Annotated in this window: 51 protein-coding genes (1 of these 51 running past the window's edge); 27 read left to right on the forward strand and 24 right to left on the reverse strand. The window is 67.7% G+C overall.

Features of this window, described 5'->3' with window-relative positions; translation table 11 throughout:
• From ASG72_RS12040 to ASG72_RS12060, 5 genes are all read left to right on the forward strand, one after another.
• A partial coding sequence (locus tag ASG72_RS12040; RefSeq protein ID WP_056712634.1) for a type I secretion C-terminal target domain-containing protein occupies positions 1-2740 on the forward strand: 2740 nt, incomplete at its 5' end.
• A 24-nt stretch (positions 2741-2764) separates the two neighbouring features.
• Positions 2765-3106, forward strand: a complete 342-nt coding sequence (locus ASG72_RS12045; RefSeq protein WP_056712635.1) for a hypothetical protein — start codon at positions 2765-2767, stop codon at positions 3104-3106.
• A gap of 63 nt (positions 3107-3169) precedes the next feature.
• Positions 3170-3550: a hypothetical protein gene (locus tag ASG72_RS12050; RefSeq protein ID WP_156395926.1), complete on the forward strand. Its 381-nt coding sequence runs from the start codon at positions 3170-3172 to the stop codon at positions 3548-3550.
• A gap of 168 nt (positions 3551-3718) precedes the next feature.
• Positions 3719-5104, forward strand: a complete 1386-nt coding sequence (locus ASG72_RS12055; RefSeq protein ID WP_056712637.1) for a TolC family protein — start codon at positions 3719-3721, stop codon at positions 5102-5104.
• A gap of 21 nt (positions 5105-5125) precedes the next feature.
• Positions 5126-7312, forward strand: a complete 2187-nt coding sequence (locus ASG72_RS12060) for a type I secretion system permease/ATPase (RefSeq protein ID WP_162246241.1) — start codon at positions 5126-5128, stop codon at positions 7310-7312.
• Here the strand turns inward: ASG72_RS12060 and ASG72_RS12065 are convergent, their stop codons facing one another.
• Complete coding sequence (locus ASG72_RS12065) at positions 7313-7954, reverse strand: ribbon-helix-helix domain-containing protein (protein WP_056712639.1); 642 nt, start codon at positions 7952-7954, stop codon at positions 7313-7315.
• A complete protein-coding gene (locus ASG72_RS12070; protein ID WP_082540296.1) occupies positions 7944-9293 on the reverse strand; it encodes an HlyD family type I secretion periplasmic adaptor subunit in 1350 nt (449 codons plus the stop codon). The genes ASG72_RS12065 and ASG72_RS12070 overlap by 11 nt, the downstream gene beginning before the upstream one ends.
• A 233-nt stretch (positions 9294-9526) precedes the next feature.
• Between ASG72_RS12070 and ASG72_RS12075 the strand changes: the two genes are divergently transcribed.
• Positions 9527-10426, forward strand: coding sequence for a transglutaminase-like cysteine peptidase (locus tag ASG72_RS12075; protein ID WP_056712640.1), 900 nt, complete (start codon positions 9527-9529; stop codon positions 10424-10426).
• A gap of 114 nt (positions 10427-10540) precedes the next feature.
• Here the strand turns inward: ASG72_RS12075 and ASG72_RS12080 are convergent, their stop codons facing one another.
• A complete protein-coding gene (locus ASG72_RS12080; RefSeq protein WP_348271585.1) occupies positions 10541-10963 on the reverse strand; it encodes a nuclear transport factor 2 family protein in 423 nt (140 codons plus the stop codon).
• Positions 10964-11112: 149 nt separating this feature from the next.
• Here ASG72_RS12080 and ASG72_RS12085 point away from each other — a divergent pair, with 149 nt between their 5' ends.
• Entirely contained in the window at positions 11113-11814 is a 702-nt protein-coding gene (locus tag ASG72_RS12085) for a helix-turn-helix transcriptional regulator (RefSeq protein ID WP_056712641.1), read from the forward strand.
• Positions 11815-11945: 131 nt separating this feature from the next.
• On the opposite strand, the gene ASG72_RS20755 is transcribed toward ASG72_RS12085, so the two are convergent.
• The 6 genes from ASG72_RS20755 to ASG72_RS12120 form a co-directional block, all read right to left on the reverse strand.
• On the reverse strand, positions 11946-12459 hold a 514-nt coding region (locus tag ASG72_RS20755), incomplete at its 5' end, for a VWA domain-containing protein (RefSeq protein ID WP_210168558.1).
• A gap of 914 nt (positions 12460-13373) precedes the next feature.
• Positions 13374-14810, reverse strand: a complete 1437-nt coding sequence (locus tag ASG72_RS12100; protein ID WP_056712644.1) for an oligosaccharide flippase family protein — start codon at positions 14808-14810, stop codon at positions 13374-13376.
• A gap of 13 nt (positions 14811-14823) precedes the next feature.
• Entirely contained in the window at positions 14824-15681 is an 858-nt protein-coding gene (locus tag ASG72_RS12105; RefSeq protein WP_156395928.1) for a hypothetical protein, read from the reverse strand.
• A gap of 64 nt (positions 15682-15745) precedes the next feature.
• A complete protein-coding gene (locus tag ASG72_RS12110; RefSeq protein WP_156395929.1) occupies positions 15746-15994 on the reverse strand; it encodes an acyl carrier protein in 249 nt (82 codons plus the stop codon).
• 3 nt (positions 15995-15997) lie between these two features.
• Complete coding sequence (locus ASG72_RS12115; RefSeq protein ID WP_162246242.1) at positions 15998-17611, reverse strand: amino acid adenylation domain-containing protein; 1614 nt, start codon at positions 17609-17611, stop codon at positions 15998-16000.
• Positions 17612-17710: 99 nt separating this feature from the next.
• The gene (locus tag ASG72_RS12120) at positions 17711-18547 is read right to left on the reverse strand and encodes an ankyrin repeat domain-containing protein (RefSeq protein ID WP_244488787.1); all 837 of its coding nucleotides are present in this window, start codon (positions 18545-18547) and stop codon (positions 17711-17713) included.
• A 232-nt stretch (positions 18548-18779) separates the two neighbouring features.
• Between ASG72_RS12120 and ASG72_RS12125 the strand changes: the two genes are divergently transcribed.
• The 7 genes from ASG72_RS12125 to ASG72_RS12155 all read left to right on the forward strand — a co-directional run bounded on the left by ASG72_RS12125 (position 18780) and on the right by ASG72_RS12155 (position 27409).
• On the forward strand, positions 18780-20837 hold the full coding sequence (locus ASG72_RS12125; RefSeq protein ID WP_056712651.1) for a hydantoinase/oxoprolinase family protein: 2058 nt from the start codon (positions 18780-18782) through the stop codon (positions 20835-20837).
• A complete protein-coding gene (locus ASG72_RS12130) occupies positions 20834-22465 on the forward strand; it encodes a hydantoinase B/oxoprolinase family protein (RefSeq protein ID WP_056712654.1) in 1632 nt (543 codons plus the stop codon). Before ASG72_RS12125 ends, ASG72_RS12130 begins: the two co-directional genes overlap by 4 nt.
• Before the next feature lie 183 nt (positions 22466-22648).
• Positions 22649-23257 carry a TRAP transporter small permease gene (locus ASG72_RS12135; protein ID WP_162246243.1) on the forward strand — a complete coding sequence of 203 codons (609 nt, stop codon included), beginning with the start codon at positions 22649-22651 and terminating at the stop codon, positions 23255-23257.
• Positions 23254-24558, forward strand: coding sequence for a TRAP transporter large permease (locus ASG72_RS12140; RefSeq protein WP_056712656.1), 1305 nt, complete (start codon positions 23254-23256; stop codon positions 24556-24558). Before ASG72_RS12135 ends, ASG72_RS12140 begins: the two co-directional genes overlap by 4 nt.
• A 37-nt stretch (positions 24559-24595) precedes the next feature.
• A complete protein-coding gene (locus ASG72_RS12145; protein WP_082540299.1) occupies positions 24596-25639 on the forward strand; it encodes a TRAP transporter substrate-binding protein in 1044 nt (347 codons plus the stop codon).
• Between the two features lie 238 nt (positions 25640-25877).
• Positions 25878-26972, forward strand: a complete 1095-nt coding sequence (locus tag ASG72_RS12150; RefSeq protein ID WP_056712660.1) for a hypothetical protein — start codon at positions 25878-25880, stop codon at positions 26970-26972.
• A gap of 68 nt (positions 26973-27040) precedes the next feature.
• Positions 27041-27409: a DUF1232 domain-containing protein gene (locus tag ASG72_RS12155; RefSeq protein ID WP_056712662.1), complete on the forward strand. Its 369-nt coding sequence runs from the start codon at positions 27041-27043 to the stop codon at positions 27407-27409.
• Positions 27410-27436: 27 nt separating this feature from the next.
• Here the strand turns inward: ASG72_RS12155 and ASG72_RS12160 are convergent, their stop codons facing one another.
• Both ASG72_RS12160 and ASG72_RS12165 read right to left on the reverse strand, forming a co-directional pair.
• Positions 27437-28564 carry a sugar ABC transporter substrate-binding protein gene (locus ASG72_RS12160; protein ID WP_056712664.1) on the reverse strand — a complete coding sequence of 376 codons (1128 nt, stop codon included), beginning with the start codon at positions 28562-28564 and terminating at the stop codon, positions 27437-27439.
• A 28-nt stretch (positions 28565-28592) separates the two neighbouring features.
• A complete protein-coding gene (locus ASG72_RS12165; RefSeq protein ID WP_056712666.1) occupies positions 28593-29933 on the reverse strand; it encodes a CHASE3 domain-containing protein in 1341 nt (446 codons plus the stop codon).
• 350 nt (positions 29934-30283) lie between these two features.
• Between ASG72_RS12165 and paoA the strand changes: the two genes are divergently transcribed.
• From paoA to paoC, 3 genes are read left to right on the forward strand one after another with little or no spacing between them, the layout of a single operon-like run.
• A complete protein-coding gene (paoA, locus tag ASG72_RS12170; protein ID WP_082540300.1) occupies positions 30284-30919 on the forward strand; it encodes an aldehyde dehydrogenase iron-sulfur subunit PaoA in 636 nt (211 codons plus the stop codon).
• Entirely contained in the window at positions 30916-31866 is a 951-nt protein-coding gene (locus tag ASG72_RS12175; protein WP_056712669.1) for a xanthine dehydrogenase family protein subunit M, read from the forward strand. The genes paoA and ASG72_RS12175 overlap by 4 nt, the downstream gene beginning before the upstream one ends.
• 3 nt (positions 31867-31869) lie before the next feature.
• Positions 31870-34077 carry an aldehyde oxidoreductase molybdenum-binding subunit PaoC gene (paoC, locus tag ASG72_RS12180; protein ID WP_056712671.1) on the forward strand — a complete coding sequence of 736 codons (2208 nt, stop codon included), beginning with the start codon at positions 31870-31872 and terminating at the stop codon, positions 34075-34077.
• 30 nt (positions 34078-34107) lie between these two features.
• On the opposite strand, the gene ASG72_RS12185 is transcribed toward paoC, so the two are convergent.
• Together ASG72_RS12185 and ASG72_RS12190 are read right to left on the reverse strand one after the other, a co-directional pair.
• Positions 34108-34968 carry a ThiF family adenylyltransferase gene (locus ASG72_RS12185; RefSeq protein WP_056714547.1) on the reverse strand — a complete coding sequence of 287 codons (861 nt, stop codon included), beginning with the start codon at positions 34966-34968 and terminating at the stop codon, positions 34108-34110.
• A 46-nt stretch (positions 34969-35014) separates the two neighbouring features.
• Entirely contained in the window at positions 35015-35692 is a 678-nt protein-coding gene (locus tag ASG72_RS12190; protein ID WP_056712673.1) for a GntR family transcriptional regulator, read from the reverse strand.
• 199 nt (positions 35693-35891) lie between these two features.
• Between ASG72_RS12190 and dctP the strand changes: the two genes are divergently transcribed.
• The 4 genes from dctP to ASG72_RS12210 are packed head-to-tail and all read left to right on the forward strand — an operon-like array spanning position 35892 to position 39195.
• The gene (gene dctP, locus ASG72_RS12195) at positions 35892-36881 is read left to right on the forward strand and encodes a TRAP transporter substrate-binding protein DctP (protein ID WP_056712674.1); all 990 of its coding nucleotides are present in this window, start codon (positions 35892-35894) and stop codon (positions 36879-36881) included.
• Positions 36882-36906: 25 nt separating this feature from the next.
• Complete coding sequence (locus ASG72_RS12200) at positions 36907-37425, forward strand: TRAP transporter small permease subunit (RefSeq protein WP_156395931.1); 519 nt, start codon at positions 36907-36909, stop codon at positions 37423-37425.
• Complete coding sequence (locus tag ASG72_RS12205) at positions 37422-38717, forward strand: TRAP transporter large permease (RefSeq protein ID WP_056712676.1); 1296 nt, start codon at positions 37422-37424, stop codon at positions 38715-38717. Before ASG72_RS12200 ends, ASG72_RS12205 begins: the two co-directional genes overlap by 4 nt.
• A gap of 34 nt (positions 38718-38751) precedes the next feature.
• Positions 38752-39195, forward strand: coding sequence for a type II 3-dehydroquinate dehydratase (locus ASG72_RS12210; protein WP_056712678.1), 444 nt, complete (start codon positions 38752-38754; stop codon positions 39193-39195).
• A gap of 12 nt (positions 39196-39207) precedes the next feature.
• Here the strand turns inward: ASG72_RS12210 and ASG72_RS12215 are convergent, their stop codons facing one another.
• Positions 39208-39723 (reverse strand): response regulator, encoded by a 516-nt coding sequence (locus ASG72_RS12215; protein WP_056712680.1) that lies wholly within the window; start codon positions 39721-39723, stop codon positions 39208-39210.
• 237 nt (positions 39724-39960) lie between these two features.
• Between ASG72_RS12215 and ASG72_RS12220 the strand changes: the two genes are divergently transcribed.
• Positions 39961-42150: a mechanosensitive ion channel family protein gene (locus ASG72_RS12220; protein ID WP_156395933.1), complete on the forward strand. Its 2190-nt coding sequence runs from the start codon at positions 39961-39963 to the stop codon at positions 42148-42150.
• On the opposite strand, the gene ASG72_RS12225 is transcribed toward ASG72_RS12220, so the two are convergent.
• Complete coding sequence (locus tag ASG72_RS12225; RefSeq protein WP_082540302.1) at positions 42147-43328, reverse strand: alpha/beta hydrolase; 1182 nt, start codon at positions 43326-43328, stop codon at positions 42147-42149. The two genes, ASG72_RS12220 and ASG72_RS12225, sit on opposite strands and share 4 nt — an antisense overlap.
• A gap of 283 nt (positions 43329-43611) precedes the next feature.
• Between ASG72_RS12225 and ASG72_RS12235 the strand changes: the two genes are divergently transcribed.
• A complete protein-coding gene (locus ASG72_RS12235) occupies positions 43612-44964 on the forward strand; it encodes a hypothetical protein (RefSeq protein ID WP_056712686.1) in 1353 nt (450 codons plus the stop codon).
• A gap of 52 nt (positions 44965-45016) precedes the next feature.
• Here the strand turns inward: ASG72_RS12235 and ASG72_RS12240 are convergent, their stop codons facing one another.
• Positions 45017-45601, reverse strand: coding sequence for a LysE family transporter (locus tag ASG72_RS12240; RefSeq protein WP_056712687.1), 585 nt, complete (start codon positions 45599-45601; stop codon positions 45017-45019).
• A 195-nt stretch (positions 45602-45796) separates the two neighbouring features.
• Between ASG72_RS12240 and ASG72_RS12245 the strand changes: the two genes are divergently transcribed.
• A complete protein-coding gene (locus tag ASG72_RS12245) occupies positions 45797-46339 on the forward strand; it encodes a hypothetical protein (RefSeq protein WP_056712689.1) in 543 nt (180 codons plus the stop codon).
• A gap of 414 nt (positions 46340-46753) precedes the next feature.
• Here ASG72_RS12245 and ASG72_RS20760 read toward each other — a convergent pair whose 3' ends face one another.
• Entirely contained in the window at positions 46754-47014 is a 261-nt protein-coding gene (locus ASG72_RS20760) for a hypothetical protein (protein ID WP_162246244.1), read from the reverse strand.
• A 184-nt stretch (positions 47015-47198) separates the two neighbouring features.
• Here ASG72_RS20760 and ASG72_RS12250 point away from each other — a divergent pair, with 184 nt between their 5' ends.
• Positions 47199-47858: a Crp/Fnr family transcriptional regulator gene (locus tag ASG72_RS12250; protein ID WP_244488788.1), complete on the forward strand. Its 660-nt coding sequence runs from the start codon at positions 47199-47201 to the stop codon at positions 47856-47858.
• A gap of 12 nt (positions 47859-47870) precedes the next feature.
• Here ASG72_RS12250 and ASG72_RS12255 read toward each other — a convergent pair whose 3' ends face one another.
• From ASG72_RS12255 to ASG72_RS21460, 4 genes are all read right to left on the reverse strand, one after another.
• Complete coding sequence (locus ASG72_RS12255) at positions 47871-49535, reverse strand: adenylate/guanylate cyclase domain-containing protein (RefSeq protein WP_348271586.1); 1665 nt, start codon at positions 49533-49535, stop codon at positions 47871-47873.
• Positions 49536-49625: 90 nt separating this feature from the next.
• The gene (locus tag ASG72_RS12260; RefSeq protein WP_244488789.1) at positions 49626-50645 is read right to left on the reverse strand and encodes an ABC transporter substrate-binding protein; all 1020 of its coding nucleotides are present in this window, start codon (positions 50643-50645) and stop codon (positions 49626-49628) included.
• Positions 50646-50982: 337 nt separating this feature from the next.
• Complete coding sequence (locus tag ASG72_RS12265; RefSeq protein WP_056712694.1) at positions 50983-51825, reverse strand: class I SAM-dependent methyltransferase; 843 nt, start codon at positions 51823-51825, stop codon at positions 50983-50985.
• 80 nt (positions 51826-51905) lie between these two features.
• Positions 51906-52055 (reverse strand): DUF1127 domain-containing protein, encoded by a 150-nt coding sequence (locus tag ASG72_RS21460; RefSeq protein WP_348271598.1) that lies wholly within the window; start codon positions 52053-52055, stop codon positions 51906-51908.
• A 497-nt stretch (positions 52056-52552) separates the two neighbouring features.
• Here ASG72_RS21460 and ASG72_RS20770 point away from each other — a divergent pair, with 497 nt between their 5' ends.
• Positions 52553-52870, forward strand: coding sequence for a hypothetical protein (locus tag ASG72_RS20770; RefSeq protein ID WP_156395935.1), 318 nt, complete (start codon positions 52553-52555; stop codon positions 52868-52870).
• A 69-nt stretch (positions 52871-52939) separates the two neighbouring features.
• Here ASG72_RS20770 and ASG72_RS12275 read toward each other — a convergent pair whose 3' ends face one another.
• Together ASG72_RS12275 and ASG72_RS12285 are read right to left on the reverse strand one after the other, a co-directional pair.
• Positions 52940-54022: a hypothetical protein gene (locus tag ASG72_RS12275; RefSeq protein ID WP_156395936.1), complete on the reverse strand. Its 1083-nt coding sequence runs from the start codon at positions 54020-54022 to the stop codon at positions 52940-52942.
• A gap of 43 nt (positions 54023-54065) precedes the next feature.
• Complete coding sequence (locus ASG72_RS12285) at positions 54066-55871, reverse strand: adenylate/guanylate cyclase domain-containing protein (protein WP_056712700.1); 1806 nt, start codon at positions 55869-55871, stop codon at positions 54066-54068.
• 155 nt (positions 55872-56026) lie between these two features.
• On the opposite strand from ASG72_RS12285, the gene ASG72_RS12290 reads away from it, so the two are divergent.
• Positions 56027-57439 carry a S8 family serine peptidase gene (locus tag ASG72_RS12290; protein WP_056712702.1) on the forward strand — a complete coding sequence of 471 codons (1413 nt, stop codon included), beginning with the start codon at positions 56027-56029 and terminating at the stop codon, positions 57437-57439.
• A 136-nt stretch (positions 57440-57575) separates the two neighbouring features.
• Here ASG72_RS12290 and ASG72_RS12295 read toward each other — a convergent pair whose 3' ends face one another.
• Positions 57576-57671 carry the 3' portion of a tetratricopeptide repeat protein gene (locus tag ASG72_RS12295; protein ID WP_056712704.1) on the reverse strand. Its footprint extends 1266 nt past the window's final position, so the window shows 96 of its 1362 coding nt (coding positions 1267-1362); its start codon lies beyond the right edge, outside the window; the stop codon is at positions 57576-57578.

Raw genomic sequence — 57671 nt, forward strand, 5'->3', positions numbered from 1 at the left:
GGACGACGTCTACCGGGACGGCGCGACGGTGACGAACAGCATCACCAATGCGGTCGAGGCCAACGCCAACACGCCCGGCGCGCTCGAGGCGCTGGCCTTCGATCCGACCCCTGTCTCGACGGTGGTCTCGGATACCACCGACACCGTCACGGCAACCCTCACCGCCAGCGGCCCGACCTATGTCCCGACTGGCACCGAGATCACCTATACGGTGACGCTGAGCACGCTGACCGGGCTCACGCCGATCGGTCCGACCAATGGCAATCTCGTCTTCACGCTGGCGGATGGGAGCAGCGTGACGATCGCCAGCGGGTCCGCCAATACGGTGGGCACCGTGACGGTCCTGTATCCGTTGGGCACCGGAAGCCCGATCGTCAACAGCATCGCCAGCGTCAGCAATCCGGACGAATACGAGAATCTGGTCACCGCGGGGACGACCAGTGTCATCTCCAATACGCTGCCGACCGGCGGCGGCACGATGTCCCTGACCCTCGACGAGGCCGGGCTCGATACGACCAAGGACCCGCTGGACATCCGGGCCGGCCTTGTCACGGGCACCAAGCCGGGGACGACGGTCGAGAGCGCCCAGGCCTCCACCGGGATCAGCTTCACCACCACCGGAGAAGCGCTGACGGTCGGCTTCGCCGCACCGACCGGCGCCAACCAGCCGATCGTGACGGATCTCGCCACGGGCTACGCGCTGACCTGGGCCCTCAACGGCGCGGGAGAGCTGGAAGGCACGTTGATCAAGACGAGCGCGCCGACCGCGACACTGGGCGTCGCGATCGTGCTGAAGCTCTCCGGGGACGTGACGGCTGCCGCGGGTGGCGACATCGCCACACCGACTCTGACGGCCACGCTGGTCGACAACCTGAACCACGCGCTCGGGACCGGCTCGATCGCCGTCACCAATGTCAAGATCGCCGCGACCGACGCCTCCGGCGACGTGGTCATGGGCACCGCCTCCGTGACCGTCGTCGATGATGCACCCACGGCCATCGTGCCGGATGCGGCTGTTCTGCTGAACACAGCGGGTGCGAGCTTCACCGCAGCCCTGGATGTCGACCGCAATATCGACCCCAATCTCGGAGCCGATGGCGGCGCGATCCGCTTTTCCTCGGCGCTGAACGGGGCGGCGAGCGGGCTGACCTCGGGCGGTCTGCCGATCACCTATGCGGTCTCGGCGAACGGGCTGACGCTGACCGGCTCCAGTGCCGCCGGGACGGTCTTCACCGTGACACTGAACCCCGACGCGTCCTTCGCATCGGCCAACGATACCTATACCGTGGTCATGACTCGTCCGGTCGACAGCGCCTCGGCCAGCGTCGATTTCTCCGGCCTCGCTTACGCTCCGAGCGGCGGAAACCTCACCTGGAACGGTTTCGTTCCGGCGGGGGAGACGCTTCAATCGCCGATCAACAACGACAGTCGCGACCTCCTGATCACCCCTATGGGGAGTGGCACCAGCGTCAACAACACCAATAACGGGTTTGGCGCAGCGGGCGGTGGCGACGGCGTTCGCATCGGCACCAACGAAGGTCTGCGCCTCGATTTCGTGACCGATCTTCGTGGCTCACCAGCCGCGAGCGGCAACTATCCCGACCCTGCCCAAGGCCATACCTTCGATGGGCATTACACGGTCAATGGCAGTACCTTGAAGTTCGACGCGAATGCGTCGACCGTACAATTCGCCGCGAAAACCGATGTGAACGATCCAGTCATTGCCGGCTATTCGACGGTGGGTGATGGGACGACGACGCCAATTACTGGCGTGATCATCACCAGGACAGTCGGCGCGACGACCTATCAGCAATATGTCGATCTCACCACGGCGGGAGCATCGAACTCCGTCAATCTCGGACCGGTCGGCGACGTCAGGACCTATACGGTGACCGAGCTTGCCGGCGCCTCGGCCGGAGAGATCACCATCTCCAATCTCGGGTCGAACGATACCGTCGCGATCTTCACTGGTTCTCCCGGGTATACGACGCTCGACGTCCGCTACGCCTCGGGAGGCGCGTTTCTGCTGAAGGGCTTCGGGACCAGCGCGATTTCGCCGGGCCTTGCGCAGTTTTCGCTGCCCCTCGAACTGGTCGACGGGGATGGAGATGCGGTGTCGGCATCGCTGAGCGTCGCGCTCGCCACGAGCGGGGACGTCATCCAGAATTTCTCCGCTTCCGCCAGCGGGGTCACCCCCGTCATCGACGCTGCGGCGGGAGAGCACGTTATCGGATCCAGCCAGGCCGACACGCTCAACGGCTCCTCCGCGTCCAATGTCCTGTCCGGCGACGATGGCGACGATACGCTCAATGGAAACGGTGGCAACGACGTGCTGCTCGGTGGCACCGGCAATGATCTGCTGGATGGCGGGATCGGTCTCGACGTCCTGATGGGCGGCACCGGCCAGAACACGCTGACCGGCGGCACGGGTGCCGATATCTTCCTGATCGATCCGTCCAAGCTGTCGGTGAATCTGCCGGACCTCATCACCGATTACAGCCTCGCCGAGGGTGACAAGGTCGATCTCAGTGCGCTCTTCGCGACCATGCCGGTCGGGGACAGGGCGACGGCCGCCAATGTCGACTCGCTGGTCAACATCGTCGGCAATGCGCTGCAGGTCGATACGAACGGCGCCGGTGCCGGCGCCAGCTTCGTCACCGTCGCGACCTTCAGCGCCGCGCCGGCCAGCGTCTCGGTCATCTTCGACAATGATCCGACCCATGCGGTGACGATCACATGAGCCGCCACGAGCGAGGATCGCGCCATGGACGTTGACGACCAGGCTTCGGCGCTCGTCGCCATCGGGCTCGGCGCGGCCGATATCGTCGAGGACCCGATCCCGGTGGGGCTGGCGCTCGGCCTGGTCGCCCCACCAGCGCCTCAGCCGACACAACCCTTGCTTGCCGACCTCGTCCTAAATGTCGCGGAAGAATTAAGTCTGCCTGTCCCTGCTGTCTACGAGTCGTCATCAACGGCTGACTTTACACCAGTGAGTCACCCGGCAGACGTCGCCAACCCGGGATACAGCGGCAATTTCGCCACAGCACTTGTGGATTCGCCACTCGACTCAGAGTGGTGCTTCACCACGACCGCATACACCGCTTGAACGTCAACTTGAGATGTGAGCAATTCATTCTTCTAATTCGCAGCAAAGTGTACAGAGTTGGCGATGCACAAACTTACCCTGCTGGCCTTGGGATTAGCGCTCTGCGCTTCTGTCGGTAAAAGTCATGCGGCAGATTTAAGTGCTCCGATGACTCAGCGTGAAACCGTCGTCCAGGGCTTCTGTCCGGCCGGGCAGCAATCCGCGATCGCGGCGCTCGATACGCTCGAGGCGATGCAGATCCAGACCCGCGAACTCTATGACAGCTCGGTCGAGGTCTATGAGCGCGACAGCACGCAGAACAGCCGGTCCATGCGGATCAAATGGGCAGATCTGGCGCGCGTCACCTGCGGCATCGCGGCCGGTCACCTGGCGACCGGGGAAGTCAATGTCGATCGCCTCAACCAATGTGAATGCAATTACGTGCGGATGACGCGGTTCAAGTGACGAGGTGCGGCTGGCGGGAGTGAGAGGCCGCAACGCCTCCGCTGCCGATGCCACTCAGGGGGTCTCCGGGGCGTCATGCCGCTGGAGTGGAAGACCGGGCGGGGAAACATGTTGAGTTCAAGTAGCCTTTCGCGGCCGACGGCGCGTCGCCTCCTGCTGACCTGCTCGATGATCGGCCTCCTGACCGGCGGCGCACAGGCGCAATCCCTGCGGGACGCCGTCTCGCTGACGCTCAAGACCAACCCGCAGATCGGCGCCGCGATCGAGAACAAGGAGGCGATCTCCTTCGAGCTGCGCCAGGCCCGCGGCCTGTTCATGCCCCGCATCGATCTGGAGGCCTCCGCCGGCCGCCGCGAACTCGATCGCCCGCTGCAGGTCGGCACCAATCCGCAAAGCAACTACTCCCCGGTCGAGGCCGGGGTCACCGCCACCTGGAAACTGTTCGACGGTGGCAGCCGCGAGGCGGAAGTCGATCGCCAGGCCTCGCGGGTCGACGGCGCCGCCATTCGCGTCTGGGAGCGCTCCGAGTTTCTCGCGCTCGAAGTGACGCGCGAATATCTCGAAACCATGTTGCAGCGTCGCCTGGTCGGCATCGCCGAGAAGAACGTGGCCTTCCTGGGGGATACGCTCTCCCGCATCCGGGCCAACGTATCGAGCGGCTCGCTGACCGATGCCGATCTGCGCCAGGGCGAGGAGCGGGTGCTCAGCGCCAGGGCCCGGCTGATCGAGGCCAAGCAGGAACTCAGCGCCGCGCATATCCGCTTCAACCGCCTGGTCGGGATCAACCTGTCGCGGCCGGCCATGCCGGGCTCCATGGCCGCGAAACTGCCGAAATCCCTGGATCTCGCGCTCGGCCTCGCCACGCGCAACAATCCGCGGCTGCAGATCGCCAGTGCCGAGATCGATGCGGCCAACGCGCTCGTCCGCGCGTCCCGTGCCAAACTCGCTCCGGAATTCTTCCTCGAGGCGCGCGGTCGCGTCGGACGCGACATGGACGGCGTCAGCGGCCGCACCAATGATGCCCAGGCGCGCGGCGTGATGCGCTGGAACCTGTATAATGGCGGTATCGACGCCGCCAACATCCAGGAGCAGACGCGGCGCGTGGCGGAATCGCAGTTCTCGCGCGATCAGGTGCTGCGCGAGATCCGCGAGCAGGTGAAGCTCTCCTTCGACCGGCGCGCGCGCCAGAGCGAGCTCGCCGGCGCCCTCGGTCGCCAGCTCGCCGCCGGCGACAGGGTGGTGTCGGCCTATAACGACCAGTTCTCGGTCGGCCGGCGGTCGCTGCTGGATCTGCTCGACGCGCAGAACACCCGCTACAACGCCGAGGTTCTCTTGGAGACGGCGCGGACCTCCGCGCTGTTCGCGGAATATCGGGTCCTCGCCGCGACTGGCCAGCTGGTCAAGGCGCTCGGTCTCCAGCCCTCCGCCCATGCCAATACCTATGCCAGGGCGGATGCCAACGTTCCCCCGACATCCACGGCCGATATCCTGCCGCAGCACTCGCCGCCGGCTCCCGGCGCGCGTCCGTGGTTGCCGCAGGGTGCCATCCGCTGAGCGAGCGGACGGATCGGCTCGGTGGACGCTGCCCTTCTCGAGAGCGAGACGACCTCTGCGGCTGCCGCGGACTCAGGGGAAGCGGCGGCGATCGCCGCCCCCGTGGCGGACGATCTGCTGTTTCGCTGCCTGCAGCGCGCTGCCGTGCTGTTCGAGCGGCCGAGCTCTGAAGCGATCCTGACGGCCGGGCTGCCGCTCGGCGAGGAGGGCTTCACGCAGGACCTGTTCGTGCGGGCCGCCGAGAAGATCCAGATCGGCGTGACCTGGATAAAGCGGCCGATCTCGGAGCTGATCGGCGCCGATGCGCCGGTCGTCGCCTGGCGCGATGACGGCCGGCCGATCCTGATCGAACAGGTTCGTCAGAACGGCTCGCTCGACGCCTATCTCCCGGAATTCCGCAAATCGGGTTCGCTGCCCGCGATCGCCGACATGGCGATCCAGCCGACGATGGCCTCCCTGCGCCCGGCCGCCGGCCAGATGCAACCGAAGGACGGCCGGCCCGCCGAGGCGCATTGGTTCTGGGGCAGGCTGGTCCGTTTCTGGCGGACCCATGGCTATATCCTTCTGGCGACGGTGATCATCAACCTGCTGGCCCTGATCACGCCGCTGTTCACGATGAACGTCTATGATCGTGTCCTGCCCAACAAGGCGTTCACGACCCTCTGGGTTCTGGCCGCCGGCGTCACCATCGGGCTCGCCTTCGACTTCCTGCTGCGGGTGGTGCGCTCGCATCTGATCGACCACGTCACCAGAAGGCTCGATCTGGGCATCTCCAGTTCCATGATGGAGCGCGTCCTCAATTCCCGCTTCGCCTCGCGGGCGGCCACGACCGGCGCGATGACGCAGCGGCTCAACGAATATGATTTCGTCCGCGACTTCTTCGCCTCCAATACGATCGTCTTCCTGATCGACGTCTGCTTCGCGGTGATCTTCATCGCCGTCATCGCCTGGATCGCCTGGCCGCTCGCCTTCGTGCCGGTCGTCGTGCTGGCCGTGATGGTCGGCGTCGGGCTGCTGATCCAGCGCCTGATGGGCAATGAACTGGCGCGGGCGCGCTACACCCAGGCGCAGCGCCACTCGCTGATGGTCGAGATGCTGGCGGGGCTGGAGACGATCAAGAGCGTCGGCGCGGAGGGGCCGCTGCTGCGCAAATGGGACATGATCTCACGCGAGGCCTCGTTCTCGACCGAGCGCATCAAATCCCTGTCCTCCTACGCCGCGACGATCGCCTATGCGATGCAGTTCCTGGCGACGATCGCGATCATCATCATCGGCGCCTATCTCTTCGACCTGTCGATGATCACGGTCGGCGGCATCATCGCCTGCTCGATGCTGGCCGGGCGCGCCGTCGGGCCGGCCGGGCAATTGGCGATCAGCCTGACCCGCGTGCGCCAGGCCTTTTCGGCGCTGGATTCGCTCGACGGCGTAATGACGCTGCCCGATGAGCGCGTGGACCAGCGCCTGCTGGTGGCGCGCGACATCGAGAAGGGGCATATCGAGTTCAGGAATGTCGGCTTCTCCTATGATCCGGAAGGCCGCAAGATCCTCGACGGTCTGAACCTGTCGATCATGCCGGGCGAGCGGGTCGCGATCCTGGGCCGCGTCGGAGTTGGGAAGACCACGCTCGGGCGCTTGCTGATCCGGCTCTACGACATCTCCGCCGGCGACATCCTGATCGACGGGGTCGATATCCGCCAATACCATCCGCACATCCTGCGCCATGAGATCAATTTCATCGGGCAGGAAGCCGATCTCTTCCACGGCACCTTGCGGGAGAACCTGCTGCTGGCGCGGCCGGAGAGCTCCGACGCGCAGCTGGTCGAGGCCGCGAAGCTCGCCGGCGTGGATGAGTTCGCCGCGCGCCACCCCCAGGGCTACGCCTTGCCCGTCGGCGAGCGCGGCGGGCTTCTGTCCAGCGGCCAGAGGCATATGGTGGCGCTGGCGCGCGCCTTCCTGCGCCGCGGCAAGGTGCTGTTCCTGGACGACCCGACCAGCTCGATGGATATGGCGACGGAACGCCTGTTCGTGGCCCGGCTGAAAGCGTCGCTATCCCCCGAGACGACCCTCGTCGTGACCACCCACCGCAATGCTGTGCTCTCGCTGGTCGATCGTGTCGTGGTGATCGAGGCCGGCCGGGTCGTCGCGGATGGCCCGCGGGACGCGGTGCTGCAGCGGCTCGCGACGACGGCTGCGGCCGCGCCGGGCTGATCAGGGCTCGTCCGACAGCTTCCTGACCACGCAGAGCAGCAGCGGCGTGCCGCCCGTCTGGACGATCGCGGTGTTCATGATCCCGCTGCGCTTCCTGCGCGCCGTCCGCAAGGTGAAGGGCGCGCCCACCGCGCGGTGGCTATCGGCGGTGAGGAGCGCGATCAGGCGCGCCGGCGCCACATCCAGCCGCAGCGTGACCTCCGGCCCGGAACCCGGCTCGCCGGCCTCGGCCGCGGTTTCGGTGGCCAGCCGCGCGAAGGCGGAGTTCTGCGCGATGACCTGCTGATCCGCCGTCATCGCCACGGCCGGGGCGGGGATGGCCGAGAGGATGCCGCGCATCGAGGCCTGGATCTGCTCCCGGAGGAGATCGCATTCGCCGAGCAGCCAGGTCACGGCGGCTGCACGCAGATGCGAGGTCTGGCTCTCGGTGTTGCTCGTCGTCAGCAGCGTGCCGATCAGCACGTTGAGCCGCTTGCCCTTGCGCGCGGCCATGCGTTCGAGCGCGGCCCAGAGAGGCAGTTCCAGCGCGAAGATCCGGCGCTTGCCGTCGATCGACAGGATCCGCGTGCGCCGCTGCGACAGGGCGACGGCCGGCGCCGCTTCTGCCGCCTCCGCCGCCTCTGCGGGGTTTTCAGCGCTCACGCAGCGCCTCGCGCCAGGCCCTGTTGATCGGCTTCAGCAGATAGGTCAGGATCGATTTTCGGCCCGTGATGATGTCGACATCCGTGATCATCCCCGGGATGATCGGATATTCGACATTGCCGCGCTTCAACGCCGCCTCGTCGGTCCGGATGATGACGGCGTAGAAATTCTCCTTGGCATTGCTGTCGAACAGGCTGTCGGCCGAAACATGTTCGACGGTGCCGTTCAGCCCGCCATATTGAAAGAAATCATAGGCCGTGACCTTGACGATGGCGCTCTGATTATTGGTCACGAAGGCGATGTCGGAGGGCCGGATCCGCGCCTCGACCAACAGCTTGTCTTCCAGCGGCACGATTTCCACAACCCGCTCGCCGGCATTGAGGAAGGCGCCGACCGTGGTGACGGGCAGGGCGTTGATGATCCCGTCGACGGGTGCCCGGATGTCGGTGCGGGCCACGCGCTCCTCGGCCCCGCGCAGGGTCTGGTCGATGACGGAGAGTTCCGATTTGCGTGTGGTCAGCTCGCCCGCGGCTTCGCGACGGAACTGGATCACCTGCTCCTCGACCTGCAATTCCGCTTCCGAGAGCGCCGATTGCAGCTTCGCGAGCGTCTCGGTGGCCGTCGCGACCTGGCCCTTGAAATCCACCAATTGGCGCTCGACGCGCAGCAGCTCCATCTGCGAGACGAGATTGCGCGTCGCCATCGGGCCGACCAGCCGCATCTCGCGCTCGGCCAGCTTAAGCCCTTCCGAAAACCGGGTCATGCCGGCGGTCGTCTCGGCGATCTCCTGGCGCCGCTGGTTGACCCGAAGCCTGAAGACTTCGAGCCGCGTGTTGAGGTTTTCGCGACGCAGCGCCAGCAGGCTCTGCTCGTTGGCGCAGACTGCCGGGGCGACGGCGGCGACGCTGGCCGGGCATTGATAGGCTTCGTCGCGGCCCGACGCCTCGATCTCCAGCCGAGCGATCTGGGCGCGGATGGCCCGCGCCTGCGCCTCGACCTCGTTGGCACGGGTCGCGTTGGGGGTATCCTCCAGCCGCATCAGCAATTCGCCTTTGCGGATGCGCTGGCCGAGCCTGACGGGGATCTCGCGAACCACCCCTGCTTCCGGGGTCTGGATCACCTGGACCCGGCTCGACGGGATGACCCGGCCAGAACCGCGCGTCACCTCCTCCAGCTGGGTCAGGCCAGCCCAGAGGCCGAGAGACAGAAACAACACGCCGACCGCCAGGATGACCAGCTTGGCAGCGCGCGGAACCGCCTCGCCGCTCTGAATTCCCTGGGAAATTTCGGGGCCGAGGGATGTTCCCAGTCGGTCTCTCAGGCGGGTCAGGGCTGACATGGGCCGTAGGGTTTCCAAACCTGAAACAACTAACTTCAACACTGGGATTGAAGTGTTACCACCTGTTTCCCTTGGATCATATCTAATCCTCGATCCATCAACTTTTAGCGTTTACGGCAGCCCCGCTGCTACGGACCCTGCCCCTCAATGCCACTCGCGAGGGGGGCATCGGGATGTGGGCGAGAGGACGGAACAGCCGGGCGGGAGCAGTTCTGCTGGCCCTGGCGGCCCTTTTGGCGCCGGCCCAGATCGCGCAGGCGAATATCGACCTGCCCATGCTGAAGGAAGGCGCGCAGAGCGAGCCGCAGCCACGCCCGGACGCGCCCGTCGCGGCGGTGCCGATGGCGCGCTTCGTCGCCTCGCCGACTGATGTCGAGCTGGGCTGGTCGCGGTTTCCTGCCGGGCAAAGCGTCGCATCCGGCCTGGGAGAGGGCCACCCCCGCCTGCGCTTCGCCGCGCTCGACTACCGCCCCTATCTTCCCGATCTCGTCCCGGCGTCGCGCGAACGGGCGGAAGCCCCGCCGCTCGGCAGCGATGGCACGCCGGCCTCGATCTTCGGTTCCGTGGCCATTTCCGTCACCGGTTCGGTCCATGCCGGACGCTGGCGCCAGGTGCTGTCCGAACAGGCGCATATCGCGTTGAGCAGGCCCTGCCAGGACAATGCGCAGGATTGCGGCGGCCCGCTGATGCAGAAGGCGAGGGGCGTCGTTCGAGAGGCCCGCAGGCTCGAGCGTGACGCAAAGGTCAAGCTGATCAACAGCTTCGTCAACGGCACGATCCGCTATGGGACGGACCGGGACATCTACGGCGTGTCGGATCACTGGGCGACGCTGGCCGAGACCTTCGCGCGGGGACGCGGCGACTGCGAGGATATCGCGATCGCCAAGATGTGGATGCTGCGCGCCGCGGGTATCGATCCCGCCGACATGCATCTCAGCCTCGGTCGCCAGACGCGTCTGCGCGAAGATCATGCGATCCTGGTGGTCAAGGCGGAGCCGGCGCGCAATTTCTATCTGGATAATCTGACGTCACGTGTCGAACTCGCAGAGGGCCAGGGCGAGTTCCAGCCCCTGCTGTCCTATGGCGCACGCGGCGCCTGGATCCACGGCTACAAGGTGACGCGGCGCTCGTGAGCTTGGAAGGCGTCGCCGCCGAGCCGGCATAGTCCTCGGCGTCGGCTTGACGCGCGCGAGCCGCCCACCGGGTCGAACCCCGACCCCCCGGCCATCAGCCGTGACGCTGCCCGTTCACTCCGACGGCATCGACCCCAGCTCCTCGTCGCCCGCCCGGCCTTCCAGAACATGGGTCAGCTCGTCGATCGCGGCGATCCGGTCGCCGTCGAAGCGATAGAAGGCCACGACCTTGATGGTCGCCTTCTCGCCGCTTCGCCTGACGACCCGCACGAGATGCACCGTCGCTGCCGAAACCCCATCGCTGACGATCTGCTGGATGTCGATCTCGATCGAGACGAGTGCGGCGCGCAGAGCCTGGACATGGCCGAGGAAGCCATGGAGATCGACGGTCCTCCCATCGACGCTCTGCCGATAATCCGGAGTGAAGAACCGAGCCATGGAATCGGGTTCTGCCTCGACGTCACAGAACATCGCGAAAACCTCCCTGATCATAGCGATCGACCGTTCCGACATCATCCGAAGCTCCGCTGGACCCATGAGCCGAAGACTAGCGGGTCGCGCATGGCAGGGATAAGCTAGGCTGGCCAAACGCTACGGAAGATCCGCCAATTCGACTCTTTCCGATCTCCCCCTGCGAGGCGAATACCGATCGCCCTTTCGTTTTCGCGGTCCTGTCCGATGCGCAGATGCGTGCGACCTCCATGCACCATCACGCCAGAGGCCAACTGCTCGGCACGCTGAGCGGGGTGGCGACGGTCGGCACCGCCGAGGGACGATGGGTCGTGCCGGCGACGAGCGCCGTCTGGATCCCACCGCGACACGGGCATGAATTCCGCTCTCACGGCACGGTCCGCTGCTGGAGCGTCTATGTCGCCGAGCCTTTATGCGCCCGCTTTCCGGCCGAGCCGCAAGTCCTGCAGATGTCCGATCTGCTGCGGGAGGCGGTCAGGACAGCCGCGGGCGGGTCGCGTCACGCGAATGCGCCCGCGAAGCGGCGTCTCGATGCCGTCATTCTCGACGAGATCCTGCTTTTGCCGCCAATGCCCTTCGCCTTGCCGATGCCCGGGGATCCACGCCTTGCCCGTATCGCCGGCGCCATCATCCTGCGGCCGGGAGAGCGGCGACGCATGGCGGAATGGGCGCGGTTCGGCGGCATCTCGCCGCGGACATTGACACGCCTCTTCCCCGCCCAGACCGGGCTCACCTTCGCGGCCTGGTGCCGATCAGCGTCGATCCTGAAGGCGATGGAGTTGCTGGCGAACGGGTCGTCCGTCACCGCGACCGCCTTCGATCTCGGCTACGAGACCGTCAGCGGGTTCATCGCCATGTTCAAGGGGAGCCTCGGCGTCACCCCGGCAGCCTATCGTCGGGCACAGACAGGGGGTTGAGCCCGACATTGATGCCGCCGCGCCATCCGGCCTCGCATCGGCGCCATTCGCATGGGCGATCTGCCGGCTCGCGAGCCTGGCGCTGCGCGATCCAGCCGCGGCGGATCGGCCCTCAGGCCCGGGTTCACGCCTCACTGCGTCAGGCGGACGGCGCTGATCTCGGCTGCGATCTTCTGGAAGACCGGGGTCAGCTGCGAGGCGTTCTTGACGTCGTAATACATGGAGGGGTTGGTGGCGCAGTCGCGCAGCAGATTGGCGTCGCCGTCGATGACACGGACCGTATAGATCTGGATCCCGGCCTTCTTGGCTTCCTTGCAGGCGAGGCCGGTGCGGGCGTCGATCGCGTTGCCGTTCTTCGTAAAGCGGTTTTCGGTGTTCAGCCCGTCGGTCAGGACGATCATGTATTTCGACAGGCGCGGGGTGTCGTAATCCTTGGCCTCGTCGAGCGGCAGCGCCTGGCTGAGGCTGGCCCAGCCCCAGCTGACGCCGATCGTGACGTTGGTATTGCCGGACGGCGTCATCTGGTCGACCTTTTCGTTGAGGTCCGCCCAATTATTGGTCAGCGGCAGCAGCCGGGCGAGAGAGGTCGCCTTGCAGAAATCGGCGGGGTAGCGCGTGTCGTTGTTGCCGTTGGTGTCGCCATCCNNNNTTCCCAGCTCCCCTTGGTGATAGTCTCGGTCTTCTTGTTCTGGCCGTTGCCGGTCTCGCGCGTCTCGGTGAATTTCAGCCAGGGCGCGTCCTTGTAGCTCTGCGGCAGGCGGACCTGCGTCGCGAAGGGAATCATCGAGATCCTGATCTGGTCGCCGCCGGCCGAAGCGTCCTTCATGGTGCGCAACAGCTCGCGCGTCGCCGTCTTGAGCGCGGCCATCTTGCCGGAACTGGCCATGGAGCCGGTATTGTCCAGAGCGAGGGCGAGCTCGATCGTCTTGGTGCCCCAGCTCGACTGGCTCTGCGCGCCGACCTCGATCAGATTCGTGCCGATGACGCGGGCTACCGTCGTATCGACATTGAGCGCGCCGCCGACGGTAACCGTCCGGGCCACCCTGTCGATGGCGATGTTGGCCGTGCTGAACTGGGCGGCGGTGTCGGATGAGAGATTGGCCTTGACCCATTCGTTGATCCGCGTCCTGAGCTGGCCATCGGTCAGCTTGGAGGCGTCGCGGGCCGCCATCAGCGCCGCATCGTCGAGCGCCGCGGCGAGCTCGGTGCGGGCCTTGCTGGCCCGGGCATAATCGACGGCGGCGCCGACCAGCCCCAGGATCGGAACCAGGGCCAGTCCGAACATCATGGCGAAGTTTCCGGATTCGTCGTCCCTGAACTTCTGGAAAATCTTCATCTCGGCCTCGCTTGCGGTCGAATTCAGAATGGAACCAAGGTGTTAATGGACCGCAACCGAGATATTCAGTTTCAAGCATCGTCTCCTTAAAAGTGTACTTTGTTGGCGAAGAGCCCGATCGGCGGGGGAGGGTGGTCCTGTCCGCGGCCTCGCGGGCAAAAGCGCTGGGGCCGTGAGCGGAGCCGGGTAGCGTCCGGCAGGCCGGGGAAACGCCTTCCGCCCCTCAGATCGCGGCGCGCTGCCGCCGCAACATGGCGCCGAGCCGCTGCCGGTCGAGAAGCGCGCAGGCGGCGAGATAGGACGCGCCGCCGATGGCGATCGAAGCGGGCAGGGACCAGGGCCCGCCGGCTCCCGGCGCCGAGGCGAGAGCGGCGGCCATGACGAGACCCGCCACGGAAATCGTGACGAGGTCGCGAAAAGCGATGGGCCAGCCATAGAGCCGCACCGTCACCACCAGCGCCAGCGCCGTCGCCAGGCTCGTCGCGGCGAGGCAGCCGAGCAGCGCGCCCCAGATCCCTCCCGCCAGCGCGCCGATCAGACAGAACAGGATGGTCAGCACCGCCTCCGCCAAATCGAGCCGCGCCATTAGCCCGGGTTTCGCGTCGAGCTGCAGCATCTCGTCGAGCAGATGGTTGCGGAACACGCGGATCGCGCCGGTCAGCGTCGCCATCGGCAGGATGGCCGCCGTCATCGCCTGATAGGGCGCCGGGGCGACGAGCAGCGCCAGAGGCTCCGCGATCGCGAAGACGCCGATGACGGCGGGGACCAGCAGCCCCAGGAACAGCGGCGCGGCGGAGCGCATCACGCCGAGCCCGGCGGCGAGCGTCTCCTCGCGCGCCCGCTGGGCCGCCAGGGGAAAGATCGCCGTGGTCGCCAGCACGCCGATCTGCGTGGCGATGCGCTGGCCGATCCCCCAGCCGACGAAGACAAGCCCCACCGCCGCGGCGCCCAGCGTGACGTCGATGATGAAGCGCATGCTCTGCAGGGTGACCCAGGACAGGCCGGCGCCGAGCGTGGTGAACAGCCCATAGCCGAGCGCCTGGCGCAGGATGGCGCGGTCGAAGCGCAGGCTCTGGAACGGCCCGCGATAGGCGAGGCGATGCAGCATGATCGGGAGCAGCAGCGCATGGGCGAGCGCCACCGCCCAGAACAGCGTCGTCAGGCCGGGCTGCATGGCGGTGAAGGCGATCAGGGTGAAGGCCAGGCTCAGGCCCGGGCCGCCCAGTTGCGCGAGGCTGTGCAGGCCGATGGCCTGGGCCGCGCGCGCCCGGATCGCCGCATGCGTCAACGTGGCGCGCAGCACGCCCGAGCAGGCGGCGGCCGCCATCAGCTCCGGCGATCCGCTCTGCCCGCCGAGCCAAGCGACGCTCGCGGCGATCAGCGCCGCCTGCGCCGCCGCACTGCCGGCGAGCACGGCGATCTCGGTGACGTCCTGGCGCCGGCGCAGCGCCTCGTCCCGCCCGTCGAGATAGCGCAGCACATATTGCGACCACCAGGATTGCGTCGCGATCTGGGTCAGGTCCTGGACCGCGACGATCAGCGCATAGAGCCCGAGCGCCGCCGGCGGAAGCCAATGCGCCAGGACGATGATCGTCGCCAGCTGGAGCAGCGGCCCGAGAAGGCTCGCCGGCAGATACAGCGCCGTGCTGCGCAGGATCATGCTTGCGCCTCTCTCAGGAGACGCCGAGCAGGACGAGCTCGGAATAGGCGTAATCCAGCCTCGCGACGCTGTCGCCGGGGCCGCGCCAGAAGCGCTGACGGCCGGCCCGGAACAGCGCGCCGGCCGGACAGATCTCGCGATGCGCGTCGATCGCGACGAAGAACAGGCGGTTCTTGACCAGGAAGCGCATCACCGCCGGCAGATGTGCGAGCACGCGCTGTCGGTCCGGCGCGTAGATCAGCTGCGCGAAGCGGACGCCCCGGCGCCTGATCACCCGGAACAGCAGCGGCAGCGCCCTGTCCGGGAGACACAGCACCGCCGCGAGACAGCCATCGCGCCGGTGCCACTCCAGCAGATCGGCCTCCCAAGGAGGGAGCAGTGTTGCCGCGGCCGCGAGATCGCGGATCTGCACGCCGCGCGAAACCGGCTTTGCCAGCCAGGGCAGGGGCCCGGCCAGCACCATCCCGCTGCTCCAGGGCGAGAGCCCCGCGGCGGCATTCATCCGGTAGATCGATTCCGCCGCCGTGAGATCGGTGACCAGTTCCGTCTCGTCTGCGAGCGCGGCGCGCAGCATCGCCGTCGCCTTCAGCCGCTGCGGCGGCTCGATGTACCAGCTCGACAGGTTCATCGCCTCGAAACGGCTGCCGTCGTCGCGGAAGCGCTGGCTGCGCAGGGTCAGGAGCACGCCGACGACGCCGCTCGCCCGCTCCAGCAGCAGGCCGAAGCGATCCGGCTGCAGCGCGGCCTGCCGCTCCAGCCCGCGTTCCCAGAAGGAGGGGCAGCTCTGCGGGAAGCCGCGCCGCAGCAGCGCCACCACGGCGCTCCGGTCGCGCGGCTCGATCGGCCGCAGCATCGTGCGTCCCGCCGTCATCGGCCCGCTCTCTCGCCGGCCGAGGCCGCCGCCGCCTGGCGCCGGAGCTGGTGGCGCGCCTGCATCAGCCCGCGCTCCTGTCGCGAACCAGCGCCTCGATCTGGGCGAGCGTGTCGATTTCGGTGATGTCGAAATCGGCGTCGCTCAGATCCAGCCCGTGATCCCGCTCGAGAGCGCCCAGCACCTCGACCGCGGCCAGGGAATCGAGCCGGCCGCTCAGGAACAGTGAATCATCGGCCGCGAAACCGGCCTTGTCGCCGGCGTCGAGCAGCAAATTTGCGATCATCTCGCGCAGCGCGTGGGAAGGCGGCACCGGTCAAGCTCCCTGCACCAGTTCGGCCGCGGGTCGGGCGGCGGCAGCGTCATTGGCGGGCTCCTCCCTCGCCAGCTCGTCGCGCAGCGCGCCCCTGTCGATCTTGCCGTTGGCGTTGGGCGGCAGCGCGTCGCGGAACGCGATGCGCTCCGGGATCAGGTAGCGCGGCAATTCGGCCGCGAGCGCCGCCCGCAGACGCGCGGCATCGCCATGCCCGCCGGCGACGAAGGCCACCAGCCCTTCGGCGGAGCCGTGCCGGACCGGCCAGGCGACCGTCGCGACCAGCTCGGTCCCGGCCGCCCGGCGCAGATGCGCATCGATCTCCTCGAGCTCGACCCGGTTGCCCTTGAGCTTGATCTGGTTGTCGACCCGGCCGAGATGGTGGACCACGCCCTCCGCATCGACGCGGCCGAGATCACCCGTCAGGTACCAGCGCTCGCCGCGAAGCATGCGGAAGCGCTCCTCCGTCAGCTCGGGCTGGCCGAAATAGCCGATGCCGAGCTGCGGTCCGGCGAGCGCGATCTCGCCCGCCTCGCCAGCCGGGACGGGGCGCTGCTCGCCATCGAGGATCGCGACCCGCATCGTCGGATAGGGCCGACCGATGGCCAGGATGTCGCGCCCGGCGGTGACGACCGGCGGGTCGGTCAGCGGCTGGCGAAGCCCGATCACGGTGGCTTCCGTGGGGCCGTAGATGTTCTCGACGCGGCCATTGGGCGTCGCCTCCGCCCAGGCCTGGGCGGCCGCGACGGGCAAAGGCTCGCCGCAGAAGATCGACAGCCGCAAGGATGGCAGCAGCCCCGGACGCAGGGTGCCGGCCTGCCGCATCAGCGCGATTACCGTCGGCACCGACATCCAGACCGTCAGCGCATGGCGGCGGATCGCATGGGCCGGCGCCATGGTTTCCAGCTGTGCGAGCAGGTGCAGCCGCGCACCGGCGCGCAGCGCCAGGAACAGATTATGCACCGAGAGGTCGAAGGTCAGGTCGCAGGCCTCGGCCAGCCGGTCTTCCGGCCGGTAGTCGGTCCAGCCCGCGCTCTGATCGAGATAATGCGCCAGCGAGCCGGCCGAGATCACCACCCCCTTGGGCAGGCCCGTCGTGCCCGAGGTGAAGATGATGTAGCCGGGATCCCCGGCGGCCACCGGCACCGGCGCCGGCAGCGGCGTCTCGGTCCGCGCATCCAGGGCGAGCAGGCTCTGCGAGGCGCGGGAAGGGGCGATCTCCTCGGGCCGGGGCAGGATCACCAGATCCGGTGCCCGCGCCAGCACCGCCGGCGTCAGCAGCCGCGCGCCATTGGCGTCTGCGATGATCGCGTCGAGATCGAGCTGGTCGAGCAGAGCCCTGAGCCGCGCCACCGGCCATTTCAGATTGAGCGGGACATAGGCGGATCCGGCCCAGCAGGCGCCGAGAACGCCGATATAGGCCTCGATGCTGCGGGTGCCGAGGATCCCGATGCGCCCCGAACGCCGCCTCTTCACCAGATGAGCGGCGAGGCCGGCGGCGCGCTCGGCGAGCTCGCCGTAACTCAGCTGCGCGGTGGCGGTCTGAAGAGCGATGCAGCCGGGCCGGGCCTGCGCCTGATGAGCGAGGTCCAATGCCAGATTAAAGTCGCTCCGCATCCCACCCCTCATCGCGTTTTTTGTATAGTCGATGTTCAGTTGGAAATTATAGAAACGCAACGAAAAATTTCTAGCATCGGGAATCGCGGTTAAACTTCACTATGCAGGGAGCGCTGTCGGGCGCTGCGATCTATTGGTGACGATGCAGGAGCGGCGCGGCTTCGGCCTTGACGCGAGCCCGGGCCCCGGCCCCCGACGGGGACCGCTCAAGGCCGAAACAAACCGGGTCCGGCCTGCGCGAACCCCGTGTCCAGGAACCGCCCAGGATGAGCACCATCGCGGCATAGCCGCGCTGGCGGGCCATCTCGATCGGCGTGACGCCGTTGCGGTCGCCGAGGTCCCGCCTCGCGCCGGCCTCGACCAGATGACGGACGGTGCGCTGGTGCGGACACCGCCATCGCCGAGGATCACTGCCTCGATCAGCGCGGTCCAGGCCAGATTATTGACATGGTCGAGCGGCGCCCCCGCCTCGATCAGCGCCTTGACGATTTCGTCATGGCCGAGATGGGCTGCGGCGATCAGCGCCGTGCCGTCATAGGGGCTGGTGATGGCCCGCGGGTCCCCGCCGATCGCGATAGCCACCCGCAAGGTCTCGAGATCATCCGCCACGGCGGCGATGGTGATGGCGTCGTAACGCTGCCCATCCTGCGCGCGGGGGTCGGCGCCGAGCCTGACCAGCGCCCGCATCGCCTCGCGCTGCCTTGCATGGGCGGCGATGTGCAGAGCGGTCCGGCGCTGGCCGTCGCGCCTGTCGATGGCCGCACCGGAAGCGACCAGCCGCTCGATGGCGGGGACGTCGCCGGCCCAGGCGGCCGCGTGCAGCCCGTCATAGGCCGCGATCTCGGCGGCGGAGGGCGGCATCTGGGCCGAGGCGCGCCCGCCGGCCAGGAGCAGGCCCAGTGCCACCGCCAGGATGGCCGACCAATTCAGCGTCATCGCCGCGTCTCCTCTCGTCACGCCCGGGCCGCCGCGGCCGCAGGCCTAAAGTCCGCGGCCCTCGCTGCGGCCTGCCATGCCCTCGTGAGATTGTGCCAGAACCCGAGTTTGATGCCGACACATAATCCGGCGTTGGCGTTCGCGGCGCGCCGGAGGATAGTCGCTGTCTCCGCGGGCGCGGATCTTGCTGGTAGCCAGGTCCCGCTCATCTCCGAACAGGATCTGAAAGCCTATGACCTCGAAGCGGATCCGGATTGCCGTGGATATCGGCGGGACCTTCACGGATCTGGAATGTCTCGACGAGGCGAGCGGGACGACGCACAGCTTCAAGACCGCGACGACGCCGGACGACCCCTCGCTGGGGCTGATGAACGCGATCAGGGGCGCCGCCGCGCGCTTCGGCTTCGCTCTGTCGGAGGTCGGCTTCCTGATGCACGGCACGACGATCGCGACCAATGCGGTCCTGACGCGCAATCTTCCCGACGGCGCCCTGATCACCACGGCCGGCTTCGAGGACGTGCTGGAGATCGGCCGGCATGCCCGCAGCGAAATCTACCGCCTGAAACCGGAACCGCGCGCCGTGCTCGTCCCGCGGCGGCGGCGCTTCGGCGTGGTCGAGCGGATCGGGCCGGCCGGCGAGGTGCTCGCCCCGCTCGACGAAGCGAGCCTCGAGGCGGCGATCGACCGCGTCGCGGCCTCGGGCGCGAGCGTCTGCGCGATCGCTTTGCTGAACGGCTTCACCAACCCGGCTCACGAGATCGCCATCCGCGATCGCCTGCGCCGGCGCCTGCCGCAGCTCGCCGTCAGCTGCTCGCACGAGGTTTCGCCCGAGATCCGCGAATTCGAGCGCAGCTCCACCACGGTGCTCAACGCGCTGCTGATCCCGGTGGTGCGGCGCTATATCGACGCGCTGCTGGAGCGGATCGCCGCCGAGGGCCTCGCCGCCCCGCTCTATCTCGTCCAGTCGAATGGCGGCGCCACCACCCCGCGCGCCGCCAGCGACGCCCCGGTCAAGCTGTTGCTCTCCGGCCCCTCCGGCGGCGTGCTGGCCGCCGAAAGCGTGGCGAGGCAGCTCGGCTTCGCCAATGTCGTCGGCGTCGACATGGGCGGCACCAGCTATGACGTCGCGGTGATCCGGGATGGCGAGCGTGCCGTCGTCACCCAGGGCGAGGTCGACGGGCTGCCGGTGCGGGTGCCGATGGTCGATATGCGCACGATCGGCGCCGGCGGCGGCTCGATCGCTTCGCTCGACGCTTCCGGTCGCCTGCAGGTCGGCCCGCGCAGCGCCGGCGCCAAGCCGGGACCGGTCTGCTATGGCCGCGGCGGCACCGAGCCGACCGTCACCGACGTCAATCTGATCCTGGGGCGGCTCGACCCCGTCGCCTTCCTGGGCGGGACCTTCGCGCTCGATCTCGATGCGGCGCGCGACGCTCTCGACCGCCGGATCGCGACGCCGCTCGGGATCGAACGCGACCGGGCCGCGGCCGGCATCCTCGCCGTGGTCGTGGCCAAGCTGGCCGGCGCGATCAAGCTGTCGCTGTTCGAACGCGGGCTGGATCCGCGCGATTTCGCGCTGATGTCCTTCGGCGGCGCGGGCGGGCTGCACGCGCTCGAAGTGGCCGAGGAGCTCGGCATGACGACGGTGATCTTCCCGAAGGATCCCTCGACCTTCTCGGCTCACGGTATCCTGCAATCGGATGTCGTCCACGACCTCGCCCGGACCAGGGTGTTGCCGCTGAAGCCCGGTGCCGGCCCGGCCCTGGGCGAGCTCGCCGCCGGATTGCTCCGCGAGGGGCGCGCGCTGCTCGCCGCCGACGGGCTGTCGGAGGAGCGGTGCCGGCTCGATCTCGCAGCGGATCTGCGCTATCGCGGCCAGGCCTTCGAGCTGCTCGTCCCGCTCGAGGCCGCGCCCGACGACGATGCCCGGATCGAGGCGCTCTGCCAGCGCTTCCATGCGCTGCACCGCCAGCGCTTCTCCTTCGACGATCCCGCCGAGACCGTCGAGCTCGTCACCATGCGGCTGGCGGCCGTGGGGCTGCTCGGCGGCGTCGCGGCGACGAGCGCGCCCATGCCGGCCGATGCCGCGCCGCCGCGCAGCCGCGCCGTCCATCTGAACGGGGCGTGGACCATCGCCGCGGTCCACCAGCAGGAGCAACTCGCGGCACGCGCCCGGCTGCACGGGCCGGCGATCGTCGAGCAGGCCTATACGACATTGCTGATCCCCGCCGGCTGGTCGCTCGCCGTGGCCGGATCGGGCGATCTCGTCGCAACGCGGGAGTCGGGGATATGAGCAAGGTCGATCCGGTTCTCCTCGAGATCGTCTCCCATGCGCTGGTGTCGGCCGCGGAGGAGATGTCGATCACCGTCTGGCGCACCAGCCGCTCCACCACCGTGCGCGAGCTCCTGGATTATTCGACCGCCGTCTTCGATGGCGAAGGCCGCAACATCGCCCAGGCGGCGCGCATGCCCGTCCATCTCAACTCGATGGAGCTCTGCCTGCAGGACATCATCGCCCATCATCTGCCGCTCGATCGCTGGCAGGAGGGCGATGTCGTCGTCACCAACGATCCCTATTGCGGCGGCCAGCACCTGCCGGATTTCCTCGCCTTCAAGCCCGTCTTCGTGGCGGGGCGGCGCATCGCCATCACCTGCGTGCTGATCCACCACGTCGATGTCGGCGGTGGCGCGGCCGGCGGCTACAACGCCCATGCCGTCGAGATCTTCCAGGAGGGGCTGCGCCTGCCGCCGGTGAAGATCGTCCGCCGCGGCGAGATGATGGACGATCTCTTCGCCACGATCCTGCAGAATGTGCGGGAGCCGGAGACGTTCCGTGGCGATTTCCTCAGCCAGATCGCGGCGCTCGAGGTCGGCGCCCGCGCGATCCGCGCTTTGGCCGGCCGCTATGGCGTGGAGACGCTGGCCCAGGTCGGCGCGGCACTGCTCGATCATTCCGAGCAAGCCATGCGCTCGGCGCTGCAGGCTCTGCCGGACGGCGTCTACCGGGCCGAGGATTACGTCGATGGCGACGGCATGGACGAGGGCCAGAAGCGCATCGCCGTGACGCTGACGATCGCCGGGGACTGCGTCGCGATCGATTTCACGGGCTCCTCCGCCCAGGCGCGCGGTCCGATCAACGCCACGATGGCGACGACCAAATCCGCCGTCTATTACGCGGTGATCGCCGCCTCCGGCATCGAGGCCACGGCCAATTCCGGCTGCTACCGCCCGATCACGGTCACCGCCCCGCAGGCCAGCCTGGTCAATGCCGGCTTCCCCGCACCGGTCGCGATGCGCATGCTGACCGGCCACCGCATCGCCACCGCCGTGCTCAGGGCCTTCGCCGAGGCGGTGCCGGCGCGCATCCCGGCCTCCTATTACGGCGTCACCTTCAACCACGCGGTCAATATCCGCCATGCCGACGGGCGCCGGCAGGTCTATTTCGACGCCGAGATCGGCGGCTGGGGCGGGCATCCCGAAGCCGACGGCCCCTCCGGCCTCTCGGCCGGCTTCCACAACGGCCAGAACACGCCGATCGAGATGATCGAGGCGATCTTTCCGCTGCGCTTCGAGCGCTACGCCTTCATCCCGGATTCCGGGGGCGCCGGGCGGATGCGCGGCGGGTTGGGGCTGGTGCGCGAATGGCGCTTCATCGCTGAGCACGGGCTCCTCAACGCCTCCTTCGACGCTTTCGTCTCGCGGCCCTACGGGCTGCAGGGCGGGGAGCCGGGGCGCGGCGGACGGCTCAGCGTCATCAGGGCAGGGGAGTTGATGGCGCTGCCGGCCAAGACCATCGGCTTTCCGCTCCGCAGCGGCGACATCGTGCGCATGGAAACGCCGGGCGGCGGAGGACATGGCGAGCCGGCGCTGCGCGATCCCGCCGCCATCGCGGCCGACAGGGCCGACGGGTATGTTTCTTGAGCAGGCGCTGGCGCCAACTTGATCGGCCGGCGCTTGCGCCGATGCCGGCACGCGTGGTCACATGGCGCCAATGTGGATCGGCCTCGACGCCGTGCCGGGGGAATGCGCCATGCCTGCGATGAGGATGACGACCGGCGGGGCCGGTCCGCGGGCAGGCTGCGGCCGCTGCGGGATCCTTCCGCGATGAGCGAGCTGGATCGCCTGCTGCCGAGAGAGCCGCTGCCGCAGCGGATATCGCGGATCCTCGCCTGGGCGGCCGGCGCCATCGTGCTGATCGGCTGCAGCCTGCTGATCAGCATCGATGTCGTCACCCGCTTCTTCTTCAAGCGCGGCATGGTCGAGAGCTTCGAGATCTCGGGCTATGCGCTGGCGGCCTGCATCGGCCTCGGCCTCGGCTTCACCGTCACCTCCAAGGCCAATATCCGCGTCGACATCCTGCTGGACGCCCTGCCTGACCGCTTCAGAATCGTCTGCGACCTCCTCGCTTCGGCCGCTCTGGCCGTCATCGCCGTGGCGCTGGCCTGGTTCGCCTATGGCACGCTGGCGCAATCCTGGGCGCTCAACGCGAAATCGGTCTCGCTGCTGCAGGTGCCGATGGTCATCCCGCAGGGGATCTGGTGCGTGGGGCTCGTCTGGTTCGCGTGCATGGCGGTGCTGATCCCGATCCAGGCGATAGCCCGCCTCGTTGCTTCCGATCGTCCGGGCTTCGATGCGCTGATCGGCTCCCTGCGCGTCACGGAGGAGATCGAGCAGTCCGGGGTCGAGCGCCCGGCGGGAGAGCAGGCACGATGATCGGTACGGCGCTCTCCCTGCTGGTCGCGCTGGTCGGGCTGAGCCTGCCGGTGGCGGCGGCCCTGGCGATCATGGCCTATGTGCTGCAGGCCAATTACGCCTTCTTCCCGATGGTCGGGGCGGTGGGCGAGCTCGCCTGGAACTCGTCCAACGATTTCATCCTGATCGCCGCGCCGATGTTCATCATGATGGGCGAGCTGATGCACCGATCGGGGATGAGCGAGCGCCTGTTCGCGGCCCTGTCGCCCTGGTTCGCGCGCATCCCCGGGCGGCTGATCCACACCAATATCGCGGCGAGCGCCATCTTCGCCGCCACCTCGGGCTCCTCCGTCGCGACCGCCGCCACCATCGGCACCGTCGCCATCCCCAACATGGACAAGGGCGGCTACAACCGGCCGCTCTTTCTCGGCTCGATCGCGGCCGGCGGCACGCTCGGCATCCTGATCCCGCCTTCGATCAACATGATCATCTACGCCGTGCTGACCGACACCTCGGTGGCGGATCTCTACGCGGCCGGGTTCATTCCCGGCTTTCTGCTGGCGGCGCTGTTTTCGCTGATGATCCTGGGCCTGGCGATCCTGCGCCCCGCCTGGGCCGGGCCGAAGGTCGATACGACGCGGCTCTGGGCCGAGCGGCTGGCCGGCCTGCGCCACCTCGTCCCGCCCCTCGGGCTGTTCCTGGTGGTCGTCGGCTCGATCTATGCCGGTGTCGCGACCCCGACCGAAGCGGCGGCGCTGGGGCTGATGGCGACGCTCGGCCTCGTCGCCGCCAACCGGCAATTGACCCTGCCCGTGCTGCTGCGCGCCTTCGAGGGCACGGTGCGGACGACCTGCATGGTGATGCTGATCGTCATCGCCGCCTTCTTCCTGAATTTCGTGATGGTCTCGATCGGCCTGGTCAAGGCGATCACCGATCTCGTCCTGGCGCTCGGCTGGCCGCCTCTGGGCATGCTCGTGGCGATCGTGATCTTCTACCTCATCCTCGGCTGCTTCATGGAGACGCTGTCGATGATGATCGCGACGACGCCGGTCGTGGTGCCCGTGATCACCGCGCTCGGCTACAGCCCGGTCTGGTGGGGCATCATCTTCGTCATATTGATGGAGGCGGCGCTGATCACGCCGCCTGTGGGCCTGAACCTCTATGTGGTGCAGGCCGTCCGCGGAAAGGGCAATTTCGCCGATCTCTGCATCGGCTCGCTGCCCTTCGTCCTCGTCATGCTGGTGATGATCGCGCTGCTGATCGCCTTCCCCCAGCTCGCTCTCTGGCTGCCCACCATCCTCAACCCCAAGGCCGGCGGCTGAGCCGAAACCGCCGCCACCCACGCGACAGGAGACGACGATGAAAAGCCTGCTTCCGATTGCCGCTCTCGCCACCTCCCTGATGGGGTCCGCGGCGCTCGCCCAAGCCCTGCCGCCGACGAGCTTCAACGTCGTCGGCAGCATCGGCAATCTCTCGATGTATACGAGCCGGGAGGTGCCGTTCTGGAACGAGACGGTTCCCAAGGAGACGAACGGCGCACTCAAGGTGCAGGTCAAGCCCTTCACCGAACTCGGCTTCAAGGGCCCCGAGATCTTCAGGCTCGTCTCCGCCGGCACGCTGCAATTCGCCACCACCGTGCTCAACTATAATTCCGGCGAAGTCCCGATGAACGAGGCGACGGATCTCGTCGGCCTGGTCGGCTCGGTCGAGGAATTGCAGAAGGTCGTCGACGTCTTCCGGCCGACCTACGCCAAATTCCTGGAGGAGAAGCACGGTCTGAAACTGCTCGGCTTCGGCACCTATCAGGCACAGGTGATCTATTGCCGTGACAGCTTCTCCAAGGTCGCCGATCTCAAGGGCCGCAAGGTCCGTGCGTCGGGCGCCTCGCAGCAGGCCTTCGTCAGCCATATCGGCGGCTCGCCGATCAACCTCGCATTCGCGGAGGTCCAGCCGGCGCTGGCGAGCGGGGTGATCGATTGTGCGATCACCGGCGCTCTCTCCGGCTATCGCTCGAAATGGCACGAGGCGGCGAAATTCATCTCGCCCATGCCGATCAATTTCGGCCTCTCCGCCCAGCTCGCCAATCTGAAATGGTGGAACGGCCTCGACCCGAAGGTCCAGGCCTATCTCACGACGGGGCTGCGCAAGCTCGAGGATTCGATCTTCGACCAGGCCAAGTCCGAGACGCAGATCGGGCTGGACTGCAACACCGGCAAGAGCTGCAGCGAAGGCGCCCCCGCCGCCATGAAGCTGGTTCCCGTCACGGCGGAGGACGAGGCGCTGCGCAAGGACGCCCTGGTCAAGGTCATCCTGCCGGCCTTCGCCGGGCGCTGCGGCGCCGAATGCGTCACCACCTGGAACGCCACCATCGGCGACTTCCTGAAGGTCAAGATCGGCCAATAAGCCTTCGCCGACGAGCCGCGCCGCGATCTCAGGGCCCCGCCGCAGCAGCGGCGGGGTTTTTCGTGGCCGCCGTTCGGGGTCCCGCCGGCCATCGCCGGAACCGCATCGCGGCAATCTCGTTGGGTAGCAGCGCAGACAGGACGGTCGATACGGCCCGCACGGCAGCGCGATCAGGGGAAGGATTTCCTGAATGCCCAGCTTTGCACCACGCGCGCGCCCGGTGGCGAATCGGTCGCCCATGCGCTGGCTCGTCGTGACCGGGATCCTGCTCAGCCTGGCGCTGGCGACGGCCTTCGGCCTGCGCTGGTACAGGAGCCCCACCATCCTGACCATCGCGCTGACCCCGGCCTCGGATCGCAGCCAGCCCTTCATCCAGGCGCTGGTCAATTCGCGGCTGAACTTCCGCTTCGCGCTGGTTCGCTTCGACGACAACGCCAAGGCCTTCGCGGCGCTGCGCAATGGGACCGTGCAATTCGTCGTGGCCCGGGTCGATCAGGAGACGACCGGCGATATCCGCGCCGTCGCCGTGCTGTCGACCCGCTACCTCATCCAGTCCGAAGCCGCGGCGCCGGCCGATGAGGATCTCGCCTTCGCCGGGCGGGAGCTGACACGGGTGCTCAACCGGCCCGTTTCGGTGAGCGGGCTCGATGTCCGCGCGGCGCGCCGCTTCGAGACCGAGCCCAAGGCGCTGGCGACCCGCAGGAGCCTGAAGCTGACGGATGATCAGGCCGACCGGATCTGGTATCTCGGCGCGGCGCGGGACGAGCCTGAGGAGGCCGATGATTGGCGCGGCAAGGCGCTGACCGTGTCGCGGATGCTGGTGACGACGGAGCGGCTGGACCGGCAGCTGGTCCATGACGTCGCCATGCAGATCACCGACGTCATCCGCTCGACGCGCGCCGAAATCCCCGCCGCGCGCGAGGTCTCGCTGGCCCCCATCGACGAGGCCAAGGGCATCCTGCGGGCCCATGACGGCATCGCCCGCTTCATCAACCGCGAGGGCCAGGCCTTCTTCGAGCGCTATGGCGACCTCGTCTATGTCGGGATCAGCGTGTTCGGCCTGCTGCTCACCGCGATGGGGGCGCTGGCGGCCTGGATCCGCTACCGGATCGCCGATAACGGCCGGCGCTATTTGACGCGCATGCAGATGCTGGTCCACCGCGCCGCGCGCCGCCCCCAGGACGCGGACAGGATCCGGATCGTCGCCACGCGGCTCTCGCTGCGTTTCGCCGAGGAAGTCGCCGCCCGGCGCATCGCGCATGATGTGCTCAGCGCCTATGAGGTGCTGCAGAAGACGTTGGACACCTGGCTCGCGCGGCAAGCCAGCCCCTGACAGTCCCAGCCGCTGACAGTGCCGGCCCGCCGGTTGCCGGCCTGCCCGCGCCGTGCCAAGGCTCGGGCATGCTGGAACGCTTGAAGCAATGGGCGCGCAGGCTGAAACGGGACGTCGTCGCGCTCTGGATCGCGGCGCGTTCGCCGGCCACGCCTTGGCTGGCGAAGCTCGTCGCCGCCGCCGTCGCGGCCTATGCCCTGAGCCCGATCGACCTGATCCCCGATTTCATCCCGGTCCTGGGCTATCTCGACGATCTGCTGATCGTCCCGGCCGGCATCGCGCTGGCGGTCCGGCTGATCCCCGCGGCGCTGATGGCCGATTTCCGCAGGCAGGCGGAGGTGCGGAACGAGCGCCCGCGCAGCCTCGCCGCCGCGCTGGTCATCCTTCTGCTCTGGGCGGGGAGCGGCCTGGCCCTGGCGCTGTGGATCCTGGGCTAGCGCCGGCCGCGAATGCGGCTGCGCCGCCTATTTCAGCTCGGAGGACCAGCCGAAATCGACATAATCGGCGCGGCTGTCATGGCAGATATTGCCATAGGCCTTGAGATAGGCCTCGCGCCGCGCCGGGTCGTGATAGACCGCCGCCGGGTCGGCCGTGTCGCGCTCGAACTGGCCGAGGCTTTCCCGGGAGATCAGGCTCGGCAGGATGTCGAGGCCCTGCGGCACCGAGCCGCCATCGAGCCAGTCGGCGGCGTGCTGCGCCAGCGCATAGCCGAAGATCGGCGAGGCGAGCCCGACGCTGGCCTTGTAGGGCCCGCTGCGCCGCATTTCGGCGATCGCCTCCGGCTCGCCGTCGATCCCCCCGATGAACTGGTCGTCACGGGCGAGGCCGGCTTCGCGCAGCGCCGCCAGCGCACCGAGCACGACCGTGTCGGCGCCGAGCACGACATCGACCCGCGAATGCGCCAGCAGGATCGTGCGCATGGTCGCATGGCCGCCCGCCTTGTCGACGGTCTTGGGCGAGATGTCGGCGATGATGCGCACGCCCGGCAGGCTCTTGAGCGCGGCGCGGATGGCGACGAAGCGCTGCGCCAGGAACTGGTTGCTGTCATGGGTCAGCAGCACGACGCGGGCTTCGCCGCCCTTGCGCGTCCGGATGTATTCCGCGGCGGCATCGCCCAGCGCCTTGCCTGTCGCCAGCTGCGGGGCGTTGAGGATGGTGGTGGCGGGCGGCGGAACGATCGACCCGACATAGCCCCCCTGGGCGATGAACTGCCGGAGCACCGGGGCGAGCGTGGCGACGTCGATCGGCGCCACGATCAGCGCACCCGCCCGCTCGGCGAGCGCCTTGCGGACCTGGCCGACCATCGCCCGCGGATCATTGTCGGCCAGGGCGACCTCGAAGGCGAGGCCGCGCTGCCGCGCCGCCAGCGCCATGCCACGGGCGGCGCTCTGCACGAATTCGCGCTGGTTGTCCTGGGCGAAGACCAGGGTCCTGCTCAGCCCGCCCGGAGGCGCGCAGCGCGCCGCGCCGGCATCGAAGGGGGCGAAGCGCCGCGGCGCGGTGATGCCGCGGGCGACCTCCTGCGAACGCGGCAGGGAAGGCATCGCCGCCAGCCCCAGCGCGCCCAGCACCGCCCTGCGTGAAACGCTCATCCGCCTGCTCCGATCCTGCCCGGCCCGGTCACGAGGCCGGCTCCAGCGCCATGACGAGCCGCGCCTCGGTGCCGGGATTGCGCCTGATGTAATCGACCTCGGCCTTGAGCGAGCGCGCGATCGAGGTGACGATCTTGGAGCCGACGCCCGTGCCGCGCGCCGGCCCGCCGACCGGCATGCCAACGCCGTCATCCTCGACCGCGACGAGCAGATTGGAGTCCAGCCTGCGCGCCAGCACGCGAACCTCGCCGCTTTGCCCGCCATAGGCATATTTGAAGGCGTTGGTGACCCATTCCGTGATGATGATGCCGAGGCTGATGCTGGCGCTGGTGGAAATCCGCACCGGCTCGATCTCATGGCTGATCGACGCGCCGAAACCGCCGGATGCCAGCGTCTGCTCGAGCTGCGCCAGCAGCGCGCTCATATAGCTGTCCAGCGCCACCGAGGTGACGTCCCCCGAGGTGTAGAGATGCTTGTGGATCTCCGCCACGGCCTGGATGCGCGCGCCGGTCTCGTCCAGCGCGGCCTTGGCCGCCTTGTCGGGAAGCGCCTGGCGCTGCAGGCGGATCAGCGCCCCGATGAAGGAGAGGTTGTTGGCGACGCGGTGGTTGACCTCGGTCAGCAGCACCTCGGCCCGGTCGCGCGCGCGGACCAGATCCTCCGTCCGCTCGGCGACCCTCGCTTCCAGACTGGCATTGGCGAGGGCGAGCTCGTCGCGGGCCTGCACGATCTCGCGGGTATAGCGGGCGAAGGTCACGACCACGCCGATCACCACCCCGATGATCAGCAGGCTCGCCAGAATCGTGCCGACGCGCAGCGCCAGGATATTCGTCGTCTGCGTCCGCAGCCGGCCGGTCAGCGCATCCTCGGCTGCGATCACGATCGCGGAGAGAAACACCTCCACCTCGTCCATCAGGGCCTTGCCCTGGTTGGTGGCGACGATGGCCAAGGCATCGCCGAGGCCGCCGCTGGTCCGCGCCCGCATCGTCTCGTCGAGATCCGCGATCCTCTGGTCGACCAGGGCCTTGAGGCGCGGCATCATCGCCTGGAAACGCGCGCTGCCCGCGAGATCCGCAGCGAGCTTGCCGATCTGCTCCTGCGCCACCAGCTTGGCGTTCTCATAGGGCGCGAGATAGATCTCGTTGCTGGTCAGCACATAGCCCCTCAGGCTCGACTCCGCCGAGAGCAGGGCCTCCCTGACCCCGACGGAGCGATCGCGCACCAGGCGCTGCTCGTCGATGATCGAGGCATCGGTCTGGGCGCGCTGGCTCAGCCAGACGGTCGCACCAACCAGGCCCATCAGCGCCGCTGCCGCGGTGAGCAGGAAGGCGATGGTGGAGGTTACGAGAAATCGCCGGGAGATCGGCATTCTGTTGCGCCCTCGACATCCTGCGCGCAAGTCCGAATGGCGACACGCGGGACGTCCGGCCCCACGATCAACAGCGCGTAGAAACTGTACCGAGAACCGATGCGCGAGCAATCCGATTCTGCAGGCGGCCCGCAGGCCGACGCCGTCGCAAGTGCGGCAGGATCGAGCGCGTCAGCCCCTGTGGCGCCGCATCGGCCCGTGGTTCCGCCCGTTTTCCGCGGCTGACGAAGTCGTGTGCGGGGCGGGGACGAAGCGAATGAACTGACCGGCCTCTCGCCCGTTCTCTTTCGCAATGCGGCAGGCCCGGGTGTTTCCCGATGCCGCCCTTGGCCAATCATCGGAGGCGGGACATGCCAACCCCAGGAGAATTGAGTTTGAACAGGCGAGACCTCATGGTGGCCGCCGGCGCATGTGCGGCTTTGCCCGCGATGCCGGGCGCAGCGCGGGCACAGCCCGTATCGCGGGGTGAGCCGGTCACGGCTTCGGTGTCGATGAGCGTGAATGGTGAGAACCGCACGCTGCAGCTCGATACCCGCACAACCCTGCTGGACGCGCTACGCGAGCATCTGCACCTGACCGGGACCAAAAAGGGCTGCGACCACGGCCAATGCGGCGCCTGCACGGTGATCGTCGACGGGCAGCGGATCAATTCCTGCCTGACGCTGGCGATCATGAACCAGGGTGTCCAGGTCACGACCATCGAGGGGCTCGGCACCGTCGACGACCTCCATCCCATGCAGGAAGCCTTCGTCAAGCATGACGGCTTCCAATGCGGCTATTGCACGCCGGGGCAGATCTGCTCCAGCGTCGCCGTGCTCGACGAGATCAAGGCCGGGATTCCCAGCCATGTCACAGCCGATCTCACCGCGCCCATGGCGGTCAGCGAGGCCGAAATCCGCGAGCGCTTGAGCGGCAATATCTGCCGCTGCGGGGCCTATTCCAACATCGTCGCGGCGGTGTCCGATGTCGCGGGGAGGCAGGGATGAGAGCGTTCTCCTATGAGAAGCCGGCTTCGCCCGCCGAAGCCGCCACGGCCGCTTCCCGCAACCCGGAAGCGAAATTCATCGCCGGCGGCACCAATCTGCTCGATCTGATGAAGCTCGAGATCGAGGCGCCGACGCATCTGATCGACGTCAACGGGCTCGGTCTGGACACGATCGAACCGACGCAGGAGGGCGGCCTGCGCATCGGCGCGCTGGTGCGCAACACCACGCTCGCCGCCGATCAGCGCGTGCGCCGCGATTACGCGGTGCTGTCCCGGGCGCTGCTCTCCGGCGCCTCCGGCCAGCTCCGCAACCGGGCGACCACCGCCGGCAATCTGCTGCAGCGGACGCGTTGCCCGTATTTCTACGACACGGCGCAGCCCTGCAACAAGCGCCAGCCCGGCAGCGGCTGTTCGGCGCTCGGCGGCTTCTCGCGTCAGCTCGGCGTGGTCGGCACCAGCGACGCCTGCATCGCGACGCATCCCTCCGACATGGCGGTGGCGATGCGCGTGCTCGACGCGACCGTCGAGACGGTAAAGCCCGACGCGTCCACCCGCACCATCCCGCTCGGCGATCTGCACCGCCTGCCGGGCGACAGCCCGCATCTCGAGACGGTGCTGGAAAAGGGCGAGCTGATCACCGCGGTGACGCTGCCGAAGCCGGCCGGTGGCACGCAGATCTACCGCAAGGTGCGCGACCGCGCCTCCTATGCCTTCGCGCTCATCTCCGTCGCCGCCATCGTGCAGCGCGACGGCAGCGGCCGCGTGGCGATCGGCGGCGTGGCTCCCAAGCCCTGGCGCGTCGAGAAGGCGGAGGCCGAGCTGCCGCGAGGCGCCAAGGCCGCCGCATCGGCACTCTTCGCCGACGCCCGCCCCACCCATGAGAACGCGTTCAAGCTGCCATTGGTCGAGCGGACGCTCGATGCCGTGCTGGCGCAGGCGAGGAGCTGATCCATGAAATTCGACAAACCCGCCGCCGACAACCCGATCGACCGCCTGCAGGTCGTCGGCAAGCCGCTCGACCGCATCGACGGCCCCCGCAAGGTCACCGGCACCGCGCGCTATGCCTATGAGCAGCACGATGTCGTGCCCGGCCAGGCCTATGGCTACGTGCTCGGCGCCGGCATCGCCAAGGGCCGTATCGGCGCGATGGACGTCGAGCCCGCCCGCCGGGCGCCCGGCGTCATCGCCGTGGTCACCGCCAAGGAGGCCGGCGCCCTGAAGAAGGGCAAGCGCAACACCGCGCGCCTGCTCGCGGGGCCAGAGGTGGAGCATTATCATCAGGCCGTGGCGCTGGTGGTGGCCGAGAGCTTCGAGCAGGCCCGCGCCGCGGCCTCGCTGATCAAGGTGGAGTACGCCGCCGCCGAAGGCGCCTTCGATCTGAAGGCGGCGATGAACGAGGCGAAGAAGCCGGAAGGCGACGATCCGAGCCTCGACGACACCAAGGTCGGCGATTTCGCCGGCGCCTTCGCCGCCGCGCCGGTGAAGCTCGACGAGACCTATACGACGCCGGACGAGAGCCATGCGATGATGGAACCGCATGCGACTCTGGCGGCCTGGGAGGGCGAACGGCTCACCCTCTGGACCTCCAACCAGATGGTCGATTGGGGCGTCACGGACATGGCGACGACGCTCGGCATCCCCAAGGAGAACATCCGCATCGTCTCGCCCTTCATCGGTGGCGGCTTCGGCGGCAAGCTGTTCCTGCGCTCCGACGTGCTGCTGGCGGCGCTCGGCGCGCGGGCGGCGCGGCGCCCGGTCAAGGTGACGCTGCAGCGCCCGCTGATGATCAACAACACCACGCATCGTCCCGCCACGGTCCAGCGCATCCGGATCGGCACCACGGGCGAGGGCAAGATCACCGCGATCGCGCATGAGAGCTGGTCCGGCGATCTGCCGGGGGGCGGGCCGGAGGTCGCCGTTCAGCAGACCCGGCTGCTCTATGCCGGCGCGAACCGGATGACCGCGATGCGCCTGGCCGAGCTTGACCTGCCCGAGGGCAATGCGATGCGTGCGCCGGGCGAGGCGCCCGGGTTGATGGCGCTCGAAATGGCCATGGACGAGATGGCCGAGAAGCTCGGCATGGACCCGATCGCCTTCCGCCTGCTCAACGATACGCAGGTCGATCCGGAAAAACCGGAGCGGCCCTTCTCGATGCGCCGGCTCGACGAATGCTTCCGGGTCGGGTCCGAGCGCTTCGGCTGGTCGCGCCGCTCGGCGCGCCCGGGCCAGCAGCGGGACGGCAACTGGCTGGTCGGCATCGGCGTCGCCGCCGCCTTCCGCAACAATCTGGTGATGAAATCCGGCGCCCGCGTCAGCCTCGACGCGCAGGGGATCGTCACCGTCGAAACCGACATGACCGATATCGGCACCGGCAGCTACACCATCATCGGCCAGACCGCGGCCGAGATGCTCGGCGTCGGGATCGACAAGGTCGTGGTGAAGCTCGGCGATTCCGCCTTCCCGGTCTCCGCCGGCTCGGGCGGGCAATGGGGCGGCAACAGCTCGACGGCCGGCGTCTACGCCGCTTGCGTCAAGCTGCGCGAGGCCGTGGCGCAGAAGCTCGGCATCAACTCGACCGAGGCGATCTTCGCCAATGGCGAGGTCAAGGCCGGCAATCGCAGCCTGCCTCTGGCCAGCGCGGCGGAGGCCGGACCGCTGACCGGCGAGGACACGATCGAATACGGCGATCTGGACAAGACCCATCAGCAATCGACCTTCGGCGCGCATTTCGTCGAGGTCGCGGTCGATGCGGCCACGGCGGAGACGCGCATCCGGCGCATGCTCGCTGTCTGCGCCGCGGGGCGGATTCTCAACCCGAAGACCGCGCGCAGCCAGGTCATCGGCGCGATGACGATGGGGGCGGGGGCCGCGCTGATGGAGGAGCTGGCGGTCGACAAGCGCCGTGGCTTCTTCGTCAATCACGATCTCGCCGGATACGAGGTGCCGGTCCATGCCGATATCCCGCATCAGGAGGTCGTCTTCCTCGACGAGACAGACCCGATGTCCTCGCCGATGAAGGCCAAGGGCGTGGGCGAACTCGGGATTTGCGGGGTCGGCGCGGCGGTGGCCAATGCGATCTACAACGCCACCGGCGTGCGGGTGCGCGACTATCCGATCACGCTCGACAAGCTGCTGACACGCATGCCCGACGCGGCCTGACGGCCGCCTGCAACGACCGCAGGGCCAGGCTTAGGCCAGGCCCGGCGGTCGCGGGTCGGGTTTCGAGAACCGCGCCAGCCGGCGCAGCTCCTCCGGCGTCGTCGTCGGCAGACCGAAAAAGTCGAGATAGGCCGGGATCTGCTCGAACAGCATGTCGGTCCCGACCTGATAGGCGCAGCCGCGGGAGCGCGCTTCCGCGAGGAGCGGCGTGATCTCCTGCGACATCACGACCTCGCCGACGAAGCTTTCCGGCGCGAGGCGCGTGACGTCGATCGGCAGAGGGTCGCCCGGCTTCATGCCGAGCGGCGTGGCATTGGCGACGATGTCCTGGCCGGCCGGATCGGCCGAGCCCAGCACCAGCGCCAGCTCCGGATAATGCCGGCGTAGCCGCCCCGCCAAGGCCTCCATCGCCGCGGCATCCGGATCGAACAGCGTCAGCCGCGCCAGCCCCGCCCTGGCCAGCGAGGCCGCGATCGCCGATCCGACGCCGCCACACCCCACCACCAGCGCCGTCGCGCCGGCGACGACCCGCCCCTTGCGCGTCAGGCCGCGCACGAACCCCTCGCCGTCGAACATCTCGCCGACCAGCCGCCCCCGATCGTCCAGACGCACCGCATTGCAGGCGCCGGCCACCGCCGCCGTCGTGCCGATCTCGTCGAGCAGGGCGATGGTGGTGACCTTGTGCGGCATGGTGATCAGCGCCCCCAGACTGTTCGAGAGCCTGAAAAACAGCTTGAGGAAGTCGGGATACTCGACCGCGCGGCAGCCCATCGGCACGACCACGGCATCGATGCCGCGATCCGTGAAATAGGGGTTGTAGATCATCGGCGCCTTGAAGCTGCCGGTGGGGTAGCCGAGATGGGCGATGAGCCTGGTCGTGCCGCTGATGATCATGGATCTCGTCTGTGCTGATGCGTCGTCGCGGCTTTCGACCCGCTCATGCCAGGGGCAGGGCGCCGCTGGCGGCGGTGTGGTCGACGCAGCCTTCGACATGGGTGGAGAGGATCGCGATCGCGCGGGCCGTGTCGCGCGCCATGGCGCAGTCGAGCAGGAGTCGATGCTCCTCGGCGGCGATCTCCCCGCGGAACACCACCGCGACCATTTGATAGCGGAGATATTTGTCGTAGATCGCCGCATGAGTCTCATGCAGCACCTGCGAGCTGCAGGCCGAGATCAGCGCGTGATGGAACTCCCAATCATAGCGCTTCCACAGCTCCGGCTCGCTGCGATCGCCCGAGAGCATGCGCCGCTCCATCAGAGCGAGCTTGTGATGGGCGGCGACCACGCGACCTTCCCATTCCATGTCGCCGGCGGCGAAGGATTGCGCCAGAGCGTGGCTCTCCAGCAGCAGGCGCATCGCCGCGATCTCGCGCAGATTGGTCGCGGAGATTCGCGAGACCACGAAACCTTTCTGGCCCTCGGCCTCGACGAGGCCTTCCGAGGCCAGCCGGTTGAGCAATTCGCGCAGGGTGCTGACGCTCGCATCATAGCTCGTCCTGAGCAGGTCGAGCTTCAGCTTCTGCCCCGGCGCGAGCCGGCCGAAGATGATGTCGTCGCGGATCCGCCGATAGGCGATCTCGGCGACGGAGAGAGAGGGCGGCGTGACGGTGAGCATGCGTGTCCCTGGCCTGCGCGCCCACTCATAGAAGGTGCGCCGGGTGCCAGCATAGTCGCACCGGCGCCGCGCGCAATCCAAATGGCAAAACAGAAAATCTCATACGAAACGCAAAATCCGTGTTGCGCATGGGCGGGTGTGCGTCGATAGTGCCTCCACAAGGCGGCACCAGAATCCGCTCATCACGGGGAGAACTTTCATGGCCATGTCACTCGATCGGCGCACCCTGCTCGCGGGCGGTCTCGCCACCATGGGCGTCGGCCTGGCCGGCGGAGCTTTGGCTCAGGGCAAGCCCAATCTGCGCTTTTCCGCCGTCTTCTCCGAGCAGGACATCCGCGCGGAGATGATGAAGCGCTTCGGCGACGCGATCAAAGAGGACTTCACCCTCCAGCCCTATTTCGGCGGCAACCTGTTCAAGCAGGGCACCGAACTGGTGGCGATGCAGCGCAACAATCTGGAGATGGGCAATATCGCGCCCCAGGACATCTCCAACCAGATCCCGGCCTGGTCGATCCTGACCTCCGGCTATCTGCTGCGCGACGCCGCGCATCTGAAGGCGGTGTTCGCCAGCCCCGTCGGCACCGAGCTGAAGAAGATGGCGGAGGACAAGCTCAACATCCGCATCCTCGGGCCGACCTATTTCGGCGCGCGCCATGTCGGGCTGAAGCCGAAGAAGAAGATCAACACCCCCGCCGACATGGCCGGCATCAAGCTGCGCATGCCCGGCGGCGACGCCTGGCAGTTCCTCGGCCAGTCGCTCGGCGCCAACCCGACGCCGATGGCCTATGCGGAGGTCTATACCGGGCTGCAGAGCGGCGCGATCGACGGGCAGGACAACCCGCTGCCCAACGTCCAGAACATGAAGTTCTACGAGGTCTCCTCGCAGATCGTGCTGACGTCGCACCTCGTCGGCTTCGACCTGCTCTGCGTCACCGACAGGATCTGGAAGGCGATGTCGCCGGAGAAGCAGAAGGCCTTCCAGGCCGCGGCCGATGCGGCGATCGACTGGAGCACCCAGGAGCATGTGAAGAAGGAGAGCGAGCTCGTCGACTTCTTCAAGAAGCAGGGGCTCGAGGTCTATCAGCCCGATGTCGCCGCCTTCCGCGACTTCGCCCAGAAGAAATATCTCGCCTCCGACCTCGCCAAGAGCTGGCCGGCCGGCATGGTCGACAAGATCAACGCGCTCTGAGCCAAGCGCGAGCCCGGAGGGTGCGGTGAGACATCGGATGGCCGCGCTCGGCGGCTGGCTCGCGCGCCGCGCGGAAAACGTTCTGGTGCTGATGCTCGGCGCGATGTTCGCCGTCTTCATCCTGCAGATCGTCTTCCGCTACGGGCTCAATCTGCCGATCGGCTGGACGCATGAGATCAGTGTGCTGCTCTGGCTGTGGCTGGTGCTGTTCGGCGCGGCCTTCGTGACGCGCGAGAGCGACGAGATCCGCTTCGACATCATCTATGGCGCGGTCGGCCCCCGGGCCCGCCGCGTCATGGCGGTGATCACGGCGGCCGCGCTCGTCGCGCTCTACGCCGTCTCGCTGCCCGCGATGGCCGACTATGTCGCCTTCATGAAAGTCGAGCGGACCGCCTATCTGAAGCTGCCCTTCAACTGGGTCTATGCGATCTATCTGGCGTTCGCGGTCGCCGCGATCGCGCGCTATCTCTGGCTCGGCTTCCGGGCGCTGCGCGGCGAGGCGCCCGAGGCGTTCGACCCGACAAAGGCCGGCTCCGGCGTATGACCAGCCCCTTCGGTCTCTGCATCCTCGCCATCGTGACGCTGTCGCTGCTCGGGCTGCCGATCGGCCATGCGATGATCGCCGGCTCGATCTTCTACCTGCTGCTGGCCGGCCAGGATCTCAGCATCGCCGCCGAGCAGCTGCTCAACGGCATGTACACCAACTACGTCATCCTGGCGGTGCCGCTCTTCATCCTGGCGGCCGAGCTGATGAATATCGGCTCGATGACCGAGCGGCTGCTGCGCTTCTGCGACGCGCTGGTCGGCCGCTTTCGCGGCGGGCTCGCCCAGGTCAACATCGTCCAGAGCGTGATCTTCGCCGGCATGTCCGGCTCGGCCATCGCCGATGCCGCCGGGACGGGGCGGATGATGCAGGCGATGATGACGAAGGACGGCAAATATCCGCCGAGCTTCGCCGCCGCCTTGACCGCCGTCTCCTCCGTCATCGGGCCGATCATTCCGCCCTCGATCCCGATGGTGCTGTACGCGCTCGTCTCCGACGCCTCGATCGGTTTCCTGTTTTTGGCCGGGGTGGTGCCCGGGCTGCTGATGGCGGGCGTCCAGATGGCCATCGTCGCGATGACCGCGCGCCGCCGCAATTTCCCGGTCGAGCCGCCGATCCCGCTGCGCGCCTTGCCGGGCATCACATGGCGCGCCTTTCCGGCGCTGATGATGCCGGTGGTCCTGCTCGGCGGCATCTATGGCGGCGCCACCACACCGACCGAAGCCGCGGCCGTGGCGGCCGCCTATGCGCTGGCGATCTCGGCCTTGCTCTATCGCAGCGTCTCGGCGCGGGCGCTCTATGATTCGCTCGCCTACAGCGCGCGCACCACCGCCTCGATCGGCATGCTGATCGCCGGCGCGCTGGTCTTCAACTACGTCGTCACCATCGAGAATATTCCGGACAGCCTGAAACTCCTGCTCGCGGGCTGGCAGCTCTCGCCGCTGGAATTCCTGCTGCTCGTCAATCTCGTCCTGCTGGTCCTCGGCTGCCTGCTCGAAGGCACCGCGATCCTGCTGATCGTCGTCCCGGTGATGATCCCGACGGCGAAGGCGCTGGGCGTCGACATGGTGCATTTCGGCGTCGTGGTCGTGGTCAACATCATGCTCGGCCTGATCACGCCGCCCTATGGGCTGCTGCTCTTCATCATGAACAACATCACCGGGGTGCCGCTCCGGGACCTGGTGCGGGAGTGCATGCCCTTCCTCCTGGCGATGCTCGCCGCGCTCGCCGTGATCACCCTGTCGCCGGGTCTCGTGCTCTGGCTGCCGCGCCTCATGGGCTATGCCGGTTAGCCGGTACCCCTTCTCGAACCCGACTGGTGCTCTCGTGACCAAGCCGATCTACGTCATCAACGGTCCGAACCTGAACCGCCTCGGCACGCGGGAGCCGCATCTCTACGGCAGCACCACCTTGGCCGAGGTCGAGGCGATGTGCCGTGACGCGGCCGGCGATACGCCCCTGGAGTTTCGCCAGTCCAACCGCGAATACGAGCTGATCGACTGGATCCACGAGGCCATCGATCGCGGCTGCGGGATCGTCATCAACCCGGCCGCCTTCACCTTCACCTCGATGGCGATCCTCGACGCGCTGAAGATGTTCCCGGGGCCGATCATCGAACTGCACATCACCAATATCCACCGGCGCGAGCCGATCTATCACCGCTCCTTCGTCTCGCTGGTCGCCACCGCGATCATCGCCGGGCTGGGGGCGGGGGGCTATCCCGTGGCGGTCCAGGCGGTGAAGGACCTCGCCCGGCAGGCGGCTGCGTGACGAAACCGCGCCTCACGCGCGGATGAGCGTCTCGATCGCCCGCTTCAGCTCCAGCTGCGAGAAGGGTTTCGACAGCCGCGGCACGTCGATCGGGCCGACCCCCGGAGGCAGATCGGCATAGCCCGTGGCCAGCAGGATCGGCAGGGCGGGCTTGCGGGCGCCGGCCTCGGCGATCAGCTGGGCGCCGGTCATCCGCGGCATGGCGTGGTCGGTGACGACGCGATCGAAATCGCGCCCCGAAAGCTGCTCCAGCGCATCCTGGCTCGAATAGGCCGGCGCCACCTCAAGACCGAGATCCTCCAGCAGGTCGCCGGTGTTCATCAGCACCAGCGCGTCGTCATCGGCCGCCAGGATCGACAGGCGGCGTGAACCGGCGCGCTCCTGCGCCTCCGCCGCTTCCGCCGGCGCAGGCGCGGCCTCGCCGCCATCGGCGACCGCCGCCAGGGTGATCGTCGCCGTGGTGCCGCGCCCCCGGTGCGCTGTCCAGCGCCACATGATCACGACCACCGCCAGGCCGAAGATCAGCATGACCGCAGCGGCGCGGCGGTGGAGCCGGCCGGGAAAGCCGCCGGCAGGTTCGGGCCCCCCGTTCCCTTGCTGTCGCCGCGCCTTCCCATTAGCCATTCTGAAGATCGGCGCTCTATTCGTGCATGTAAAACTTCGCCGGACGACTTAAAGTGATCAGCGCTGAAGAGGTCGAGGGCAGGGCGTGCCGGAGCTGTCGGCGCGCCTGTCCCGATCGGGCATGCGCCGGGGGGATTCATGATGGCAGAGGCAATCGGTCGGCGACTCGCGATCGTGCTGCTGGTCGCAGCCGCCTGGCTGGCGGCACCGGCGCCGCCGGCTTTGGCCCAGGCGGATCAGCCGGTCGTGCTGACGCTGCAGGGCAGCGAGACCGCCGAGCAGATCCGCCAGGCCGTCGACGCCATCACCGCGACCGGGCGCAGGGTCGAGATCAGGATGGGCGCCAAGGCCAGCCCGGTGCAGGCCGAGCCGGTCTCGAAGCTCGGCGTATTCTGGCGGGACTTCGAAGCCGGGCTGGACAGCGGCAATGCCGCGATCCCGCAGGTGACGCGGTTGCCCGGCGATGTCGCGGAGCGCTGGCTGGCGGCCCGGAACCCGCAGCCGGGCCTGCGCCTGCTCGCGATCATCCTCGCCGCGGCCGGCGCGGCCTGGGCCTTCCGCCGGGCGACGGGCGGCTGGTTCGCCCGCAGGCTGGTACCGGCCGGCCCGGATTTCCTGCCGCGCCTGCGGATCTCGCTGCTGGCCGCCCTCCAGGACGGGCTGACGGCGATCATCGTCATCGGGGCGCTTGCGCTCGGGCGCAACGCGCTGCTGCCGCAGCCGGACATCGCCGCCGCGACCGCAGCCAGCCTCGGCGCCGCATCGGTCATGGTCGCGCTGCATCTGGTGGCCGCGCGCTTTCTGCTCTCGCCGGGGCGGCCCGAGCGGCGGCTGGTGCCGATCGAGCGGGCGGAGCGGCATTATGCCTGGCTGCTCGCCTATGTCGGGCTCGGCGGCTTCGCGATCTTGCTGGCGCGCCTGGCGCTGGATGTGGCGCGCGACCCCGCCACCGTCATGGGCGTGGTGGCGCTCGGCGGCTATGCTGTGCTCGTGCTGAAGCTGTGCTGGTTCTTCGATGCGCGCCGCGATCTCAGGCAGCTGGTGCTGAGATCCGCCCGGGAGCCGGGCCCGGGCCCAGCCCTGCGCCTGCTGGCCTGGGCCGCACCCTTCATCTTCATGGCCAGCGCGGTCGCGATCTGGATGGTCGGGCGCGCCTCCTTCGTGATGGTCGACGGCCAGCGCTGGGGAGCCGCCGCCGGGCTGACGCAGTTCATCATCATCCTTACCCCCGTGGTGGCCATCGGCGCGACGACGCTGTTGCGGGCCTGGCAGGCGCGCGAGCAGGCGCGGACCGATGTTCCGGCCACGCCGGTGGCGGTGGCGGTCGGCGCCATGATCCAGGCCGGCATGGGCGGGCTCGTCTGGATCGGTGCCGCCTTCTGGCTGTCCCAGATCTGGGCCGCCCTGTTCGTCGATACCGCCACGGCCGATTACGCCGCCTTCCGCAAACACGCCTTTGCCCAGGCCATGCTGCTGTTCTCCGGCTGGGTCGCGCTGGTCTTCCTGCGCGCCTTCTTCGGCGCCTTCTCGCCCCGTCCGACCTCGACTTTGCCGTTCGACGAGGAGACCCAGCATGACGAGGCGGTGCCGAGCCGGCTCGCCACCGTGCTGCCCGTCGTGCGCGGCATCGTGCTCTCCGGCGTCATCGTTCTGACGGCGCTGGTCGCCTTGTCGCAGCTCGGGGTCGATATCGGCCCGCTTTTGGCCGGCTTCGGCATTCTCGGCCTGGCCATCTCCTTCGGCTCCCAGGCTCTGGTGCGCGATATCGTCTCCGGCTTCTTCTTCATGGTCGAAGATGCGTTCCGGGTCGGCGAATATGTCGATACCGGGCGGCTGAAGGGCACGGTCGAGAAGATCTCGCTGCGCTCCGTCCAGCTGCGCCATCAGAGCGGGCAGATCCACACCATCCCGTTCGGACAGATCCCGTCCCTCACCAATGCCAGCCGCGACTGGGCGACGGTCAAGTTCAATGTCCGGCTCGACCGCTCGGTCGATCTGGAAAAGGCGCGCAAGGCCATCAAGAAGGTCGGGCTCGCCCTGCTGGAGGATCCGGAATACGGCCCGCATTTCATCGCGCCGCTGAAGATGCAGGGCGTCGCGGACATCGCCGATACCGCGCTGGTGATCCGGCTGAAATTCACCGCCAAGCCGAACCAGGCCTCCGGCCTGCAGCGTGAGGCGCTGAAGCGGGTCTACCGGGCGCTGGGCGAGGCGGGGATCGATTTCGCCTCGAACCAGGTCACGGTCCGCGGCGGGGAGGGCGGAGCGGCCCATGCCGGTGCCGCGCTCTCCGTCGTCCCGCCGCCGACCCCCTTGGCGCCGACCGGCTAGCGCCCCGCCAGCGCCCGCAGCGGCGCGCTGACGATGGTGATCGGCAGTTTCACCAGCGCCTCGAGCGAGCCGCTGGCGATCTCGCCGGGCTGGCCGCCCTGCTGGCCGGGCGTGATGCCGCGCGCCAGAACGGCGCTCAGATTCGGCGCCACGGCGGCGAGCTGCGCGAATTTGCCGTGATTGCTCGAATCCAGCCCCTTCACCTCGGTCATGTCGATGACCACCGCGCCGAGACTGGCGAGTTCCTCGGTGTTGCTGTCGGAGCCGAGCCGGCCCTGGCCCCCGGCGAGGAAATTCGACAGGCCGAGCGCCTTGTCGTCCTTCGACAGCACGATGAAGAAGGGTTTGGAGGGGCGGCCGAACCGGCGCATCTGCGATTTGAACACGTCGATATCGATATCGGGCGCGGCGAGGAACAGGGCGGCGAGCTTGTCGACCTGCGGCAGCCCGCCGCTGATCCTGATCTGCCGCAGCGCCTCGACGGTGACCCAATTGCCCATGGAATGGGCGAGGATCGTCACCTTCTCCGCCTGGCTCGCGAAGACCAGCCGCAAGGTCCGCTCGAGATCGTCCCGCGCGGCGGTCGCGCTGTTGTTGTCGTAGATATATTGCGAGACCTGGCCGCGCGAGGCCCAGGTGAAGAGAACCGGCACGGCCGGCGCCCGGGAATCGTGAACCACCTGCGCGAAGCGATAGACGCCCTCGGCGAACATTGTGTTGTAGCCATGCACGAAGAGGAAGACGTTTCGCTTTCCCTTGGGGCGGGCCGCGAGCTGCGTATTGAGCTCGGCCACGAACGCCTTCTCGCCTTCGAGATAGCCGGCCTCGCGCACCACGAAATCGGTCTTGGGATCGCCCGGCGCCGTCGAGGCCCAGGAGATCTCGCCGGCCTTGTGCCCCGGCGGGACGGAGACGACGAGCCGCGCGAAATCGAGCGGCGTCGCCCGTTCGCCATTGAACAGCGTGCCGGGGCGGGCGTCGCGCTGGCGCGTCGTCGCGACCAGCAGGGTGTGGGGCGTGGCGTCCGGCGCCGGTTGCGCGACGGGCGCCAGGAAACCCGTCTCCGGACGCGAGCCGCAGCCCGCCAAAGCGAGCGCCAGCACGATCAGGCAGGGCAGCAGTACGCGGCCGCCGCCGCTTTGGCGCGGGACATCGGCGAAGGGAAAGACGAGCTGCATCGAACGCGATCCTGCTGACGAGGCGGAGCCTGAGCCATGCCCTGGGCCATGGCGGGGGCTGCCGGCCGCCAGCGCCACGGGCGCTTCGCCATCCGTGCCGCTGCGATTGCCTCCCCCCGCGCCACCATCGCCGCTCTTCCGAGATTTTGCAAATTGGCGTCAGTTGCGTCAGCCTTGAAAGGCGCTTTAGAATTCGCGAACGAGACCGACGGGAAGAGGCTGCGGAGCGACCGCCATGACGCAAGTGCTTCTTTCCTCCTTCGCGCCGTGAAGGCTGCGATCATTGTCGATTGACCAGCAGATCGCACCGGCGATTGCAGCTTGCCTACCGGGCCGGACAGGTTTCGCGGGCGCGCTTGCGCTGCTGGCGGGCTGCCTGCTGCCGTTCCACATCCAGCCCGCCGCCGCAAAACCCCTGCCGGCGGGCGCCTTCCTGCGCGCCTGCAAGATCGTCGTACCGGAGCAGACGCCGCTGTTCCCCGGCAGCCCCGCGGCGGCCGCGGCCGAGCCCGACGAGGACGGGACCGGGTCCGATGACGACGACGAAGAGGAGGATGAGGACGAGGAGGATGAGGAGGAGGCCGTTCCGGGTTTCGTCTCGCCTGGAATGGGGCATTGCGTGGCGATCTCCGGGGTGCTCAGCCTCGGGATCCAGAGCGACAGTTTTCGCGCCAGCACCCTGGCCCGCGCGGCCGGGCTCGTCCCGGCCAATGGGCTGAGCTATCCGCGCAGCCTGTCCTTTCGCATCGAAAGCGCCCGCACCCTGCCGAGCGGCCTGCATGTCGCCAGCGCCTTCGAATTCTCCTTCGACCAGACCAATGATCCCGCGACCGGCTCGACGCCGAGCTTCGCCGAGGCGAGCGTCACCATCGGGCCCTTCGTCTTCGGCGTCGCGGGCTCGCGCTTCGATTTCTGGACCGGCGACGAATTCGTGTTTTCGACGCGGGTGCCGAGCCGCACCGTCGGCCTGATCGGCTATGAACGCCTGCTCTGGCCCGATCTCAAACTGTCGATCTCGGCCGAGGACACGCAGATCGACGCCGCCCGGGCGCTGCCCGGCGCCTCCGGCCTGCGTATGCCCGATGGCGTGGTGCGCCTGCTCCACGAAGGCGAGGCCTGGACCCTGCACGGCGCGGCGGCGCTGCGCGACGTGCCCCGCGGCCCGGGCGTCAGCGCGCGCATGGGCCGCGCCGCCCTGCTCGGCCTGACCTATGAGGCGCCCCTGCTGGGCAAGACCACGAGCGTCACCGCCCAGCTCGCCGGCGCGGTCGATGCCGCGCCCTATATCGGCTCCTCGCTCGATCTCAGGGTGTTGCGCCAGGTGATCGGCGCGACCGACGCCACACGCGGCTGGTCCGGTGTGCTCGCCTTGGGGCGGGACTGGACGGATACGCTGGCGAGCCATGTCTTCGTCAGCCGCTACCAGCTCAGCCTGCCGGGCAGGGCGGGCGGCACGGGGCGGGTCCGCATCGACCGCGTGGCGGCCAATCTCGCCTGGACTCCGGTCGAGGGCTTCAAGACCGGGCTCGAGGCCTCGGTCGCCTGGCAGAAGCTCGATCTCGGCAGCGCGGTCGTGCCGGTCGGGCTCGCCGGACGGCAGAGTTCGCTGCAACTGTTTCTGGAGCGGAGCTTCTGACCGGCCTCGCCGATCGGAACGGGGCGAGCCCGGCCGAGCCTGATCCGGCCGCTCAGAAGCCGGCGAAAGCCCGTGTCGCGAGCAGTCCCGCCAGGAGCGCCAGGGCGCCGGCGCTGGCGCGGTAGCCGATCCGGGCCCGCTGCGGGTTCTGGAAGCTGCGATGCAGGGCGCCTCCGAAGAGCAGCCAGGCGAGGCCGGCCGAGAGGATCAGCCCCGACAAAAGAGCGAGCCGGGCCGCCAGCTCCGGCGTCGCGCCTCCGGGCGGCAGGATGGCGAAGGCGAAGATCACGGCCTTGGGATTGAGCGATGTCGTCAGCAGCACCCGCTTGAAGCCGATCGCGGCACCGCCGGCGGAACCCGCTCCGCCGCGCAGCCAGAGCGCCAGCGCGATCCTGACGAGATAGGCCGCCGAGAGCCCCTGCAGGACGCTCAGGAGCATGGGCTGCGACGCGATCGCCGGACCGAGCCCGATGCGCAGCCCGGCGATGGCGACGAGATAACCGGCGAGCTCGGCGCCGAGCAGCGGGATCGAGCGGCGCCAGCCCGTCTCCGCAGCCGCTGTCGCCAGCAGCGTATTGGTCGGGCCGGGCGTCGCGAGCAGCGCCAGGCTCACGGTGATGAAGCTGATCGGATCCATGCCGGCTGTGTCGCAGCCGGTCCGCCGAGGCGCCTTGATCTCGCTCAGTCCTTCGCATCCCCGTCGGCGGAGCGCTCGCGCCGGCGGCTATGCCGCGGCTATGGAAACAGCTGCCCGGCGCCATGGAACGGCTAAGCCCGCAGCCGCTATGCAGGGCGTCAGGGCGGCCGGCCGCCGCCACCGGGATCGACCAGCATGCTGACGTCAGGCTCCGCCGCGCGCCACGCGCTCCACGCCGAGGATGAGATCGTCGATCCCGCGCATCCGGACAGGCAGGGCGCCGATCGCGAGGCGCGGCTGGCCCGTTTGGCCGCGCGCTGCGAGGCCGCCGATGCGATCGGCCGCGATCTCGATTGCGAGATCTATGAGGCGCTCGGTTTCGTGGTGAGGCGCAAGCCGACCTCGATGCGCACGCACAGGACGCCCCATGGCGGCATTTTTTTGCAGGGCGTCACCTGGAAGGCGGTCGGGCGCATCACGGTCGAGACCAGCGTCGTCATCGACATTCTCGGCCGGACCTTCCCCGATCTCACCTGGCGGCTCGGGCATGATCCGGCTGGCACCGTGGCCTTCGTCGCGACGGTGGAAGGCGAGAGTGCGGCGGCGCCGACGCCGGCCCTGGCCCTGACGGCCGCGCTGCTGCGCGCCAGCTTCGCGCTCGGCACCGCCCAAGCCCGGCTGGCGCCCAGAGAAATGCGCGCCGCCGCGAAGGCCCGCGCTTTGGTGCCGATGCGCTAGCGGCGAGCGGCGCGCGACGGTCTGCGATCCCGCGACGCTGATGCTGGCTTGAATAAGGCAGCATGAAGCGGCCACCGCGCCGACTGTGGAGAGCAGCCTAAGTCTGGCGGGACTTTCTGCTTATGGCCCATTCCCGACATTCGGACATTCGGCTTTCGGGCAGGCAGATGCCAAAGCTGGCTAGCGAAAGAGAGGGCTCCTTGAGCACGGTCATGCGAGTCGTTGATCAGAGTCGAGGCGGAACCCCGCCGGTCCGACGCAGCGGGTGACTGGGCTTCCACCTAAGCTTGAGACTAACCGCGCCACGGTGGAGAAGCGCCTCGGCGATGCGCTGCCGCTTGCCCGTGGGACGTGCAGTGCAGGTAGGCGACACGCCCCGGAACAGTTCGGTAAGGACAGGCGGTGCTTCCAGAATCATCGCGGTGCCCAGTCGACCACCTCCATGCGCGACAGGCCGATGTCGTTCAGCGTCCGGTCGTCGAGGCGCGTTGCGCCGTAACCAGGGCGACGGCCTGCGGGCGAGCGGTTCAGCCGCAGGCGCACGCTGCGGAGCGCCCATGAAATTCGTTTCAGGAAGGAGCACTCTCCCCTGCGCGCTGCCGGCGCAGCCTCGCCGAGCGGTTCGAGAGCTAGTGATCCCGAATGCGTATTGTGACGGTTGCAGACATCCGGCATTGTCGGTCTCCTCGTGGGATCAGCTCGCGCCATGACCGCATCAGTGCGGTAGAGCCGCCGATCGGTCCGGCTTTTTTGGGCCATTCAGGCCCAAGATTCTGTGCGCCGGGTCACAGAGGCTGCGGCTGGCGTCGTCAGGGTTAGATGTCGGAGGCCGACGATGACCGTTAGTCCCGATCGCGTTGTGAGCCTGCTGTCCGCCAACCCCTTCTTCGCGGGCTTCACCGAGGATGCGCTGGCGAAGATGGCGGCGATCTGCCGGCTACGTGACCTTTCTGCGCGGGAGGTGCTGTTCCTGAAAGGCGATCCGAGCGACGGCCTTTACGCGATCCGGCGCGGCCTGATCCGCATTGGAACGACGGATGATCTCGGCAAGCAGATGACGATAAACCTCCTCGGCGGCGGCGACGTTTTCGGCGAAATCGCGCTGCTTGATGGTCGGTCCCGTACCGCCGATGCGGTCGCGCTAGAGGACACTGCGATGTTCTTTCTGCCGCGTCGTGATTTCCTGAGCCTGCTCGATCGTGAGTCTTCGATTGCGCAGCAACTGATCGGGCTGCTCTGCGCTCGGCTGCGGGACGTCATCGGCCGTATGGAGGAGACCACATTCCTGCCCGCGGCGACCCGGCTTGCGCGACGCATCCTAATCCTCGTCACGGATTACGGGATGGAGGTCCACGCCTCCCAGGAGGAACTCGCATCACTCACCGGCGTGACGCGCGAAACGGTTAACCGGCAGCTCCAGTGCTGGAAACGCGCCGGCGTACTCTCCCTAGCGCGGGGGCGCCTGGTGATCCACGATATCGACGTCTTACGGCGGCTGGCGAACGTCGACGCCGCGTGACTTACCGGCATCCTATTCTGAGACGTCATCGGAAGCGGCGAACACCGGGACGGGACGGTCGAAGCCCTTCAGCATCCGCGCAGCCCGCTCGACAAGGCGCACCCGACCGCTCACAGCGCTGGCGGCGACCGCATCGATCAAGATTTCCGCATCGGCCGCGCTGGCGCACAGCCGCGAGGCGAGATTCACGACGCTGCCTATCGCGGTGTAATCGAGCCGGCCTCCGGAGCCGATCCGTCCCACCGTCGCCGGACCCATCGCCAGTCCTACGCCAAAGCCGAGCCCGTGGTCGAGCAGGAGCGCCTGAACGCTCGCGTGCATGTCGCGCGCCATATGAATGGCACGCAGCGCCGGATCCGAACAGGTCACGGGGGCGTTGAGCAGCACCATCATGCCGTCGCCGGAGAAGTGCGTCAGCGTGGCCCCGTAGTCGCTGACCACCTTGTCGAGAGCGTCGTAGTAATCGCTCAGGACGCCCATCACGGCTTCGGGCTCGGCGCGCCCGGAAAAGGCGGTGAAACCTCGCAGGTCGCCGAACACCACCACCACCTCAATGCGGCGGCCGTCGAGAACGCCGTCGTCGCTCGTCCGGTCAACCAGTTCGGCAACCTGCGGCGCGAGAAAGCGCTTGAGCCGGATGATGCGTTCCGAACGCTCCTGCGACACGGCAAGCTCGCCCGCCATCTCGTTGAAGCGCGTCGCCAGCCGCTCGAACTCGTCACCGGTAGCAAGGTCGATCCGGTGGTTGAAATGTCCGGCCCCGATCCGCGCGACACCGTCTTCCAAAAGCCTGATTGGGCCTATCATGCGCCTTGTCAACCAGTAGGCGAGCGCCGCCGCGAGCGCCGCGCCGCCGATCAACGACGCGGCTGTCCGCCACAGCGTCGCATAGATGGGTCCGAAGGCCTCAACGACCGGCTGCTTGACGACGACGCTCCAGTCGACGCGGGGAATCTGCGCCATCGCGGCGAGCACCGTCTGTCCCGCGACGTCGCGGCCGGTGACTGCCCGCCCCCCCTGTGCGACAATGCCTGCCCGCAGCGTCTTGAGAGGAAGTGTCGCCGTTTCGTCGGCCCGCAGGACAAGGCTGATGTCGGGATGGGCGACGAGGCGGCCCGGCTGATCGAGCACAAACGCTTCCCCGGTCCGTCCGACCCGGATCGCCGAAATCACGTCCCAGATCAGCTTGAGATTGACCTCGGCCACGGCGATGCCGACCGCCGCGCGGTTGCCCGCTACGGCTATGGTCATGAAGGGTTCGGAGCCGGCGTGGAACGTCACGGGGCCAAACCAGATCGGGCTCGATTTAACTCCAATGACCGCCGGATTCGCCGAGTGGTCGGCGCCCCCCTCGCTTCGGTTCAGGCCGAGGCGCGAGACAAACAGCCGCTCCCGGCCGACGGCGTCGACTAGGGTCAAGCTGACGACCGCCGGAACTTGGCGAAGCAGACGAAACGCGTCGAGCCTGCGCCTTTCGTCGGCGCTTTCAGACCATGGCAGCTGCACGGTCCAGGTAAGCTGGTCACCGATGCCGTCCAAGAAGTCTTGGATTTTCGCAGCGGCCGAGCGGGCTTCCGCATCGAGAAGATCGTTCAGCCTGGCGCGCTGGTCATGGTGGCCAAACCACGCTTCGCTTCCGACGGCGGCGAGAAGCGGCACGACCACCGCCGCGAACAATGCGAGAAAGTATCTCGCGAAAAGCGAGCTCCGTGGGGCGGGTGGCGAGTGGGTCACCGTCTCAGCTCATGCGCGGGCCCATCGGCCGGGTTACTCGATCACGACGTCGGCGCTGCTCAGGAGCGATGGCGGGATGGCCAGTCCGAGCCCGGTAGCCGCCTTGAGGTTGACGAACAGCTCCACCTTGGTCACGCGCTGGACCGGCAGATCGGACGGCTTCTCGCCCTTGATGATGCGGCCGGCATAGATCCCGGTATGACGGTGCGACTGCTGGAAATCGCCGCCATAGCTCATTAATCCGCCGGCAATCGGGAAATCTCTCGCTTGGGTGATCGTGGGCACCCCGTGCCGGATCGCCAGCGCCGCAAGCTGGCGACTGCGATAGGCGAAATAGGGATCGGAAGTGAAGACCAGCCCACCGGCTCGCATCTCGGAGGCAGCCCTGAACACATTGTCCAGTTCCGTTTCGCTGCTGGCGGTCAGGATGCGAAGCTGCAGTCCAAGGCTATCCGCGGCCGCCTGCAGGTTCCGCAATTGCAGACCAGAGGTCGGGCTGGCCATATTGACGGCGATCCCGAAGATTCGGGCGGCGGGGACCAACTCGCTGATGAACTCGAGCCGCTTGCGCGAGACCTCCACGCTCAAGCTGGTCACACCGGTGAGATTGCCGTCCGGCCGGGCCAGGCTGGCTACCAGGCCGAGCGCCAACGGGTCGCCCCCCATCTCGAAGACGATCGGAATTGTTGTAGTCGCGGAGCTTGCGGCAAGCGCTACCTCGGCGCCGCCGGGCGCGACGATGACGGCGACCCGACGGGCGGCCAGTTCCATCGCGAGAGCCGGCAACCGGCTATACTGGCCTTCCGCCCAGCGAAAATCGATCGCGACATTGCGCCCCTCGACATAACCGGTCTCCGACAGGCCCTCACGAAAGGCGGCAAGGCGACTGGCGTAGGGTTCTGGAGATTCGGAGCCGAGATAGCCGATGACGGGCATGGCCTGCGGCTGCGCGGGAGCCGCGACTGGCCAGGCGGCCGCTGCGCCGATGATCGCGATAACGTCGCGGCGTGTCGTGCGGCCGGCACGGCCAAAGGCGCAGGACTTCAAACGCACGGCCGTCCCCTCCGGACAGACGCCTGCAGTGACGCGGAACGCTGATCCGCTACTGGTCTCGCATCCTAGCATAGCCGCATGGCCGTCGGTGCGAAAGCCGTCCCTTGCGGGTTAGATTGCTCGAGCGAGGCTACAGATGGCGGCAGGGCAGCTTCGCCCGGGTCGCGCCTTTCCAGGCGCCTCTGCGAAATTCGGCTCCGGAAAGCCGGCTAGAGCGGTGGATGGAACTGGCGAGATGCCGCAGACTGAGACAATCGCGCCGGCCCTTGGCGCCGCCCTGCCCTGGGGGCTGCCAGCCCCCCGAACTGCGGCGCGGGCGGGGGGGACACGCGTATCGCTATCGCCGCGTGCCGACAATCTCAAGATAGCTGCTCGGCAGAATCACGGTTGTGTCGCCCGATCGGTTGAATCGCTCGACCACCGTCCTCAGATCGTCCTCCAGCGCCTTCTTTTGCGATGGCGCCAGCGCGGCAAACGCCTTTAGGACGGGCCCGTAATACGTCTTGAATACGTCAAGCCAGTGGTCCGGCGAGCGGTAGCGGAAGACGAAAGTGCGCTGCGTGGCTTCGACGGTCGTGCTGTCCGGGTCGAACAACTCGGCCAGACGGGCCTGCGTTCCCCATAGCGCCGGCGACCGTGCACCGGGGGGCGGCGCGACATGCCGGCCGATCGTTTGGAAGAGATGGCCGATGAAGCCGTCGGGCGTCCAGTTGGCAAGACCAATCTTGCCGCCAGGCCTGCAGACGCGCAGCAATTCCCTCGCGGCGCGCTCCTGATTTGGCGTGAACATCACCCCGAAGGTCGACATGACCACGTCGAAGCTGCCGTCGGCGAAAGGCAACGCCTCCGCGTCGGCCTCAAGAAAGACGATTTCGAGGCGCTCGGCCTTGGCGCGCTCCCGGCCGCGCTCAAGGAGCGCTTCAACATAGTCTGTGCTGGTGACTTCGCACCAGCGGCGCGCCGCTGCAAGACTAGCGTTGCCATTGCCGGCGGCGACATCTAGCACCGTCTGACCCGCGCGCACGTCGAGCGACTCGCACAGGCGCTCGCCGACGATCTGGAGGGTCGTACCGACGACGGAATAGTCTCCCGACGACCAGGCACCGCGCTGGCGGGCCTTGATCGCCTCGTAGTTGATAGTCTCCGGTACCTTGCTTTCACGCGTGGCTGAGGCCGGCATTGTCGATCTCCTTGGTGAGTGCCATTCAGAGAGGTTGGCGCAGTCCCGGCGGCGAGCCGCCGGGCATGTTGCGCCGCTGCTCAGACGTCGGGGCGGTGGATCGGCGTGCCGAAGACGGCGCAGTCGATCTCAGAACGGGCGATGCCCATGTCTTTCAGCATACTGTCGTCGAGGCAGGCCAGCTCGTTGGCCGCTCGCCGCAGCCGAACCAGTCTGGCGATGCCGCCCAGCTGGCCCGATAGCGCCTCGATCAGCCGCGTCGTCATGGGACGCCGGATCGGCTCCCGACCAGGGGCGACGAATGGACCATGAACCTCGTAGAGGAAATGGTCCCCGCATATCTGCCCGACCGCCAGGCGCCCTACCAGCCGGTCGATCACCGTCTTGCGACGGGGGCGGATCATGTCTGCGAGGTCGCCGATGTCGAAGAAAATGTCTCCATTCGGGGTATGCATGTCACGCTCCGTTGCCAGATCTGCCGCCTCCTTTGGCGTGGTGCGGTCTTTTCGCCATTTCGGGCGCGGTGCGTCTGTGATGCGTCGCACAGAGGAACGTTTAGGGTCGGCTCGCAGCGCCAGCTTTCCGGCAGCTTTTGCGCCTGGATTGCCTGCAAGGGCGAGCGGGCGGGCGCAATTCAGGGCCGGATGCCGCTCAGTGAGCTGAATCACAGCGCCAGCGCCTTCGACTGCTTATCGCTACCGCGTTCATCGAACCCGGAGCGTGCGCCATGACCATTGCCGAACATGAGCTTGAGTTTCATCGCAGGGCGATCGAACAGGCGCGGGGAGCGGGGCTGTCCGCCTATGTCCTGAACGAGAACGGCAGCGTGCTGCGAATATGGCCCGATGGCACAAAGCAGTTCATCGTGGTCCGGCACGGTCTGTGGAGCGAGTCTGATCCGCGCGACGCATCGCGGCCCACCTTCAACTCCGAAATGCGGATGGTCCCGATCGATGTCCGGGAGATAACGCGACGACCTGCCGAAAACGGGGCATGCGAACGCGCTTGCGCCGTCAGGTTCGATCTCCCGCTGTCAACGCCTTGACCGAGGCCGACTAGGGTTAGGCGGCCGAATGGGCCTCTACCGTCTGGCGCATCGCAGAGAGGCGCGGCGTCACTGGCGCGGCTCCCACTCCCGGCGCGCGAGGGCAAGCCAGCCGTCGTCGTAGATCGGCTGACCGGCGATCGACAAAGGCCCGCCGGAATCGTCTGCGAGAAGGTTATCTGGAACGCCGTCGCCGTCGGTGTCGACACCCCCGGCGATCCGTGGGCACCTGAGCATCAGCGGGAATGCGCTTTCCGCCAGACGCAGACCGCCTTTGGTGTCGCTCGGATAATGCACTCCGAGGACCTCGCGGAGCTTTGCGATGCGCTCGGCCAGCAACCAGAACGGACTCTGCCTGTCTGCGGGGCCCGTACCCAGCACGACCGGCACCACCTGCTCGAGGCATCTCGCAATGAGGAAGGCCTGGGTCGCGTGTCCGCTCGGATAGGCTGGATGCCCTGGAGGGTCGATCGGTGCGAGCAGGCTCGGATCGAGGCGCATGGGCCGGGGGCGACTATAAACGCCTTTATAGTACATGCAAAGAAACTGCCCTAACCGCAGCGCAGTAGCCGCCAGGTAATAAGTGTACGGATGCGTTTGAATATTGAACTGCAGTAAGGCGCGAAAATAGCCGATGATACCGTTGCGTTGAGCCAACGCCTCCGACATTGCGCCTGCCCGGAACTGCGCCAATCGCCGCAGGTGTTTCAACTCACGCTGAACGTTCGAACATGGATCGCCATCGACGTCGAAAATGGAGTCGATATCGTCCGCCATGTCGTTGGGCTGCATCAGCTCAGCCCAGGCGGGTCGGCCCGCGGCATTCTTCAACTGCACGAATTCCGCAAGGACGAGCAACGATGCGTTGTCCGGGGTGAAGTCGGATAGGCGCGGCAGGATCGCTTCGGGCGCGATGGGCCAGCAATCGGTTGGCGAGGTCGGCGGCCAAGCGTGGCCCAGGCGCGGCGGCCAGCGATGGCCGCGATAATCCGATTCGACGGGGTTTTGCCGGATCGCTGTTTCCGGCGCGACGCCGATTGGACGAAAAGCGGAGCGGCCACCGCCGCCCAGCGCATCGAAGTTCTCGAAGCCCTCCGCGCCGTCGGCTCCATCGGCTCCATCGGCCGGCCCGAATGCTGCATCGCGCGCCATGCGTCCCTCCTCGTCAGGAAATTGATGCCGTGATCGCTACACGTCAGTTCGGAAGGCCCGCCTCCTTCAGATGCGAGGCGAACGCCTCGCGCAGGCCCGGCGCAAAAAACGGAAGGCGTGTGCGCGAATAGGTTTCCAGCGAAAAGCCGGGGCGCACCGCCATGAACCGGGCGGCGACCTGCCGGGCATCCTCTCGCGAGCCTGTCGCCGCCAAAGCTGCCGCTAGCAGCAGGAGCGTGGCCCCATGCAGCGGGTTTTCAGCCAAGGCGCGTCGTTGCCATCGCACCGCCTCGTCGAAGCTGCCGCTGGCATAGTGCGCGATACCCAGAAACATGAGCTGCGAATAGCGCATTGGGTCGTGCGGCGAGAGCCGCAGTCCTTGTTCGGCGCGGCGCACCGCCTCCTCGCCATTGCCCAAATAGGCGAGCGTCGCGCTCGATAGCGTCCAGACGAGGGGGTGGTTCGGGCAGGCCGCGAGGGCCTCGCTGAAACACTGGAGCGCAGCGTCACTGTCGCGCCGCAGCATCGTATTCATGTGACCCATGGTGGCGAGGGCCAATGCGTTCGCCCTGTCGATACGGGTGGCGCGTGCGGCAAGCTGAAGGGCCTGCGCTGCATCGTCGTCGGGGTCCTGCGACCATCCGCGTCCGATACGCACGCTGTGCCATCGCGCCGCCCAGGCGACCGGTAGTGCAAACTCGGGCTCCTCCACCATGGCCTCGGCCAAGTAGCTGCGCGCTCGCTCGAACGTGTCGTAGTCCGCGCTCCCTATCGTGTACAGGGCCCGCAGCATGCGATCATAGGCCGTCTGGCTCTCCGGCGGCTTTCGCATAGCGCGTCGGAGTTCGGCGAAGCGCACCTGCGGCGCAAGCAACATGGCGCTCTTGCGGGCAACCTCGTCCTGCAAATCGAAAATCTCGCCGATGCCGATACGCACGCGATCACCCCAGAGCATCGCGCCCGAATACGTGTCGCAAAGTTGGAGCGAGATACTGTACCCTTGGCTCATCCGGCGCATTCGCCCAAGCAGCGCGTAGCGCACGCCGAGTGCGCGGCCGACTTCCCTCGGGTCGGCCTCGCGCCCGCGGAAAATGGCGCTCGATGCCGGAGAAACAACGAACAATTCGTGCAAGCCGGCGAGCGACATGCCCACGTCTTCGGCGAATCCGTCCGCGAAATGAGCATCATCGGCATCCCCGCTCTGATCGAGGAGCGGCAGCACGGCAAGGGATGGCAGTCCGGCGACGGCCTGGATCGGAACGGTGAACCGCACCAGTTCGGTTTCGCTCGCGAACAGGCGCGCGCGCTTGTCGAAGCCCTTCAGTTCGACATATCCCAAGTCTCGAAAATCAACCCGGGCCGAGGCGTCCAGCGCGTCCAGCACGCGTTCGGAGATCACGATTCCGCCGGGCGCTGCGTGGCACTGCAGCCGCGCCGCAAAATTCACCGCATCTCCGAAAATCTGGGAGTTGCTCTCGAATACGTCGCCAACGTGGATCCCAATGCGGAGCACGACAGGCACCGGATCAACCGACCCTGCAGCCTCGACATCGGCCCTTATCCCGCGCTGGATGGCGCGAGCCCATGTTACCGCATTGGCTGGGTTCTGGAACGCGCCGAGGACACCGTCGCCCAACACGTCCACGATTCGGCCTCCGCACCGCTGCGTCGCTGGCTCTATCAATCCGTGCAGCAGGTCCATCCATCGCCGATAGGTGCCGTCCTCGTCGGCGGCCATGAGCGTCGAGTAGCCGACAATATCGGCGAAGGCGATAGCGACCGTGCGGCGCTCGCCACGGGCTGACGAGAGGGCATTTCCGGTGGCGTCGACGTCGGAAGCGAACACCATCGCCACATCCACCTGCGGCTGGATTCGATCGGTTGGGACGCCGCGCGCCGGCCTCCCGGGGATGACGATTATTATGGCGCTCGAAACGCCCAGGCGCTAGTCTTTTAACAGTGGTGGCCGGCAGCAGCGGGACTGCGGCAGGATCGGGGGCTCTGATGTCGGACCCGAACGATATCCGCTTAATCTTGTCCATCCGCGGCTGGGACAGCCTGCGCGAAGCCTACAGGAACTGGGATTCCGACAGCGTTCAACGGCAACTCAATGCCAGAATGCGCCTGGATCTCGATGACCTGTTCAGGGTGGTCGCCTACCCGTCGAACATCCCAATCCCCGATGCAATCGACATCAGTGATGACGAACTTCGCGCGTTTCTCGTTTTCGGGATCGTCATTCGCGGTGGACCGACGGCCGCGCGAACCTTCGCGATGGCCGTTAAGAACCTGGGGCATGACGCGGGTGTCGGCGCTGATCTCGTGGTCAATCCGGCGCACGATCCATTCTGGACCCACTGGTGCCCGAATGAGGCCGGCCATGGACTATTGGGAGATCGCGCCTGGGCGCTCAGGACGATCCGGGCTGACCCGCCCGCTCTGAGGGCGGCAGGATTCCCTGGGCCCGAGCAGGTCAACCTCGTCTTCCTAGACACCGGCTTGCCGCTGGATCTGCTTCCTGCGGACAATTTCAAAGGCTGGTCCGTGCTCGAGGATTCCACGCGCCCCGGCGGCGCGGTGCGGAGGCCTGGCAATCCCCTAACTTACCACGGTGAGATGGTGGCGAGAAACGCTCAGGCTGTTGCGCTGGCGGCGGCTCCCTCCGCCAGGATCAAACTCCTGGACTGCCCGGCAATCCCCGACGGCATCAAGCGATTGCCGGTCTTCCTCCATACCGTCGCAGCCGCGCTGTTTTCCATATTGGCTACCATTGTCACCGCGCCGCGGAAGGCAGATGGCTGGGTCATATGCAACGCTTGGGGAGTTTTCGATCCGACCGTGAAACCGGGCCAGGTTCCCTACTCCGACAATCCCCTGCACCCGGTCGCCATTGCATTAAAGCTGCTGAACCTGATGGGAGCGGATCTTGTCTTCGCCGCCGGCAACTGTGGCCAATTCTGCCCGAACCCCCGCTGCTCTCCCGCTTTCACCGGTCCGTCCCGCAGCATCAACGGCGCCAATGCGTTGCGGGAGGTGCTCACGGTGGGGGCAGTGCGCGCCGACAAAGTTTGGCTCGGCTATTCGGGCCAGGGTCCGGGAATCGCGCGCATGGCGAAGGAGAAGCCGGACATATGTGCGCCCAGCCAGTTTGCAAGCGACGACTATCCGGGCCACAACACCGGTTCCTCCGCGGCATGTGGCCTTGCGGCGGGTGCCGTCGCGCTTCTGCGTACAAGGTGGCAGCCCAGCACCCTGACAACGGAACAGCTCAGGGGCGCCATCAAGCGTCATGCAGTACAGCCCTATGGTCCCGTGGGCTGGCAGGAGCGAACCGGGCACGGCATTCTCGATCTCGCGGCAACCGCTGAGGCATTGAACCGGCGCGAACGATCCGCAGTCAGACCAAAGCGCCGCTAGGCGGTCAGGAGCGCAGAGGCGGTTTTGCGCGGGCAGGCCCTCAATGTCAGCTTGTCGCGCACTTCAGTCTGATGCTGTCCACCACCGCGCGACGCTTCTTGGGCTAGCGCGGTGGTGAGTTGATTGGCCCTCCCCCTCAGTGCGGGGCGCCGCCGCAGGTGCTGCTCCCACACTTGGCGCATTGCGTACCGCTAGCGCGGCGGGCAAAGAGCTTGGCGAGCGGGCTCTCATG

Origin of the sequence: Allobosea sp. Leaf344, from assembly GCF_001426225.1 — a bacterium.
Lineage (GTDB): Bacteria > Pseudomonadota > Alphaproteobacteria > Rhizobiales > Beijerinckiaceae > Allobosea.

Excerpts from the sequence above, each read along its gene's own strand:
- ASG72_RS12045 (WP_056712635.1), top strand. The coding sequence starts at position 2,765 with ATGGACGTTGACGACCAGGCTTCGGCGCTCGTCGCCATCGGGCTCGGC.
- ASG72_RS12050 (WP_156395926.1), top strand. The coding sequence starts at position 3,170 with ATGCACAAACTTACCCTGCTGGCCTTGGGATTAGCGCTCTGCGCTTCT.
- ASG72_RS12055 (WP_056712637.1), top strand. The coding sequence starts at position 3,719 with ATGATCGGCCTCCTGACCGGCGGCGCACAGGCGCAATCCCTGCGGGAC.
- ASG72_RS12070 (WP_082540296.1), bottom strand. The coding sequence starts at position 9,293 with ATGTCAGCCCTGACCCGCCTGAGAGACCGACTGGGAACATCCCTCGGC.
- ASG72_RS12080 (WP_348271585.1), bottom strand. The coding sequence starts at position 10,963 with ATGGGTCCAGCGGAGCTTCGGATGATGTCGGAACGGTCGATCGCTATG.
- ASG72_RS12085 (WP_056712641.1), top strand. The coding sequence starts at position 11,113 with ATGCGTGCGACCTCCATGCACCATCACGCCAGAGGCCAACTGCTCGGC.
- ASG72_RS12100 (WP_056712644.1), bottom strand. The coding sequence starts at position 14,810 with ATGATCCTGCGCAGCACGGCGCTGTATCTGCCGGCGAGCCTTCTCGGG.
- ASG72_RS12105 (WP_156395928.1), bottom strand. The coding sequence starts at position 15,681 with ATGACGGCGGGACGCACGATGCTGCGGCCGATCGAGCCGCGCGACCGG.
- ASG72_RS12115 (WP_162246242.1), bottom strand. The coding sequence starts at position 17,611 with ATGCGGAGCGACTTTAATCTGGCATTGGACCTCGCTCATCAGGCGCAG.
- ASG72_RS12120 (WP_244488787.1), bottom strand. The coding sequence starts at position 18,547 with ATGACGCTGAATTGGTCGGCCATCCTGGCGGTGGCACTGGGCCTGCTC.
- ASG72_RS12125 (WP_056712651.1), top strand. The coding sequence starts at position 18,780 with ATGACCTCGAAGCGGATCCGGATTGCCGTGGATATCGGCGGGACCTTC.
- ASG72_RS12130 (WP_056712654.1), top strand. The coding sequence starts at position 20,834 with ATGAGCAAGGTCGATCCGGTTCTCCTCGAGATCGTCTCCCATGCGCTG.
- ASG72_RS12135 (WP_162246243.1), top strand. The coding sequence starts at position 22,649 with ATGAGCGAGCTGGATCGCCTGCTGCCGAGAGAGCCGCTGCCGCAGCGG.
- ASG72_RS12140 (WP_056712656.1), top strand. The coding sequence starts at position 23,254 with ATGATCGGTACGGCGCTCTCCCTGCTGGTCGCGCTGGTCGGGCTGAGC.
- ASG72_RS12145 (WP_082540299.1), top strand. The coding sequence starts at position 24,596 with ATGAAAAGCCTGCTTCCGATTGCCGCTCTCGCCACCTCCCTGATGGGG.
- ASG72_RS12150 (WP_056712660.1), top strand. The coding sequence starts at position 25,878 with ATGCGCTGGCTCGTCGTGACCGGGATCCTGCTCAGCCTGGCGCTGGCG.
- ASG72_RS12155 (WP_056712662.1), top strand. The coding sequence starts at position 27,041 with ATGCTGGAACGCTTGAAGCAATGGGCGCGCAGGCTGAAACGGGACGTC.
- ASG72_RS12160 (WP_056712664.1), bottom strand. The coding sequence starts at position 28,564 with ATGAGCGTTTCACGCAGGGCGGTGCTGGGCGCGCTGGGGCTGGCGGCG.
- ASG72_RS12165 (WP_056712666.1), bottom strand. The coding sequence starts at position 29,933 with ATGCCGATCTCCCGGCGATTTCTCGTAACCTCCACCATCGCCTTCCTG.
- paoA (WP_082540300.1), top strand. The coding sequence starts at position 30,284 with ATGCCAACCCCAGGAGAATTGAGTTTGAACAGGCGAGACCTCATGGTG.
- ASG72_RS12175 (WP_056712669.1), top strand. The coding sequence starts at position 30,916 with ATGAGAGCGTTCTCCTATGAGAAGCCGGCTTCGCCCGCCGAAGCCGCC.
- paoC (WP_056712671.1), top strand. The coding sequence starts at position 31,870 with ATGAAATTCGACAAACCCGCCGCCGACAACCCGATCGACCGCCTGCAG.
- ASG72_RS12190 (WP_056712673.1), bottom strand. The coding sequence starts at position 35,692 with ATGCTCACCGTCACGCCGCCCTCTCTCTCCGTCGCCGAGATCGCCTAT.
- dctP (WP_056712674.1), top strand. The coding sequence starts at position 35,892 with ATGGCCATGTCACTCGATCGGCGCACCCTGCTCGCGGGCGGTCTCGCC.
- ASG72_RS12205 (WP_056712676.1), top strand. The coding sequence starts at position 37,422 with ATGACCAGCCCCTTCGGTCTCTGCATCCTCGCCATCGTGACGCTGTCG.
- ASG72_RS12215 (WP_056712680.1), bottom strand. The coding sequence starts at position 39,723 with ATGCTGATCTTCGGCCTGGCGGTGGTCGTGATCATGTGGCGCTGGACA.
- ASG72_RS12220 (WP_156395933.1), top strand. The coding sequence starts at position 39,961 with ATGGCAGAGGCAATCGGTCGGCGACTCGCGATCGTGCTGCTGGTCGCA.
- ASG72_RS12225 (WP_082540302.1), bottom strand. The coding sequence starts at position 43,328 with ATGCAGCTCGTCTTTCCCTTCGCCGATGTCCCGCGCCAAAGCGGCGGC.
- ASG72_RS12240 (WP_056712687.1), bottom strand. The coding sequence starts at position 45,601 with ATGGATCCGATCAGCTTCATCACCGTGAGCCTGGCGCTGCTCGCGACG.
- ASG72_RS12245 (WP_056712689.1), top strand. The coding sequence starts at position 45,797 with ATGCTGACGTCAGGCTCCGCCGCGCGCCACGCGCTCCACGCCGAGGAT.
- ASG72_RS20760 (WP_162246244.1), bottom strand. The coding sequence starts at position 47,014 with ATGCCGGATGTCTGCAACCGTCACAATACGCATTCGGGATCACTAGCT.
- ASG72_RS12265 (WP_056712694.1), bottom strand. The coding sequence starts at position 51,825 with ATGCCGGCCTCAGCCACGCGTGAAAGCAAGGTACCGGAGACTATCAAC.
- ASG72_RS20770 (WP_156395935.1), top strand. The coding sequence starts at position 52,553 with ATGACCATTGCCGAACATGAGCTTGAGTTTCATCGCAGGGCGATCGAA.
- ASG72_RS12275 (WP_156395936.1), bottom strand. The coding sequence starts at position 54,022 with ATGGCGCGCGATGCAGCATTCGGGCCGGCCGATGGAGCCGATGGAGCC.
- ASG72_RS12285 (WP_056712700.1), bottom strand. The coding sequence starts at position 55,871 with ATGGTGTTCGCTTCCGACGTCGACGCCACCGGAAATGCCCTCTCGTCA.
- ASG72_RS12290 (WP_056712702.1), top strand. The coding sequence starts at position 56,027 with ATGTCGGACCCGAACGATATCCGCTTAATCTTGTCCATCCGCGGCTGG.